60 protein-coding genes (1 of these 60 running past the window's edge) are annotated in these 57,671 nt (G+C 33.8%); 31 read left to right on the forward strand and 29 right to left on the reverse strand.

What is annotated here, in order from left to right; translation table 11 throughout:
- The first annotated feature begins 155 nt into the window (after positions 1-155).
- On the forward strand, positions 156-806 hold the full coding sequence (locus NNL09_RS00005; RefSeq protein WP_196912057.1) for a hypothetical protein: 651 nt from the start codon (positions 156-158) through the stop codon (positions 804-806).
- Positions 807-898: 92 nt separating this feature from the next.
- Here NNL09_RS00005 and NNL09_RS00010 read toward each other — a convergent pair whose 3' ends face one another.
- A complete protein-coding gene (locus NNL09_RS00010) occupies positions 899-1,228 on the reverse strand; it encodes a helix-turn-helix domain-containing protein (RefSeq protein WP_196912058.1) in 330 nt (109 codons plus the stop codon).
- 141 nt (positions 1,229-1,369) lie between these two features.
- Between NNL09_RS00010 and NNL09_RS00015 the strand changes: the two genes are divergently transcribed.
- From NNL09_RS00015 to NNL09_RS00045, 7 genes are all read left to right on the forward strand, one after another.
- Positions 1,370-1,996, forward strand: coding sequence for a hypothetical protein (locus tag NNL09_RS00015; RefSeq protein WP_254514187.1), 627 nt, complete (start codon positions 1,370-1,372; stop codon positions 1,994-1,996).
- A 1,378-nt stretch (positions 1,997-3,374) separates the two neighbouring features.
- Positions 3,375-3,986, forward strand: coding sequence for a tyrosine-type recombinase/integrase (locus tag NNL09_RS00020; protein ID WP_254514188.1), 612 nt, complete (start codon positions 3,375-3,377; stop codon positions 3,984-3,986).
- On the forward strand, positions 3,986-4,180 hold the full coding sequence (locus NNL09_RS00025) for a site-specific integrase (protein WP_254514190.1): 195 nt from the start codon (positions 3,986-3,988) through the stop codon (positions 4,178-4,180). Before NNL09_RS00020 ends, NNL09_RS00025 begins: the two co-directional genes overlap by 1 nt.
- A gap of 103 nt (positions 4,181-4,283) precedes the next feature.
- Positions 4,284-4,880, forward strand: a complete 597-nt coding sequence (locus NNL09_RS00030; protein WP_254514191.1) for a tyrosine-type recombinase/integrase — start codon at positions 4,284-4,286, stop codon at positions 4,878-4,880.
- Positions 4,881-4,899: 19 nt separating this feature from the next.
- Positions 4,900-5,052 (forward strand): hypothetical protein, encoded by a 153-nt coding sequence (locus NNL09_RS00035; protein ID WP_196912062.1) that lies wholly within the window; start codon positions 4,900-4,902, stop codon positions 5,050-5,052.
- Positions 5,053-6,154: 1,102 nt separating this feature from the next.
- Entirely contained in the window at positions 6,155-7,135 is a 981-nt protein-coding gene (locus tag NNL09_RS00040) for an RHS repeat domain-containing protein (RefSeq protein ID WP_256525639.1), read from the forward strand.
- The gene (locus NNL09_RS00045) at positions 7,135-7,785 is read left to right on the forward strand and encodes a hypothetical protein (protein ID WP_196912057.1); all 651 of its coding nucleotides are present in this window, start codon (positions 7,135-7,137) and stop codon (positions 7,783-7,785) included. Before NNL09_RS00040 ends, NNL09_RS00045 begins: the two co-directional genes overlap by 1 nt.
- Positions 7,786-7,877: 92 nt before the next feature.
- Here the strand turns inward: NNL09_RS00045 and NNL09_RS00050 are convergent, their stop codons facing one another.
- A complete protein-coding gene (locus NNL09_RS00050; RefSeq protein WP_196912058.1) occupies positions 7,878-8,207 on the reverse strand; it encodes a helix-turn-helix domain-containing protein in 330 nt (109 codons plus the stop codon).
- A gap of 141 nt (positions 8,208-8,348) precedes the next feature.
- On the opposite strand from NNL09_RS00050, the gene NNL09_RS00055 reads away from it, so the two are divergent.
- The 10 genes from NNL09_RS00055 (at position 8,349) to NNL09_RS00100 (ending at position 17,906) form a co-directional block, all read left to right on the forward strand.
- The gene (locus NNL09_RS00055) at positions 8,349-9,947 is read left to right on the forward strand and encodes a hypothetical protein (RefSeq protein WP_196912059.1); all 1,599 of its coding nucleotides are present in this window, start codon (positions 8,349-8,351) and stop codon (positions 9,945-9,947) included.
- A 48-nt stretch (positions 9,948-9,995) separates the two neighbouring features.
- Positions 9,996-10,916, forward strand: a complete 921-nt coding sequence (locus NNL09_RS00060; protein WP_196912060.1) for a tyrosine-type recombinase/integrase — start codon at positions 9,996-9,998, stop codon at positions 10,914-10,916.
- On the forward strand, positions 10,916-11,809 hold the full coding sequence (locus NNL09_RS00065) for a site-specific integrase (RefSeq protein WP_196912061.1): 894 nt from the start codon (positions 10,916-10,918) through the stop codon (positions 11,807-11,809). Before NNL09_RS00060 ends, NNL09_RS00065 begins: the two co-directional genes overlap by 1 nt.
- Positions 11,810-11,828: 19 nt before the next feature.
- Complete coding sequence (locus NNL09_RS00070) at positions 11,829-11,981, forward strand: hypothetical protein (protein WP_196912062.1); 153 nt, start codon at positions 11,829-11,831, stop codon at positions 11,979-11,981.
- A 1,102-nt stretch (positions 11,982-13,083) separates the two neighbouring features.
- The gene (locus NNL09_RS00075; protein ID WP_256525641.1) at positions 13,084-14,013 is read left to right on the forward strand and encodes an RHS repeat-associated core domain-containing protein; all 930 of its coding nucleotides are present in this window, start codon (positions 13,084-13,086) and stop codon (positions 14,011-14,013) included.
- A gap of 6 nt (positions 14,014-14,019) precedes the next feature.
- The gene (locus tag NNL09_RS00080; protein ID WP_196910563.1) at positions 14,020-14,508 is read left to right on the forward strand and encodes a hypothetical protein; all 489 of its coding nucleotides are present in this window, start codon (positions 14,020-14,022) and stop codon (positions 14,506-14,508) included.
- Positions 14,509-14,794: 286 nt separating this feature from the next.
- The gene (locus NNL09_RS00085; protein WP_196910564.1) at positions 14,795-15,970 is read left to right on the forward strand and encodes a peptidoglycan DD-metalloendopeptidase family protein; all 1,176 of its coding nucleotides are present in this window, start codon (positions 14,795-14,797) and stop codon (positions 15,968-15,970) included.
- Positions 15,971-15,985: 15 nt separating this feature from the next.
- Positions 15,986-16,504 carry a DUF4348 domain-containing protein gene (locus NNL09_RS00090; RefSeq protein ID WP_196910565.1) on the forward strand — a complete coding sequence of 173 codons (519 nt, stop codon included), beginning with the start codon at positions 15,986-15,988 and terminating at the stop codon, positions 16,502-16,504.
- A gap of 409 nt (positions 16,505-16,913) precedes the next feature.
- On the forward strand, positions 16,914-17,291 hold the full coding sequence (locus NNL09_RS00095) for a hypothetical protein (RefSeq protein WP_196910566.1): 378 nt from the start codon (positions 16,914-16,916) through the stop codon (positions 17,289-17,291).
- 234 nt (positions 17,292-17,525) lie between these two features.
- Positions 17,526-17,906: a VOC family protein gene (locus NNL09_RS00100; protein WP_196910567.1), complete on the forward strand. Its 381-nt coding sequence runs from the start codon at positions 17,526-17,528 to the stop codon at positions 17,904-17,906.
- Positions 17,907-18,375: 469 nt separating this feature from the next.
- Here NNL09_RS00100 and NNL09_RS00105 read toward each other — a convergent pair whose 3' ends face one another.
- From NNL09_RS00105 to NNL09_RS00115, 3 genes are read right to left on the reverse strand one after another with little or no spacing between them, the layout of a single operon-like run.
- Positions 18,376-20,034 carry an MBOAT family protein gene (locus NNL09_RS00105; RefSeq protein WP_196910568.1) on the reverse strand — a complete coding sequence of 553 codons (1,659 nt, stop codon included), beginning with the start codon at positions 20,032-20,034 and terminating at the stop codon, positions 18,376-18,378.
- A complete protein-coding gene (locus tag NNL09_RS00110) occupies positions 20,027-21,307 on the reverse strand; it encodes a GDSL-type esterase/lipase family protein (RefSeq protein ID WP_196910569.1) in 1,281 nt (426 codons plus the stop codon). Before NNL09_RS00110 ends, NNL09_RS00105 begins: the two co-directional genes overlap by 8 nt.
- Positions 21,294-22,736 carry a GDSL-type esterase/lipase family protein gene (locus tag NNL09_RS00115; protein WP_196910570.1) on the reverse strand — a complete coding sequence of 481 codons (1,443 nt, stop codon included), beginning with the start codon at positions 22,734-22,736 and terminating at the stop codon, positions 21,294-21,296. The genes NNL09_RS00110 and NNL09_RS00115 overlap by 14 nt, the downstream gene beginning before the upstream one ends.
- A gap of 166 nt (positions 22,737-22,902) precedes the next feature.
- Here NNL09_RS00115 and NNL09_RS00120 point away from each other — a divergent pair, with 166 nt between their 5' ends.
- Positions 22,903-23,214, forward strand: a complete 312-nt coding sequence (locus tag NNL09_RS00120) for a hypothetical protein (protein WP_196910571.1) — start codon at positions 22,903-22,905, stop codon at positions 23,212-23,214.
- Between the two features lie 366 nt (positions 23,215-23,580).
- On the opposite strand, the gene NNL09_RS00125 is transcribed toward NNL09_RS00120, so the two are convergent.
- A complete protein-coding gene (locus NNL09_RS00125; protein WP_196910572.1) occupies positions 23,581-24,225 on the reverse strand; it encodes a matrixin family metalloprotease in 645 nt (214 codons plus the stop codon).
- A 299-nt stretch (positions 24,226-24,524) separates the two neighbouring features.
- The gene (locus tag NNL09_RS00130; protein WP_196910573.1) at positions 24,525-27,977 is read right to left on the reverse strand and encodes a pyruvate carboxylase; all 3,453 of its coding nucleotides are present in this window, start codon (positions 27,975-27,977) and stop codon (positions 24,525-24,527) included.
- A 281-nt stretch (positions 27,978-28,258) separates the two neighbouring features.
- Between NNL09_RS00130 and NNL09_RS00135 the strand changes: the two genes are divergently transcribed.
- Positions 28,259-29,098 carry a hypothetical protein gene (locus tag NNL09_RS00135; RefSeq protein ID WP_025666749.1) on the forward strand — a complete coding sequence of 280 codons (840 nt, stop codon included), beginning with the start codon at positions 28,259-28,261 and terminating at the stop codon, positions 29,096-29,098.
- A gap of 192 nt (positions 29,099-29,290) precedes the next feature.
- Positions 29,291-30,115, forward strand: a complete 825-nt coding sequence (locus NNL09_RS00140) for a hypothetical protein (protein WP_196910574.1) — start codon at positions 29,291-29,293, stop codon at positions 30,113-30,115.
- 64 nt (positions 30,116-30,179) lie between these two features.
- Here the strand turns inward: NNL09_RS00140 and NNL09_RS00145 are convergent, their stop codons facing one another.
- The 6 genes from NNL09_RS00145 to NNL09_RS00170 all read right to left on the reverse strand — a co-directional run bounded on the left by NNL09_RS00145 (position 30,180) and on the right by NNL09_RS00170 (position 34,799).
- A complete protein-coding gene (locus NNL09_RS00145) occupies positions 30,180-31,310 on the reverse strand; it encodes a TRAP transporter substrate-binding protein (protein WP_231389183.1) in 1,131 nt (376 codons plus the stop codon).
- Positions 31,311-31,395: 85 nt separating this feature from the next.
- Positions 31,396-32,742, reverse strand: a complete 1,347-nt coding sequence (locus tag NNL09_RS00150) for a TRAP transporter large permease subunit (protein WP_196910576.1) — start codon at positions 32,740-32,742, stop codon at positions 31,396-31,398.
- A 2-nt stretch (positions 32,743-32,744) separates the two neighbouring features.
- Positions 32,745-33,020 (reverse strand): TRAP transporter small permease subunit, encoded by a 276-nt coding sequence (locus tag NNL09_RS00155; protein WP_254514196.1) that lies wholly within the window; start codon positions 33,018-33,020, stop codon positions 32,745-32,747.
- Positions 32,995-33,246: a TRAP transporter small permease subunit gene (locus NNL09_RS00160; protein ID WP_254514197.1), complete on the reverse strand. Its 252-nt coding sequence runs from the start codon at positions 33,244-33,246 to the stop codon at positions 32,995-32,997. The genes NNL09_RS00155 and NNL09_RS00160 overlap by 26 nt, the downstream gene beginning before the upstream one ends.
- A 296-nt stretch (positions 33,247-33,542) precedes the next feature.
- Positions 33,543-34,304, reverse strand: a complete 762-nt coding sequence (yaaA, locus tag NNL09_RS00165) for a peroxide stress protein YaaA (RefSeq protein WP_025666744.1) — start codon at positions 34,302-34,304, stop codon at positions 33,543-33,545.
- Between the two features lie 93 nt (positions 34,305-34,397).
- Positions 34,398-34,799, reverse strand: coding sequence for a VOC family protein (locus NNL09_RS00170; RefSeq protein WP_196910577.1), 402 nt, complete (start codon positions 34,797-34,799; stop codon positions 34,398-34,400).
- A gap of 403 nt (positions 34,800-35,202) precedes the next feature.
- On the opposite strand from NNL09_RS00170, the gene NNL09_RS00175 reads away from it, so the two are divergent.
- Entirely contained in the window at positions 35,203-36,579 is a 1,377-nt protein-coding gene (locus NNL09_RS00175) for a glycoside hydrolase family 71/99-like protein (protein WP_196910578.1), read from the forward strand.
- A 73-nt stretch (positions 36,580-36,652) separates the two neighbouring features.
- Here the strand turns inward: NNL09_RS00175 and NNL09_RS00180 are convergent, their stop codons facing one another.
- The 5 genes from NNL09_RS00180 to NNL09_RS00200 all read right to left on the reverse strand — a co-directional run bounded on the left by NNL09_RS00180 (position 36,653) and on the right by NNL09_RS00200 (position 41,237).
- A complete protein-coding gene (locus tag NNL09_RS00180; protein WP_024770737.1) occupies positions 36,653-36,844 on the reverse strand; it encodes a cold-shock protein in 192 nt (63 codons plus the stop codon).
- Positions 36,845-37,003: 159 nt separating this feature from the next.
- A complete protein-coding gene (locus tag NNL09_RS00185) occupies positions 37,004-38,347 on the reverse strand; it encodes an amidohydrolase family protein (RefSeq protein ID WP_231389184.1) in 1,344 nt (447 codons plus the stop codon).
- 88 nt (positions 38,348-38,435) lie between these two features.
- Positions 38,436-39,527: an AraC family transcriptional regulator gene (locus NNL09_RS00190; RefSeq protein WP_025666740.1), complete on the reverse strand. Its 1,092-nt coding sequence runs from the start codon at positions 39,525-39,527 to the stop codon at positions 38,436-38,438.
- Positions 39,528-39,588: 61 nt separating this feature from the next.
- Positions 39,589-40,638, reverse strand: coding sequence for an RluA family pseudouridine synthase (locus NNL09_RS00195; protein WP_196910579.1), 1,050 nt, complete (start codon positions 40,636-40,638; stop codon positions 39,589-39,591).
- Positions 40,639-40,640: 2 nt separating this feature from the next.
- On the reverse strand, positions 40,641-41,237 hold the full coding sequence (locus NNL09_RS00200) for a PASTA domain-containing protein (protein ID WP_025666738.1): 597 nt from the start codon (positions 41,235-41,237) through the stop codon (positions 40,641-40,643).
- A gap of 198 nt (positions 41,238-41,435) precedes the next feature.
- Here NNL09_RS00200 and NNL09_RS00205 point away from each other — a divergent pair, with 198 nt between their 5' ends.
- From NNL09_RS00205 to NNL09_RS00220, 4 genes are all read left to right on the forward strand, one after another.
- On the forward strand, positions 41,436-42,434 hold the full coding sequence (locus NNL09_RS00205; protein ID WP_196910580.1) for a D-alanine--D-alanine ligase: 999 nt from the start codon (positions 41,436-41,438) through the stop codon (positions 42,432-42,434).
- Between the two features lie 48 nt (positions 42,435-42,482).
- Positions 42,483-42,938 (forward strand): pantetheine-phosphate adenylyltransferase, encoded by a 456-nt coding sequence (gene coaD, locus NNL09_RS00210; RefSeq protein WP_025666736.1) that lies wholly within the window; start codon positions 42,483-42,485, stop codon positions 42,936-42,938.
- Between the two features lie 9 nt (positions 42,939-42,947).
- Positions 42,948-43,337: a VOC family protein gene (locus NNL09_RS00215; RefSeq protein ID WP_196910581.1), complete on the forward strand. Its 390-nt coding sequence runs from the start codon at positions 42,948-42,950 to the stop codon at positions 43,335-43,337.
- A gap of 86 nt (positions 43,338-43,423) precedes the next feature.
- Entirely contained in the window at positions 43,424-43,882 is a 459-nt protein-coding gene (locus NNL09_RS00220; protein ID WP_025666734.1) for a GyrI-like domain-containing protein, read from the forward strand.
- Between the two features lie 79 nt (positions 43,883-43,961).
- Here the strand turns inward: NNL09_RS00220 and NNL09_RS00225 are convergent, their stop codons facing one another.
- Together NNL09_RS00225 and NNL09_RS00230 are read right to left on the reverse strand one after the other, a co-directional pair.
- The gene (locus NNL09_RS00225) at positions 43,962-44,336 is read right to left on the reverse strand and encodes a hypothetical protein (protein WP_025666733.1); all 375 of its coding nucleotides are present in this window, start codon (positions 44,334-44,336) and stop codon (positions 43,962-43,964) included.
- A 41-nt stretch (positions 44,337-44,377) separates the two neighbouring features.
- On the reverse strand, positions 44,378-44,695 hold the full coding sequence (locus NNL09_RS00230) for a roadblock/LC7 domain-containing protein (RefSeq protein WP_025666732.1): 318 nt from the start codon (positions 44,693-44,695) through the stop codon (positions 44,378-44,380).
- Between the two features lie 199 nt (positions 44,696-44,894).
- Between NNL09_RS00230 and NNL09_RS00235 the strand changes: the two genes are divergently transcribed.
- The gene (locus tag NNL09_RS00235) at positions 44,895-45,188 is read left to right on the forward strand and encodes a hypothetical protein (RefSeq protein ID WP_196910582.1); all 294 of its coding nucleotides are present in this window, start codon (positions 44,895-44,897) and stop codon (positions 45,186-45,188) included.
- A gap of 220 nt (positions 45,189-45,408) precedes the next feature.
- On the opposite strand, the gene NNL09_RS00240 is transcribed toward NNL09_RS00235, so the two are convergent.
- From NNL09_RS00240 to NNL09_RS00255, 4 genes are read right to left on the reverse strand one after another with little or no spacing between them, the layout of a single operon-like run.
- Positions 45,409-45,627: a hypothetical protein gene (locus NNL09_RS00240; protein ID WP_025666730.1), complete on the reverse strand. Its 219-nt coding sequence runs from the start codon at positions 45,625-45,627 to the stop codon at positions 45,409-45,411.
- Positions 45,624-47,018: a radical SAM protein gene (locus NNL09_RS00245; RefSeq protein WP_025666729.1), complete on the reverse strand. Its 1,395-nt coding sequence runs from the start codon at positions 47,016-47,018 to the stop codon at positions 45,624-45,626. Before NNL09_RS00245 ends, NNL09_RS00240 begins: the two co-directional genes overlap by 4 nt.
- Positions 47,019-47,074: 56 nt before the next feature.
- Positions 47,075-47,530, reverse strand: coding sequence for a lysozyme inhibitor LprI family protein (locus tag NNL09_RS00250; protein ID WP_051476101.1), 456 nt, complete (start codon positions 47,528-47,530; stop codon positions 47,075-47,077).
- On the reverse strand, positions 47,527-48,264 hold the full coding sequence (locus NNL09_RS00255; RefSeq protein WP_196910583.1) for a prolipoprotein diacylglyceryl transferase family protein: 738 nt from the start codon (positions 48,262-48,264) through the stop codon (positions 47,527-47,529). Before NNL09_RS00255 ends, NNL09_RS00250 begins: the two co-directional genes overlap by 4 nt.
- Before the next feature lie 312 nt (positions 48,265-48,576).
- Between NNL09_RS00255 and NNL09_RS00260 the strand changes: the two genes are divergently transcribed.
- Positions 48,577-49,710 carry a hypothetical protein gene (locus NNL09_RS00260; RefSeq protein ID WP_025666726.1) on the forward strand — a complete coding sequence of 378 codons (1,134 nt, stop codon included), beginning with the start codon at positions 48,577-48,579 and terminating at the stop codon, positions 49,708-49,710.
- 135 nt (positions 49,711-49,845) lie between these two features.
- Here NNL09_RS00260 and NNL09_RS00265 read toward each other — a convergent pair whose 3' ends face one another.
- Positions 49,846-51,687 carry a SulP family inorganic anion transporter gene (locus NNL09_RS00265; protein WP_196910584.1) on the reverse strand — a complete coding sequence of 614 codons (1,842 nt, stop codon included), beginning with the start codon at positions 51,685-51,687 and terminating at the stop codon, positions 49,846-49,848.
- A 160-nt stretch (positions 51,688-51,847) separates the two neighbouring features.
- Between NNL09_RS00265 and NNL09_RS00270 the strand changes: the two genes are divergently transcribed.
- The gene (locus NNL09_RS00270; RefSeq protein WP_196910585.1) at positions 51,848-53,593 is read left to right on the forward strand and encodes a M14 family metallopeptidase; all 1,746 of its coding nucleotides are present in this window, start codon (positions 51,848-51,850) and stop codon (positions 53,591-53,593) included.
- A gap of 28 nt (positions 53,594-53,621) precedes the next feature.
- On the opposite strand, the gene NNL09_RS00275 is transcribed toward NNL09_RS00270, so the two are convergent.
- The 3 genes from NNL09_RS00275 to NNL09_RS00285 all read right to left on the reverse strand — a co-directional run bounded on the left by NNL09_RS00275 (position 53,622) and on the right by NNL09_RS00285 (position 56,097).
- Complete coding sequence (locus tag NNL09_RS00275) at positions 53,622-54,854, reverse strand: glycosyl hydrolase family 18 protein (RefSeq protein ID WP_196910586.1); 1,233 nt, start codon at positions 54,852-54,854, stop codon at positions 53,622-53,624.
- A 105-nt stretch (positions 54,855-54,959) separates the two neighbouring features.
- Positions 54,960-55,421, reverse strand: a complete 462-nt coding sequence (lysM, locus tag NNL09_RS00280; RefSeq protein WP_025666722.1) for a peptidoglycan-binding protein LysM — start codon at positions 55,419-55,421, stop codon at positions 54,960-54,962.
- Positions 55,422-55,488: 67 nt separating this feature from the next.
- Positions 55,489-56,097, reverse strand: coding sequence for an NUDIX hydrolase (locus NNL09_RS00285; RefSeq protein WP_025666721.1), 609 nt, complete (start codon positions 56,095-56,097; stop codon positions 55,489-55,491).
- 8 nt (positions 56,098-56,105) lie between these two features.
- Here NNL09_RS00285 and pyrE point away from each other — a divergent pair, with 8 nt between their 5' ends.
- Positions 56,106-56,747, forward strand: a complete 642-nt coding sequence (gene pyrE, locus NNL09_RS00290) for an orotate phosphoribosyltransferase (protein WP_196910587.1) — start codon at positions 56,106-56,108, stop codon at positions 56,745-56,747.
- A gap of 15 nt (positions 56,748-56,762) precedes the next feature.
- Positions 56,763-57,155, forward strand: a complete 393-nt coding sequence (locus NNL09_RS00295) for an SRPBCC family protein (RefSeq protein WP_196910588.1) — start codon at positions 56,763-56,765, stop codon at positions 57,153-57,155.
- On the opposite strand, the gene NNL09_RS00300 is transcribed toward NNL09_RS00295, so the two are convergent.
- Positions 57,156-57,671 carry the 3' portion of a biotin--[acetyl-CoA-carboxylase] ligase gene (locus tag NNL09_RS00300; protein ID WP_025666718.1) on the reverse strand. 216 nt of this gene lie beyond the right edge of the window, so only the last 516 of its 732 coding nucleotides appear in the window; the start codon falls outside the window, past its right edge — the gene reads right to left on this strand; the stop codon is at positions 57,156-57,158.

Raw genomic sequence — 57,671 nt, forward strand, 5'->3', positions numbered from 1 at the left:
GGTGAACATGGAAGAGCATTTATAAAAGCAGGTCAAGAGTTAATTAGACAAGCTAATAATAAGAACGCAGGTCATTTACCCGATATGGTAAAAGCTTTAAAAACTGCTGGGCAAAGATTAATTGAAAAAGGTAAAAGTATAAATCATAAAATGTGATGACAATTAATAAAGAGTTAAATGATATGATTATCAATTTATCACTAATAGATAATGATCAATTAAAAGAGCTTGAAATTCTAAAAATATTAAAAATTTTGGATTCTTATGAATTAGACGATTTTTATAAATATTACTTGAAGGGATACCTATGGTATAATATGCCTTTTGAAAATACAAATAGAGATAAGGAAGTTGAACATAACTTAAAAGAATCAATAAGTAAAAAACCTGAATATCTATTTTCTAAAGCTTATTTAGCTTACTATTATTATGATAATAAATATTATAAAAAAGTAATAGATCTCTTGAATTTTTTAGATTTTTCTTTTTTTGAAGAAAGGAATCAATTATGGCAAAGTTTAAAACTTCAGGAGTTATTAGCTATGTCTAAATTACAATTATCGGAATCTGTTAGTAAAGATATGTCAGACGATATAGTAGGATTGATTTATTCATATTTACATGTGCCAGAGGAAGAAGTTGCAGTGCCTAGAGAATTAGTAAATGTAATTATTGAGAATAAATCTAAAAAGGGCATTTTGAGTATAAAAACAACAACATTATTATTGATTAACTCTAAGGCTTACAAAGATTATTTTGATAATGATGTTAGATTAGAATTAACTTCCTCACTACGCGAAGAGTGATTAAACAAAAACCCTCGCTGCGCAAAGTCTCCTGACTTAGCGGGATGAGTTATAAATGATAGAAACCAGTTACAGAAATGTAGCTGGTTTTTTTATTGCAGTACGTTTTGTAATTTGGTTTGTTTTATGAATGCATCAAGCATAGCAAAGACATGTTCCTTGTCTTTTGGTTTCATCTTGGTAACTTCTTGTATGCGCTCAATCATTTTTTTATCGAGTTCCAAATCGGTATGCCCAACAAGCCAGTCAAGAGAGACATTTAAAAGTTCAGCCATTTTAGCAGCAGCTTCGATAGAGGGCTTCATCTCATCACGTTCATAACGGCCAATAGCTGGCCCTTTTGTACCCAACTCTTTAGCCAGTTCTTCTTGGCTTATTCCTTTGTTCTTGCGTGCTTGTAATAATCGTGAACCGAAACTCATACTATCTAAATAAATCGTTTTTTACTACTTATTCACAAAGTTACAGAACGTAAACGTTCAATACAAATCAAAATAATTTTGTTAATTAAATCGTATCCGTTACCTTTGAAACGTATTTGTTCTATAAAACTTTTTTAGGCTATGTTAGACACGACCAACCCACATAACTATCATTATATCACCAAACACTTACAAATCCACATCTTAGGCGGTATTAAGCTCAATAATCTAGATCGTATGCGAGTTACTATGAGTATTTGTAAACCAAAAAGTCACAATATCTTGCGTCATAGTATCGATCTGTATAATGATAATATGGTAGAGAAATTTGTACGAAAGATTGCAGAACGTATCGAGATAGGTACAAGTATCGCCCGTAAAACCCTGCAAGAATTAACATCCGCCTTAGAACAATATAGAATCGATGAACTTGCAGCAGCCAACCAAACCGATGAAATACTGGTAAAAGAACTCACAGCAGATGAAGAAAAAGCTGCTATCAAGTTCTTAAAGTCTAAAGATTTATTAAGTAAAACCAATGATCTAATTGGTCAATCTGGTGTAATAGGAGAAGAAACCAACCGCTTATTAATGTACCTGATCTTTACCAGTAGAAAAACTAACAATCCTCTACATTGCATAAGTTTAGGAAGTTCGGGAGTTGGTACAACACACCTACAATCTAAAGTTGGGCAGAAACTATATACCCGACGTAAAGATAAAGTAGAAAATTACGGTACTCTCTGCCAATGCTTTTTACTACTTTAACCGTACAGAACTATGCGTAACAAACTAATCTTAATGAGAGGATTTTAGATGGTGCAGAATCTGTACTCTACCCTTTACGGAACTACAATCCTAAAAAAACGGATTACCAAAACGGTGGTCATATAGAGCAAAAAAGGAACTACCAAAACCATACACCTAACCGTAGAAGGCCCCTATCTGTTGCAGGTTGTACTACGCAAGAAAGTGTTTATGAAGATAACAGTAACCGAAGCTTCTACTCTATATCGATAGAATCGGAGAGACAGGATAAAAAAGATTATGCTCAGTACCAACGTTTACTATCGGCAGGTAAAGTAAATAATGATGATGAATTTATAAGCAAGCCAGATTTTTACGTGATGTACACAACGATGCTTAAACCTATAAAAGTTATTAAACCCTTTGCAGAATACTTAGAGTATACCACAATCCGTTTTTAAACCACGTAGAACAAACGCTCACTATTCTACAGTTATAGAAGCTGTTACCTTTTACTGCCAGTGGCACGACTACCAAAAGTATGTATGAGCAAACAGGAGAAGAATATATAGAAAAACCACCAATCCGAAGATACTATTTCAAGCTGCTAACCAATTAAATCATAAGAGGTTCTCTTGCGTAAAAGCGATGAACTCCACGGTGGCTCTGCCCTGTAAGTACTGTAGAGGAACTCAAGAACTAATTTACCCTAACTAATAAGCAAACTACTTTACAGCCTTAGAATCCGTAGGCGTTTAAAAGTAAAGAAAACGACCCAATGGCGGTATCATAACAACTGATCGAGAGTTACTACATCAAAAAGCAGAAAAAGAAAAAAGGTGAAAACTGTGATACGTTTACCAAATCACTAACCCTAATGAATATAAAGAACTGGGAACAAACAGATTACCAAAGCATTACAAGAATGCGTATTAAAAATAAATAGTCCTCTCGACTCCGACCGTTCCCGGTGTTCCAGAGTGTTTCCACTCCTAAAATGGAACAGTGTAACTAAAACAAAGAGAGCAAGTTAAACTGCTTTTTACAGCTCGTTCCGCAAAATCCTAAAAAACACATACCGTATGAAAAAAAAGTAAGCTACAAAATGCTAGCTATAGCACCCTATTGACCAATTTTAGCGACTGGTTAGATATCTTGGGCTATAGTGATGCGATGCAAAAAAAACTATCCTGCACAGCTCTGTGAGTTTCTTCTACTGGTTAGAAGGGCAAGAGATTACCCCATATCAATTATATCAAGGATCATCACATTAGAAACTACTATAATCATTTAAAACAACGCCCCAATAAAACCAGAGGTGGTGCATTAAGGCAATACCTATCTCAATAACCATTTACAATCCTTACAACAAGTTTAGAGAATACTTAAAAAAAACATAATGCAAAACCCTTTAATCTACCCATTAAAAGAGAAAAGGAAAACTATAGTAGAAAAGCTAAATGTACTGTCACCAGAAGAAATCAAAGACTTATTTATGGCAACAGGATACAGTAATCCATTACCAAGGTTTAGAGCAAGACAAAAAGCATTATTAGTCTGTTTGTACAGTTGTGGTATGCGTAGAAATGAAGTGCTGAACTTAGAAATATCGGATATCCTTTTTGATAAAGAACGGATCTATGTTAGAAAAGGTAAAAACTATAAAGAACGCTTTATCCCAATTAATCTACACAACCTGCAAATACTGGAAGATTATATCTATGACACAAGAATGAACTTTAAAAAATCCAGTGAAAGTAACTATGTTTTTATTACCGAACATAGCAGCAAAATGAGCGGTGGTACATTAGAAACCGATCTAAAACAAATCATTAAAGCTACAGAAGATAGAAGCTTAATCGAAAGAAATATTACACCACACGCCTTACGTCACAGTATTGCCACCCACTTTTTACAAGCAGGTATGAAAATCGAGGATATACAACAGTTTTTAGGGCATAGTAGCTTAGAAAGTACACAAATCTATACACATATTTTAAAACACAACTAATGAATTATACCGAATATTTACACCACGAAAATTATAGTACTACTACTATAGTGCACTATACAAATAGAATTACAGAGTTTACAAAGTGGCTTAAAAAACATAAGGTTACAGCAAGTGAGATTGATTACAAAACCTGTATGAAATACATCAAATACCTACAGCAAAAAAAAGATCAAACCCCAAACCATCAATAATCACCTGGTAGCCATTAGAAATTACTTTGACTACCTGATAGAGCGAGCAGAGCGAAGCGAAAACCCATTAGAAGATGTATCTGTAAAAGGTACAGTAAAAAAGATGTTGCACAATCTTTTAGAGCCAGACGAACTCGAAGATTTATACTACAGTTATGAAACCGAGAAGTTTAACAGGAACGCTAACGGCTTTGCTAGATATGCAGCAAAACGTAATAAAATTATTGTTGGGTTAATCGTATATCAAGGCTTAAACGCTACCCATCTAAAAAGCCTGAACTTAGAAGGTCTACAACTAAAAAAAGGTAAAATCTATGTTCCTGCAACCCGTAGGAGCAATGCCAGAGAAATAGAGTTAAAACCTTGGCAAATCATTGATTTTATCGAATACCTAGACCAAACCCGACCACAAATAGCCAAAAACAATGATCTGCACAATCAAGAATTATTAATCCCACAAAAGTGTTTTAATGATCTGCTACGAGTAGGGATTTTAAAAAGGTTAAAAAAGATCAATCATAAAGTCATTAATGTAAATCAGTTACGAGCCTCTGTGATCTGTAATTGGTTAGGTCAATACAATATCCGTAAAGTTCAATATCTGGCAGGACATAAACACATCGGTTCTACAGAATCTTATAAACAAAACAATCTTGAAAGTTTACACGAAGCTATTAACCAGTTCCATCCAATACATTAAACTACAAAAACCCATCCTTATGAAAATAGAACTTATCATCACCGACAAAGAAGAATTAAATTATTTACAAAGTTCCTTAGCCGCAGCAATACATCAACTGACCCTATCAGACAAAAGCCATGAAGATAGTATTTACTGGTTATCACAAATCTTACTTTTATCTTACAAGTAGTATAATAGCCAAGTGACTCCCTACGGTCGGCATATTATTATGGGCGCAGACAAAAAAGTCTTTGCCCATAAGCTGTTATAAGGTGTTCCTTCGTCACGCCGCAAGCTATTTTTTGTTATTCCACAAGTGCAGAAAAAAACACTTGTTCCATACCGTTACAACTTCCTCGCCTTCGGTCGTCAGTCTCCACTACAAACAAATAGCCTTGCTCTGTTCCTCTATCACCCGCAGCTCTCTTTTTGCTTAAAAACAATAAGGTACGCTAACGCTGAATAGTAAATTAAGCAAAACCGCTGCTTCATGGGCTACGCCGCTTGGTCGCAACCTAGCCGATTATTTATGTGGAAGTTTATATTTTGATAAATAAGAACACATAAAAATCGTCTGGCGCATCCCTTCGTTACACTCCCGGTCTACGTCGGTTGCTCCTCTCCGCTATGGCTACGCCTTTGTTTTTGCGTGCAACGCAGCTTCGTTCAATCGCCACTAGGCTATGATCAATCTTGAAGCTGAAGCACTACGCTTGCAGCCTTTGCGCACTCCAACTTCAAGATTAATCGATCTTACTCATACGGAAAAAGCGAGATGAAACACCTCGCTTTATTGTTGCGCAACGTGAGTAGGATTAAAAATCAAATCACGTATGACTGTAAATATAAGTAAACGCTTCTAAAGCGGAATAACAGCGAGGGCAAATGCTGCCGGGTTCTTCCGCTTTAGAAGTGGTAGGCATAGTGCCGATTGAACGACCGCGTAACCTTCCGTGCGCGGCTATTTTATATAAACCCTGTTATAGCCCCTGACGACAGGAAGTGAGGGTATAATAAGGATTATGTAAAGATAGCTTTGATTATGCGGCTGGCTTTAGAAGTTATATTGCACAAATACAGAATCCTGTAATGTGGGTATACTCTAAATTATTATTTTAGCATAGCAGAGAGATAGATGACCGATAGAACGTTCTTATTTTTTGCTTTTGAGCAGGTATCCATACAAAAAAAGGGTATACCGTTAATTTTTTTGCGTAAACCAAGACCATTTAGGAAATATCAGACTCTCCTATAAAGATGCCGATAAAGACGGTACAATCACTACTTCTGAGATTGTACAAGAGAAAAATTATTACCCCTTTGGATTGCAACATGAAGGGTATAATTTTGACGTGAATGGTGCTAAAAATGACCACCATACGTATAATGGAAAGGAACACTCCAAAGACTTAGGATTAAATCTATATGAAATGGAATGGAGACATTATAATCCAACCATTGGTAGGTTTCCTTCCATTGATCCATTAGCAGATCATCCTTTTCAACTAGATTTAACTCCTTACAACTTTGCTTGGAACAACCCTATCATGTATAATGACCCTTCGGGATTATGTCCAGAGTGTCCAAATGCTAGTGATTTTAATGTTGGTGACACCCATGATATTAATGGAGTTACTTATGTAGTAGATAATGATGGGCAATGGGCAAGAGAAGGTGGATCATTAGGAGAAGTTATAATAAATTCTGGAGATAACACAGAATCTACAAGAAATAGAATTGATCTAAATGCACCCTATGGAGGAAAAATTTCTCGTTCTATAGGAGAATTAAGCGGTTGGGATAAGTTTTCTGCGGAAGCGCAAGAAAATATGCCTTGGCTTTTTGGTAGAAGGAAATCCGATGATGGCAGGTTTTTTGTTGATCCTAGTGGTAATAGTATAGGTATAACTCCTATGGGTGCACCCATTAATTTACCTTTTGGACCAGGGAGTGGCAAAAAAGCAAGTAGTTTAGTAGTTAAGTTTACTAATGAACAAAAAATGGCATGGTGGACTACTTCTAGTAAACCTGGAATTTCAGCAGCAAAAGCAGCTGAGAAAATGGGAGGTGCATTAGTGAAAAAATTTAAAAATTCAGTAGATACAGGTGCTAGAAGTGGTGAACATGGAAGAGCATTTATAAAAGCAGGTCAAGAGTTAATTAGACAAGCTAATAATAAGAACGCAGGTCATTTACCCGATATGGTAAAAGCTTTAAAAACTGCTGGGCAAAGATTAATTGAAAAAGGTAAAAGTATAAATCATAAAATGTGATGACAATTAATAAAGAGTTAAATGATATGATTATCAATTTATCACTAATAGATAATGATCAATTAAAAGAGCTTGAAATTCTAAAAATATTAAAAATTTTGGATTCTTATGAATTAGACGATTTTTATAAATATTACTTGAAGGGATACCTATGGTATAATATGCCTTTTGAAAATACAAATAGAGATAAGGAAGTTGAACATAACTTAAAAGAATCAATAAGTAAAAAACCTGAATATCTATTTTCTAAAGCTTATTTAGCTTACTATTATTATGATAATAAATATTATAAAAAAGTAATAGATCTCTTGAATTTTTTAGATTTTTCTTTTTTTGAAGAAAGGAATCAATTATGGCAAAGTTTAAAACTTCAGGAGTTATTAGCTATGTCTAAATTACAATTATCGGAATCTGTTAGTAAAGATATGTCAGACGATATAGTAGGATTGATTTATTCATATTTACATGTGCCAGAGGAAGAAGTTGCAGTGCCTAGAGAATTAGTAAATGTAATTATTGAGAATAAATCTAAAAAGGGCATTTTGAGTATAAAAACAACAACATTATTATTGATTAACTCTAAGGCTTACAAAGATTATTTTGATAATGATGTTAGATTAGAATTAACTTCCTCACTACGCGAAGAGTGATTAAACAAAAACCCTCGCTGCGCAAAGTCTCCTGACTTAGCGGGATGAGTTATAAATGATAGAAACCAGTTACAGAAATGTAGCTGGTTTTTTTATTGCAGTACGTTTTGTAATTTGGTTTGTTTTATGAATGCATCAAGCATAGCAAAGACATGTTCCTTGTCTTTTGGTTTCATCTTGGTAACTTCTTGTATGCGCTCAATCATTTTTTTATCGAGTTCCAAATCGGTATGCCCAACAAGCCAGTCAAGAGAGACATTTAAAAGTTCAGCCATTTTAGCAGCAGCTTCGATAGAGGGCTTCATCTCATCACGTTCATAACGGCCAATAGCTGGCCCTTTTGTACCCAACTCTTTAGCCAGTTCTTCTTGGCTTATTCCTTTGTTCTTGCGTGCTTGTAATAATCGTGAACCGAAACTCATACTATCTAAATAAATCGTTTTTTACTACTTATTCACAAAGTTACAGAACGTAAACGTTCAATACAAATCAAAATAATTTTGTTAATTAAATCGTATCCGTTACCTTTGAAACGTATTTGTTCTATAAAACTTTTTTAGGCTATGTTAGACACGACCAACCCACATAACTATCATTATATCACCAAACACTTACAAATCCACATCTTAGGCGGTATTAAGCTCAATAATCTAGATCGTATGCGAGTTACTATGAGTATTTGTAAACCAAAAAGTCACAATATCTTGCGTCATAGTATCGATCTGTATAATGATAATATGGTAGAGAAATTTGTACGAAAGATTGCAGAACGTATCGAGATAGGTACAAGTATCGCCCGTAAAACCCTGCAAGAATTAACATCCGCCTTAGAACAATATAGAATCGATGAACTTGCAGCAGCCAACCAAACCGATGAAATACTGGTAAAAGAACTCACAGCAGATGAAGAAAAAGCTGCTATCAAGTTCTTAAAGTCTAAAGATTTATTAAGTAAAACCAATGATCTAATTGGTCAATCTGGTGTAATAGGAGAAGAAACCAACCGCTTATTAATGTACCTGATCTTTACCAGTAGAAAAACTAACAATCCTCTACATTGCATAAGTTTAGGAAGTTCGGGAGTTGGTAAAACACACCTACAATCTAAAGTTGCAGAACTTATACCCGACGAAGATAAAGTAGAAATTACGGTACTCTCTGCCAATGCTTTTTACTACTTTAACCGTACAGAACTACGTAACAAACTAATCTTAATAGAGGATTTAGATGGTGCAGAATCTGTACTCTACCCTTTACGGGAACTACAATCTAAAAAACGGATTACCAAAACGGTGGTCCATAAAGACAAAAAAGGAACTACCAAAACCATACACCTAACCGTAGAAGGCCCTATATCTGTTGCAGGTTGTACTACGCAAGAAAGTGTTTATGAAGATAACAGTAACCGAAGCTTCTTACTCTATATCGATGAATCGGAGGAACAGGATAAAAAGATTATGCAGTACCAACGTTTACTATCGGCAGGTAAAGTAAATAATGATGATGAATTTATAGCAGCCAGATTTTTACGTGATGTACAACGAATGCTTAAACCTATAAAAGTTATTAACCCTTTTGCAGAATACTTAGAGTTACCACAATCCGTTTTTAAACCACGTAGAACAAACGCTCACTATCTACAGTTTATAGAAGCTGTTACCTTTTACTGCCAGTGGCAACGACCCAAAAAGTATGATGAGCAAACAGGAGAAGAATATATAGAAACCACCATCGAAGATATTAAAGCTGCTAACCAATTAATCATAGAGGTTCTCTTGCGTAAAAGCGATGAAATCACAGGGGCTTGCCGTAATTACTTAGAGGAACTCAAGAAATATTTACACACTAATAATCAAACTACTTTTACAGCCTTAGAAATCCGTAGGCGTTTAAAAGTAAAGAAAACGACCCAATGGCGGTATCATAAACAACTGATCGAGAGTTACTACATCAAAAAGCAGAAAAAGAAAAAAGGTGAAACTGTGATACGTTACCAAATCACTAACCCTAATGAATATAAAGAACTGGAACAACAGATTACCAAAGCATTACAAGAATGCGTATTAAAAATAAATAGTCTCTCGGACTCCGACCGTTCCGGTGTTCCAGAGTGTTCCACTCCTAAAATGGAACAGGTAACTAAAACAAAGAGAGCAAGTTAAACTGCTTTTTACAGCTCGTTCCGCAAAATCCTAAAAAACACATACCGTATGAAAAAAAGTAAGCTACAAAATGCTAGCTATAGCACCCTATTGACCAATTTTAGCGACTGGTTAGATATCTTGGGCTATAGTGATGCGATGCAAAAAAACTATCCTGCACAGCTCTGTGAGTTCTTCTACTGGTTAGAAGGGCAAGAGATTACCCATATCAATTATATCAAGGATCATCACATTAGAAACTACTATAATCATTTAAAACAACGCCCCAATAAAACCAGAGGTGGTGCATTAAGCAATACCTATCTCAATAACCATTTACAATCCTTACACAAGTTTAGAGAATACTTAAAAAAACATAATGCAAAACCCTTTAATCTACCCATTAAAAGAGAAAAGGAAACTATAGTAGAAAAGCTAAATGTACTGTCACCAGAAGAAATCAAAGACTTATTTATGGCAACAGGATACAGTAATCCATTACCAAGGTTTAGAGCAAGACAAAAAGCATTATTAGTCTGTTTGTACAGTTGTGGTATGCGTAGAAATGAAGTGCTGAACTTAGAAATATCGGATATCCTTTTTGATAAAGAACGGATCTATGTTAGAAAAGGTAAAAACTATAAAGAACGCTTTATCCCAATTAATCTACACAACCTGCAAATACTGGAAGATTATATCTATGACACAAGAATGAACTTTAAAAAATCCAGTGAAAGTAACTATGTTTTTATTACCGAACATAGCAGCAAAATGAGCGGTGGTACATTAGAAACCGATCTAAAACAAATCATTAAAGCTACAGAAGATAGAAGCTTAATCGAAAGAAATATTACACCACACGCCTTACGTCACAGTATTGCCACCCACTTTTTACAAGCAGGTATGAAAATCGAGGATATACAACAGTTTTTAGGGCATAGTAGCTTAGAAAGTACACAAATCTATACACATATTTTAAAACACAACTAATGAATTATACCGAATATTTACACCACGAAAATTATAGTACTACTACTATAGTGCACTATACAAATAGAATTACAGAGTTTACAAAGTGGCTTAAAAAACATAAGGTTACAGCAAGTGAGATTGATTACAAAACCTGTATGAAATACATCAAATACCTACAGCAAAAAAAGATCAAACCCCAAACCATCAATAATCACCTGGTAGCCATTAGAAATTACTTTGACTACCTGATAGAGCGAGCAGAGCGAAGCGAAAACCCATTAGAAGATGTATCTGTAAAAGGTACAGTAAAAAAGATGTTGCACAATCTTTTAGAGCCAGACGAACTCGAAGATTTATACTACAGTTATGAAACCGAGAAGTTTAACAGGAACGCTAACGGCTTTGCTAGATATGCAGCAAAACGTAATAAAATTATTGTTGGGTTAATCGTATATCAAGGCTTAAACGCTACCCATCTAAAAAGCCTGAACTTAGAAGGTCTACAACTAAAAAAAGGTAAAATCTATGTTCCTGCAACCCGTAGGAGCAATGCCAGAGAAATAGAGTTAAAACCTTGGCAAATCATTGATTTTATCGAATACCTAGACCAAACCCGACCACAAATAGCCAAAAACAATGATCTGCACAATCAAGAATTATTAATCCCACAAAAGTGTTTTAATGATCTGCTACGAGTAGGGATTTTAAAAAGGTTAAAAAAGATCAATCATAAAGTCATTAATGTAAATCAGTTACGAGCCTCTGTGATCTGTAATTGGTTAGGTCAATACAATATCCGTAAAGTTCAATATCTGGCAGGACATAAACACATCGGTTCTACAGAATCTTATAAACAAAACAATCTTGAAAGTTTACACGAAGCTATTAACCAGTTCCATCCAATACATTAAACTACAAAAACCCATCCTTATGAAAATAGAACTTATCATCACCGACAAAGAAGAATTAAATTATTTACAAAGTTCCTTAGCCGCAGCAATACATCAACTGACCCTATCAGACAAAAGCCATGAAGATAGTATTTACTGGTTATCACAAATCTTACTTTTATCTTACAAGTAGTATAATAGCCAAGTGACTCCCTACGGTCGGCATATTATTATGGGCGCAGACAAAAAAGTCTTTGCCCATAAGCTGTTATAAGGTGTTCCTTCGTCACGCCGCAAGCTATTTTTTGTTATTCCACAAGTGCAGAAAAAAACACTTGTTCCATACCGTTACAACTTCCTCGCCTTCGGTCGTCAGTCTCCACTACAAACAAATAGCCTTGCTCTGTTCCTCTATCACCCGCAGCTCTCTTTTTGCTTAAAAACAATAAGGTACGCTAACGCTGAATAGTAAATTAAGCAAAACCGCTGCTTCATGGGCTACGCCGCTTGGTCGCAACCTAGCCGATTATTTATGTGGAAGTTTATATTTTGATAAATAAGAACACATAAAAATCGTCTGGCGCATCCCTTCGTTACACTCCCGGTCTACGTCGGTTGCTCCTCTCCGCTATGGCTACGCCTTTGTTTTTGCGTGCAACGCAGCTTCGTTCAATCGCCACTAGGCTATGATCAATCTTGAAGCTGAAGCACTACGCTTGCAGCCTTTGCGCACTCCAACTTCAAGATTAATCGATCTTACTCATACGGAAAAAGCGAGATGAAACACCTCGCTTTATTGTTGCGCAACGTGAGTAGGATTAAAAATCAAATCACGTATGACTGTAAATATAAGTAAACGCTTCTAAAGCGGAATAACAGCGAGGGCAAATGCTGCCGGGTTCTTCCGCTTTAGAAGTGGTAGGCATAGTGCCGATTGAACGACCGCGTAACCTTCCGTGCGCGGCTATTTTATATAAACCCTGTTATAGCCCCTGACGACAGGAAGTGAGGGTATAATAAGGATTATGTAAAGATAGCTTTGATTATGCGGCTGGCTTTAGAAGTTATATTGCACAAATACAGAATCCTGTAATGTGGGTATACTCTAAATTATTATTTTAGCATAGCAGAGAGATAGATGACCGATAGAACGTTCTTATTTTTTGCTTTTGAGCAGGTATCCATACAAAAAAAGGGTATACCGTTAATTTTTTTGCGTAAACCAAGACCATTTAGGAAATATCAGACTCTCCTATAAAGATGCCGATAAAGACGGTACAATCACTACTTCTGAGATTGTACAAGAGAAAAATTATTACCCCTTTGGATTGCAACATGAAGGGTATAATTTTGACGTGAATGGTGCTAAAAATGACCACCATACGTATAATGGAAAGGAACACTCCAAAGACTTAGGATTAAATCTATATGAAATGGAATGGAGACAATATGATCCTACAATAGGTAGATTTATTTCTATTGATCCACTTGCAGAAGAAAGAGATTGGTTAACACCTTATAACTTTGTTCAGAATAATCCAATCATAAGGGTTGATCCTAGTGGTTTACTAGATGATTATGGAATTGATCAAAATGGTAAAATAGAATTGATCAAAAAAACAGATGATAAGACAGATACATTATATTCTGTAACACGAGATGATAGTGGTAATATTGTTAAAGATGGAAATGGTGAAATTGTAAAGAATGATACTAATGGAGATGGAGATGTAGGGAATGGCGATTCTGTTACAGTAGAGAAAGGTATTTTGAATAATATTGAAAATACTACTCATACGGAATCAGATGGAACAAAGCAAAATTTACAAATTATGGATGTAAGTAATGCAAGTACTAAGGATATTAAATCCATCTTTGAATTTTCAGCTAACAATAGTAATAGTGAATTTTCCTTTGCAAGTTTTGCGAATGGAAACAAGTTTATAAGTACATCTTTTCTTTCAAATGCTGAATTAAGTGCTACTACCCTCATACAAAGGAATGGAAAGTTAAACCATCATGTTCATTCTCACCCTTTCCAAGGTTTTCTTGCGCCTTCGCCAGGAGATGTATCTGCGGCAAGACTTTTGCATAGAAAAGGTCATAATACACGTTTAGAAATATATGGACCTGCAATCAATGAATACCAAGATTATAATCAAAATTCACCTAGTTTTTCATTGGAAGAAGTAATTATAACTGCTCCAAAGAAGAAGAAAAATTAAAAAATAATGATTCAATTAAGACAAAATATAGTGCTCCCAATCTTTGTATTGCTATTTAGTTTAACTACTGCTGCACAAAATGATAACGCTAAATATGATTCAAAACTAGTTGTTTTTAATAGTTCTGATTTAGTAGGGTTATTAGAGAGCATCGTAACAACGAAAAACACTTGCGGAACTTCAAATATTGTTAACTGGTATATAGATTTAAAAGAACCTAGTTCTGCAACTGTTTCTCAAGGAAGAATCGCTAACTTAATAGAATTAACAGATTCTGAGAGTAGAGAAATTTATACAACATTAATAAACAATAAAGTTGTGTTTATACTAGCAAACGATAAAGAGAAGTTTTTTTCTGATACAGGTTTTGTAATTGATTTGAGTGATTATGTAAATAAATCAGTTATAGTTTTTGAGGATTTCTCTCATTGGATGATAAATATTGAAAATGATTCTTATAGTATATCTGCTAAGAGAATATGGAAATGTAATTAATTCCAGTTATGCAAAGTCTCCTGACTTAGCCCCCGCTCCCGCTAGCGTCTCGCTAGTGGCGTCAAAGATTGGCAGGTAAGAGTAATAAATAAAAAGAAGTCACAATTGATAAAAAGATTGTGACTTCTTTCGCTTAATAATATGTTATATTTACGACGCCACTGGGGTAAAACTAAAAAAGATTACCACAGAGGGAAGTTCATCAACAGGATGGAGCGTAAAGAAAATACCCAACGGGTATTTTTAGCGAACAGGCCAGCTGGCGTGGAGGAAAGCCGGGAATTATGTGTATAAGAATGGCGACCTGGAGTTCTTTAACCATGTAGAAGGGATCGTAGAACATGAAGCGGATGGGTATAAATATGTATACCAGTATAAAGACCATTTAGGAAATATACGATTATCCTATAAAGATGCGGATAAGAATGGTACAATCACTACTTCTGAGATTATTGAAGAGAAAAACTACTACCCCTTCGGCATGACTCATTCTGGATATAACAATACACTACGAGGGAGAAATCATAACTATGGTTTTGGTAATAAAGAAGAAAATAATGAGCTTGGTCTAAAATGGTTAGATTTTGGTGCTAGAAGCTATGATGCATCTATTGGAAGATGGATGAATATTGATCCACTTGCAGAAATCATGGAAATGGATTCTCCATATAGTTATGCTTTTAATAATCCCGTTTTTTTCATAGATTCTAATGGGATGATGCCTTGGCCAGTTCATGAATTTTTTCATCAATGGACACGTAGAGTCGACTCTTGGTATGGTCCAAGAACTTGTACAGGTTGTAGCTCTTTTCATAGAGGTTTAGATATTAATTTTTCAGGAGGTGGAGCTACTGATTTTGGAGCTCCTGTATTGGCAACTCACACAGGTAAGGTAGTTTCAATAAAAACAACTTTAAGTGGGGCAGGTAGAAATGTTTTGATTCAATCACCTGATGGAACTTTTCAAACACAGTATTTTCATATGAGCCGTATTGATGTGCTATTAGGAAGTTATGTTGAAGAAGGTCAACAAGTGGGTGCAATAGGAGGTTCTGGTAGAGGAGAAGAAAGAGGATATGCAGTTCATTTACATTATGCAATTAAAAGACAAAATAATTCAGGTGGGTATGATTGGTATAATCCTACGGGAGGTAATGCTAATAACACAGCTAATATTGTAGATCCTCAAAGTTGGATTGGTTATGGTCCTTGGGAAGCTTCTTACTATGACAATATAGCTGGAGCTAATTTTTCTATTTTGTCAGTAGAAGCACCAATAGGGACACCTACTCCAACACCTGCACAAGAGCCAAGACCAACAGTAACTCCGATAGGCCCTTTACCATCAGGAGGAATAGTGCCAACACCAGCACCTCCTATAACACCTGGAGGAGGAACTATACCTGTTCCAGCACCGACACCTAATCCTGTAATAATTCCTCCTAAACCTATTTTAGATTAATTAACAAATTTAAATATGAAGAACAAAATAGTATTATTGATTATAGCATTAGCTGTTTTTACAGGATGTGTTAATAATAAAAAAGAAGAGAATAAAACTTCAGATTTACAAGAAGAAACAATCGTTGAAAAAAAGGTAATTCAAAATATTCCAAATAGGATATCTGAAAAAAATGACTCTCCTAAAGATTGCGGACTAAATTTTGAATCTTTTTTTACTAGATTTTCTACTGATAGTGCTTTTCAGAAAAACAGAATACAGTTTCCTCTAAAAATGTCAACAATGGATGCTTACGACAGTGAAAATCCTTCAATTGAAAACCTTAGTTTGAAAGATTATTCTTTTATAGATTTTAGTAATGACAAAGATGCTATTAATAGAGATACAGATAAATACAAAGTAGAAATAGTCGAAAATAAAGAAACTACTATTTATAAAAAATTAGGTATTGATAATGGTATCTATGTTGAATTTAAGTTTGAGAAACAAGAGAACTGTTGGTTATTAATATCAATAGAAGATCAATCTAATTAAAAACTTATAGCTTGGGTTTATAATCTTAGCTTAAATCAAAAAGTAAAGTAAAACCCCCGCTCCCGCTAGCGTCTCGCTAGTGGTTTTAAAAATTGGTTGGTAAGAGTAATAAATAAAAAGAAGTCACAATTGATAAAAAGATTGTGGCTTTTTTAGTTGAAATCCTTTATTCTAATATCAAAAAATGAAACTCTAATATTGTATTTTGGTCAGATGAACAGGAGTTATAAATTTTTATAATACATCTGGTTATATGTGTTTAGTTTCCCTATAGTATATTATAAATTATAGTAGGATAAAAATTATTAGGATAACTATAATACAGTGTAGAGATTGATGTTTTTTGAGTTATCTAAACTGTAGTGCCACTAGCGAGACGCTAACGGGAGCAGTTCAAAATAATCAATAAATGAATTCGAATCAATTATATTATAGAACAGTATTTTTCATTATAATATTTGGAATAGTAGCTTATGTTGTTGCACATAATACAATGGAAGAAGCTGCGGTTAGAGAAAGTCCTTTTGAAACAACAGCTACGATTACTAGCCTTGAAAAATGTTCTAAAAATGGAAGATGTATTTATTATGAGTACAAATATGAAGGTAAGAAATATAAAGCTCGATCCAGAACTGATTTTATGTTTGCAGGCTGGTGTAGAAACAAAAATAATTGTGTTGGTTTAAAATTTAAAATAATTATAAACAAAGATAATCCAAAACAGCAAATCGTAGAATGGGATAAAGTTTTAGATGATAAGAATTTTATTAATTATCCAAAAGATTAATTTCGCCCCGATTTCCATGGTAAAGTCAAGTAAAAAACGTTAAAAATATCAGGCAGCAACTTTTTGATAAGGTTGCTGCCGCTAGCGTCTCGCTAGTGGTGTCAAAGCTTGAAGGATAAGAATATACAAATGATAAAAACCTGATAGCGTATTCTATGTATTACTTTTGTACTAACGATAACTTCTTATTCTGATAAATCAAAAGATATCGTTAACCAATTATAAAATAATAAGATGACAAAGAAATGTAATCCAGTTGTTTATTTTGAGATTCCCGTTACAGATATTGATAGAGCCATTCAATTTTATAAATCTGTATTTAACTTCACATTTGAAAGAGAAATCATTGATAAAAATGAAATGGCTTTGTTTCCTTTTGAAGAAGAAAACACCGGAATTTCGGGAGCATTAGCAAAGGGAGAAATCTACAAACCAACAAATGACGGAGTTGTAATTTACTTCAATACAGAAAACATAGACAAGACCTTAAAAATAGCGATTGAAAGTGGTGGGCAAATGTTGTATCCAAAAACATCAAATGGAGACTTAGGTTTTGTTGCAGAATTTGAAGATAGCGAAGGAAATAGAATTGCCTTACATCAACCAATAAATTGATGTGAGAAAAAAATAACCACTAACATTATTGCCAGATACCCACTTACACAAGTGGGGGTGGGTACTTATATAAGTAGGTATGGTGATGGTATACATGCCATAGGGGGTACTTATGGTAGTGGGTATAGTTCGCTATGATCTCGGTTAGGGGTACTTCCTTCAGAGGGGTGGGGTACTAAAAACAGAGGCAGCACTTGTGTTTAACAGAAGTGCTGCCTCTGTTGAACATAGGATTGGCCTGTGTTTGAACAGAGGGAGAGGTACTTCTGCAGTGGGGAGAGGGTACTTCGCAAGTCCCCCCTTGTATCCTTCTCTAGTTTAAATCTTATTCTATAATAAGATGGCTTAACCTAATATTTTACGTTTATTAAGATGTTGCAGAAATGCTTTCTGTGCCGGGTATGAGTAATAGTTCAAAGAATATAGGAATGAAAAATCAAATCCTCCCCCTACTCTAACGCTTTACTACCTAAAACTGGAAATAAATAAAGGGTTGAAAATCGGCCGCATAGGTTTGGTAACAGACAATTGCTACCGCTATCACGACTACAGCTTTAACAAGCATATTGCTTTTAATAAATGCGTTTTCTATCCAACCTTTGGTACGATACGGTAACCAGTGAGTAATATACCCCAAAAGCATAACGATAAATACAGTGCGATACTCCCACAGTACAGCCAGGGCATTCTGCCAATCCATATTAGTGACCACTTGCTGATAAAAGCGATCAATATGATCCATACTGTTTCCTCTAAAATAGATACGGGTAAACGTAATAAACACAAAAGTTAGTGCAATTCTCCATAGCAAGACATACCAGGCCTTAGATTCTTCGTATGGACTTATCTTACGCCAATATTTGTACGCTACAATTCCGATACCATTAAGTCCGCCCCAGATTACAAATTTCCATGAGGCACCGTGCCATAATCCACCGACCAACATGGTAATCATAATATTTACATTTCTATTAAAATGCCAGGCTAATCTGGGTGAGAACAGTGTAACAATAAGCATAGCCCCTATTCCCGAAGCTGCCAACAGTGCTATCGAATAATCAGATATCGCAAAAACTCCTAAAAATGTAAAAACCAGTATAAATGTATAGGAAAAAATAGAGCCATTACGATTACCCCCAATAGGTATATATAAATAATCTTTAAGCCAGCTGGATAGCGAAATATGCCAACGTCTCCAGAAATCACCACAGTGAATCGCTTTATACGGTGAATTAAAATTAACCGGTAGTTTATACCCCATAAGCAATGCCAACCCAATAGCAATATCGGTATACCCAGAAAAATCACCATAGATTTGTAGCGAATACCCAAACATCGCCATGATATTGGTAAAACCAGAAAACATCTCGGGGACATCAAATACCCGATCCATAAAATTGGCTGCAATATAATCGGCAAATAACATTTTTTTGATCAAGCCCTTTAGGATCATAAAAGTTGCCTGGCCAAATTCTCTTTTGGTAATCGCTATCTCCTTTCTGATCTGAGGCACAAAATCAGCAGCCCTTACTATTGGTCCAGCAACCAACTGCGGAAAAAAGCTAACAAAAAATCCAAAATCAATAATAGATGTTAATGGTTTGATTTGTTTTCTATAAATATCTACACTATAACTAATCGTTTGAAACGTGTAAAAAGAAATCCCTACAGGAAGAATAATTTTATCTACTGTAAAGTAATCCACTCCGCTCCAGGTATTGGTCCATTGCGCGAGGTAATTAATAACTTCGTAATCGGTCTGAAAAAGGAAATTATATGATTCTGTAAAGAAATAGGCATATTTAAAATAACAGAGTGTCCCCAGGTTAATAATCACACTTATAGCAACCAATGTTTTTTGAACCAGTACCGATCTACTTTTATAAATAGCCCTACCCAAAAAGAAATCATTTACTGTACTAAATAGTAAAATCCCAATAAAAAGGCCGCTGGTTTTATAATAAAAAAGTAAACTTATGGCAAAGAGATAAGCGCTTCGTAAACTTTTTTTGCTATACACTATAGCATAAATAAAATATATTACTGCAAAGAAAATCCAGAAGTTCGCCTGTGTAAAGATTAACGGAAAATCTTCTGAAAAAGAAAATATGTCAATAAGTCTATTCATTAATTACTTGATTCAAAATAGAGTTTGGCTCTAATTGCAATTCGTTTTCCCATGAATGCGCCAGTGCCTGTAACAAAAGATCTGCTTTTATACGATATCCCATAACCGTAAAATGAATACGATCTCTAGGCATTAGTTTATTTGCATACCAATCTTTTGAAGAATTAAAACCTCCCATAATTTCATAAAAATCCCAAACTGCCATTTTTTGCTCTTTTGCCACTTCATAGATAATCTTTTGAGCAATTCTGGTTCTCGGGTTCGGAAATTTCTTTTTATAATACGAATCATTAGGTACAGTAAGCAATACAGCACAATCAGGATTGGCCTTTTGTATTAATTTGATTAAATCTGTATAGTATGCTTTATACTCATCCGGATTAAAATCGGGGTGATATGCATCATTAGTACCAATGGATACTATAAATAAATCTGGCTTGTATAGCAATAACTGATCATCAAAAAAGCGACATCTTTTATAATACGAAAAACTACCTCCATTTACCCCAATAGAAGTATATTGAATCCCATTATTATCGTTCATCAATTCGATACCCATCATCAAAAACTCGGCCTTTTCTTCATCTTTAATTTTGCGAATACAAAACTCAATTTCTTCAACACTTTTATGTAATGTATATTCTATAAAATGTGCTTCTTTATTTTCTTTAATTACTGATACCAGCGAATCTTGTTTGAAAGATATCTCATAGTCATCACTCCAATTATCATAAAAAATTCTGATTTTATTAAAATCGTACATCTTTTCATGATAATTATTTCCATTCGCTATTATTTTCACATTCGATATACTGTCTTTAAAAACTGCTGTTACTCCCGATAACCCCCAGGCAACACTGTCTTTTCGAACCGAACATCGATATCCTTTCCATTCGCCATCATATTTTACTCTATAATTACCAGGGTTATTCGTTTTGGCTATACTAAACGGATAAATAAATCCCCGTTGTCCTTTTGCAGTGGGGCTCATCATCTGAAGATATGATCGTAGGCGATTCGAATAAATATCTGCTTGTATATGAGATCCCCCAATATGAAAAACGTGCAAATTTTCTTTTCCACCTTTTGCAATTGTGTCTAATTTGCGAAAAAGTGTTTTAAATGCCGGTGAATTTTCTGCCATTTTTATGGTATTAGCTTTCCAATTCACAAAAGGGTATTTATGCTGTATGGTATCTATAACATAGGTTTGTGCCATCAAAGGCAATGTTAAAAGCCATACATAAAAGAATAATTTGTTACGTGTCATCATGGTTATTAGGTTCTTTGAGGTCAAGGTATAGGGCTGTAAAAAATAGTTCTGAAATTATTTTGGTTCCTTTCCAGGTAAAATGCATATAATCTTTGGCGGTTAATTTTTCGTCTACCCACAATTTCATCGCTCCTTTTCCGCCCATAGCATCATACATACTCCAGTAGGCTACATTATTTTCCAGGCAAGTTTTCATTAATTCAGCATTAAGATACGGTAATAATGGGTAGGTTTCCATTTTACCATTTACCGGAAGACACATATCTGTAGGCCCTATAAATAAAACGCTAGTATTTTTTGCTCGTCTTCTAATCCAATTTATCTGTCTGGCAATTCGCTTAGTATACTTGGTTACATCGGTAGAATCTTTAAGATATGGCATCGTATTACCTCCATATTGCATAATAACAATTTTGGGTCTTAATTGCCTCATCATCTGGCTATAGATAGTCGCATTAGAGTTTGCAAAAACGGTTCCCGAAGCTCCCCGCATCGCTACATTATCGATTTGCACTCTAGACCCTCCATCCAATGTTAATCCATAAAAATCGGCGCTAACTTTACCTTCCAATTCAATTTTAAGATCTGTAGGTGCAGTCGCTGTTCTTATTTTATATTGATGGTATTTGCCATCTGCAATCAAATCATCTTGCTGAATTAAAACTCCATCATTATATACCGATACCTTGATCGGAAAGTTACAATTACCATAATGCAAACCAATATTGGTAAAATACCTGAATTTTGCATATGCTTTCTTAGACTTCCCTATTTTTAAAGAAGCTTTGATGATTGGTAAAGAATCAACCATAGTACTATCCGGAAGCTCTTTTTGATATCCTGTAAAACGAGAAACAGATAAATATGCTCCATATTTTCGATGTGAAAACTTTTTTTGGGTTGGATCAAAAAGCGCATAACGTTGCCAATTTTCGCTTGGTTCTATAATAGCACTTATTTGGTTGTACACAGGTAACACAGGAAGAAACCCAGGGCCACTACCCCCGTACATCCCCTGAAGTCTGTTACGAAGATATCCTGTAATACGATCTCCTTCGATCTGAGAATCACCATAATGTATAATCCTACATGATCTAGAAGATAGCTTTTCTCTCAACTCATTTGCAAAATCGGGATTACTCTCGGGGTATTTGATCCTAACAATACGAGTTGTATCAATTTTTGAGAAGTCAGGAAGCTTTTTGATTTCCTCTGTTAAGGCTATATCTTTTTTACTTTCATCGGTTTCGATATCCAGAGGAGTTACGATCTGAGTAACCTCTAGAATATCTTGCCTTGTAAGTGATGAATCTTTTTCTAACCCCAAAAATGTAGTATGCGTGGGGTATTTAACCGAAATCCCTTCATACGAGAATCCATCATCCTGTGTTTGAGCTTTTTGAACACCCCCTTTTTGACTTAAAAACATGAGCCCAAATAATGCTCCTAATACGAATAGGATAAATAATGATATTTGAATAGGCCTGACTCTCAATGTTTCCCGGGGATATTTCTACTTTTTAGTAAAAATAGAAAGATTTTAGAAACTACCAAGGTGATAGATATATAAAGATGAATCTAATTGTATACATTTAGTGAACAAATTAACGGTTACTCTTCCTAATCAATATATTATTACAAAAGGTGAATTAGAAGAAGGAACCTCAACACTTTATACTCCTATTAAACGTCTTATACCACTTCTCGAAAACACATCTAAAGAGTTTTTTACTTCTGATATGGACTTAAAAGATAAATTAGTCTACACCTACGGCATGAAATTAAACGAAATCAAAAAAGCTACCGACCCCATACACGAAATTAGATTACTTCTTCAAGAAAAAGGAATTACAATAACAAAGGAAAAAGAGCGTATTGAGACTTTTGAGATTACCGATTCACAATAATCGTTTTTTCTTCAAAAAGTAAATTCGACGTAAGGAAATTTACGTTCAAAAGAAAGTTTTAAGAGAGTGATCAAAAAGCAACTCATAGTATCGTAGTACATTATACTTTATATTCTCACAGGTTTTGAAAACTTCAAAATCATTGTGATACAAGAGTCAAAAAAGTTGTTACTTGTTTATTCTAAGTCATATTGACTATGATAGTTTTACAAGTTCAAGCTAGGGTTACGAGTAAAAAACCTACCAGTAATGACATTACATAAAATAATCATCAAAAACATCGTATAAATACTACAAAAAAAGCCGACTTATAAAGTCAGCTTTTTTCATTACCAATTATGTTTATGATAAGTTCTATAAAACTAATTAATTCGGAAATTGAGTTCTTATTGTTCTTCTGTCGGCTCCAGTTATTCCTCCCCAAGCAGCAACAACCGGGTCAGTAAAACGGGCTGGCATAAAACTCACCGCATCATGATGTTGAAAACCAAATGTGTGACCAATTTCATGAAGCATAATATAATACCTTGAAGCTCTGGTTAATGCTGCATTCCCGGGGTTAACATAGGTTTCATTTAAATGAATGTCATTACCAACTCGTCCGTCAGCCTCTGGAAACTGCGCAATCGCTGCTGAAGTATCCCAACCTGGATCTGGTGCTTCTCTGATCACTAAATCGGCAGTTGCTCTATTAAAAACACGTGTCATTGTAATAGCATTAGTAGTGCGAGACCAAGCTCTTGCAGCTCTCCTTGTTGCAGAAGCCCAATCAGCAGAAACACTTGGAGCTATATAATACCTCACATTCCCAGCTCTCGCCAGAGAAGCAAATCTTGTAAAGCGATCTGCTTTAGCGCTATGTCTGCAGACACTAGAGTTTTCCTGTTGTTCTATTTCAATTAATTCTTCTTCAACGGCTTCTATATCATCTTTTTGACATCCCGTAATGGTTATCGCCATTAATATAACAACCGATAACATTTTTATGCTAAATCTAAATATTGATTTCATTGGATTACGATTAAAAATTATACAATTAAATAATCGGATGTGCACTCCGGACTAATTGTGTTAAAAGTAAAAACATAAATGCTAAAAAAATGTGATGCATGGGACATTGGGACAACGATCACAATTGTGGTTTGCAAAAAACCATAAAATAAGAAATTGATAATCAATTTCTTAACAAAATCAATTACTCCTATACCATAAAAATTTGGATGAAAAACTATTTCTTTTTTTTATATAACTAAATAACAATGAACACTAAACCTATTTACCTGATCATAAAACTTCTAATTCTCTCCCAATTATTTCAATACAATCACCAAATCATCTGCATTTACCATCGTACCAGATTTAAGAACAATTTTCTTAATCACGGCATCTTCATTGGCTGTGATGGTGGTTTCCATTTTCATGGCTTCGATGATAAATAGTGGATCATTCTTCTTTACGTCCTGACCAATTTTGACCAATACAGAGGATAATGATCCTTGTAAAGGGGCACCTATCTGTTTAGCATCGGCCTTATCAATTTTGGCATGTATTACCTTATCTACCTTAATCGAATGATCTTGTATCTCTACATTTCTGGTTTGACCATTTACTTTAAAAAATACAGTTACTTTACCATCATCATTAGGTTTCCCTACCGATATTAATTCTACTAACAGTATTTTTCCCCTATCAAGTTTTATAATAATTTCTTCTCCGGGTGTCATTCCATAAAAAAAGTTTTTGGTTGGGATGGTCATCACATTACCATATTTTAAGTGATGATTGTAGGCTCCTGTAAAAACTTTTGGGTATAATTTATAAGAAAGGAAATCTGTAATATCCAGTTCTCTTCCCATACCTTTTTTGAATATTTTGACAAACTCTGTAAATTCGGTTTCAAAATCAACAGGTTCCAGATGTGCATTGGGTCTGTTTGTAAACGGTTTTTGATCTTTTAGAATTGATTTCTGAAGTTCTTTTGGGAATTCGCCAACGGGCTGCCCTAATTCTCCTTTAAACAAACTAACCACCGATTGTGGATATGAAATAGTATCTCCCCGTTCCTTTACATCTTCTATCGTTAGGTTATTACTCACCAGGTATTGCGCCATATCCCCCACTACTTTAGAGCTTGGTGTTACCTTCACAATATCTCCGAAAAGCTCATTTACCTCTCCGTACATTTTAGTAATTTCATGAAAGCGATCTGCTAATCCTAATCCCTGTGCTTGTGGTTTTAAGTTAGAGTATTGTCCTCCTGGGATTTCATGTTGATATACCTCTCCTGTTCCTGCTTTTAATCCAGATTCGAAAACATAATAATATTCGCGTACAGCCTCCCAGTAGTTAGAATACTCATTTAATTTAGAGATATCCATGACGTTCTCGCGCTCATGAAATCTCATCATTTCTGTTATTGCATTAAAATTAGGTTGTGCTGTTAGCCCTGATAATCCTCCTAAAGCAACATCTACAACATCTACACCTGCTTCAATTGCTTTGAGATATGTTGCAGATTGTACCGAAGAAGTATCATGAGTATGCAGATGTATAGGGATATTAATTTCGGATTTTAATGCCGAAACCAATTCATAAGCGGCATATGGTTTTAGCAATCCTGCCATATCTTTGATTCCCAGAATATGTGCTCCTGCATTTTCGATATCTTTGGCCAGTCGAATATAATAATCGAGAGTATACTTCGTTCGATTTGGGTCTAAAATATCTCCTGTATAACATAAGGAACCTTCGGCAAGGCCCTGTGTTCTGGTACGTACATGTTCGATACAGGGTGCTATGGATTTCATCCAGTTTAAGGAATCAAAAATTCGAAATACATCTACTCCATTCTCCCAGGATTGTTCTACAAACTTCCCTATCAAATTATCGGGATATGCTGTATATCCTACTCCATTAGAGCCACGAATCAACATTTGAAGCAATAGATTGGGCATTGCTTCTCGTAGCGAACGAAGTCTTTCCCACGGATTTTCTTTAAGGAAACGAAGGCAGACATCAAAAGTAGCTCCTCCCCAAACTTCCATACTAAAGATTTCGGGATGATTTTTAGCAAATCCTTCTGCCACTTTAATCATATCATAGGTACGCATTCTGGTTGCCAATAAACTTTGATGCGCATCACGCATTGTAGTATCTGTAAAATGAATTTTCTTTTCATTCTTGAGCCATGCTGCAAACTTCTCTGGTCCTAATTCGGTAAGTAAATCTTTGGTTCCTTTTATATATCCCGAGGTTTCATCAAATTTTGGAACCGTAGGTACTACAAAAGTTTTGGTATGGTCAATCTTTTTAACATCGGGATTACCATTTACGATAATATCTCCTAAGAAATTAGCTAATTTGGTTGCTCGATTACGAGGTTCTTTAATCGTGAATAATGATTTAGTATTCTGAATAAAATTAACGGTTACCTCTCCTTTTCTGAAGGTTTCGTGTCTTAGGATATTTGCTAAAAACGGCATATTGGTTTTTACACCACGTATTCTAAACTCAGACAGCGCTCTCAACATTTTTCTACATGCGCCATCAAGAGTTCTACTATTTGCCGAAATTTTAACCAACATCGAGTCAAAGAATGGTGAAATAGTTACTCCCTGATACACACTACCAGCATCTAACCGAATCCCAAATCCAGAAGCACTACGATAAGTTGTAATAGTCCCATAATCGGGTTTAAAATCATTCTCGGGATCTTCTGTTGTAATCCTACATTGTAGTGCAAATCCTGTTGTTTTTATGCTCTCCTGACTTTCAATTTTAATCTGCTTATCAGATAATTTATATCCTCCTGCAATAAATACCTGAGCTTTGATCAGGTCTATTCCTGTTACAATTTCTGTCACCGTGTGTTCTACCTGTACACGAGGATTTACTTCAATAAAATAAATACTTTGATCTTCATCAACCAAAAATTCTACAGTACCGATATTATTATAATCTACTGCTTTACATATTGCAAGAGCATACCTATACAAATCCTGTTTTATAGATTCGGATACTCCAAAAGAAGGAGCATATTCGATTACTTTTTGATAGCGTCGTTGTACCGAACAATCACGTTCAAAAAGATGTACCATATTACCATGATGATCTGCCACGATTTGTATTTCGATATGTTTTGGGTTCTCTACAAACTTCTCTAGAAATACGGTATCATCTCCAAAAGCATTTAAGGCTTCTCTTCGTGATTCTGGGTATGCTTTTTCGAGCTCTTCATCATTTCGAATCACTCGCATCCCTCGGCCACCACCTCCAGAAGCAGCTTTAAGCATTACCGGATACCCAATTCGTTTAGCTTCTTTTAATGCTATTTTTACATCTGTAAGATCCTCTTTGTTACTTTCTATGATAGGAATATCATTCTCGATCGCCACTTTTTTAGCGGTAATCTTATCCCCCAGAGAACGTAAAACCGATACTTTGGGCCCGATGAATATAATATCATTTTCTAAACATTGTTGTGCAAATTCTGCATTCTCAGAAAGAAATCCATACCCAGGATGAATTGCATCTACATTATTGCTTTTGGCAACCTTTATAATAGCCTCTACATTTAAATAGGGCTTTAATGGTTCATTATTTTCACCAATCTGATATGCCTCATCTGCCTTATACCTGTGTAAAGAATATCGATCTTCGTAGGTATACACTCCTACTGTTTCTAATCCAATTTCTGTACAAGCTCTAAAAATACGGATTGCAATTTCCCCTCGATTAGCTACTAAAACTTTTTTGATTTGCATGATATAAATTATGAGTTAAAACCATTTTTAGCGAACATTCGCTACGAAGATATTCATAAGAAAAATGCTGTGCAACAGTAATGTTAAAATTGATATAAATAAAACCAATCTGTGATATGCTTAACAATCTTCTGTCTCCAATTCAGCATCTTATATAACATCTTATAACATAACCTTAACACAAATTAACTACACTCTTTATAAGATTCTGTAAGTTATAATCGTTTACTGATCATACGTCCCAAAACAATTTTTCAATTTATTAATTAAAGCCTTTAACAATGAAAAAAAGAGTTTTTGCCTATGCAGGCCTGTTATTCATAACCTGTAGCTTCTTACTTAGCTGTAGTAATGACGACGACGAGACACAAATACCAACTACTGCGGTTACGACTTCTAAACAATACAAAGACATCACGGCTGCTAATGATGAAATCAACTCTGTGGTAGAAAATGTTTTCAACACCGAAACTAATATTGGTAATAAATCTTTTTCTAATATAAAAACACCTGAGTGTGCAACAATTACTTCTGAAGTAACAGATGAAAAGAAAACTGTTACTATCGATTTTGGTGATAATTGTGAATTACCTAATGGTGAAGTAATTTCTGGTAGTATTCAGATGAGTTTTAGTCTTCAACTCGATGCAGAGAGTAAAATAGAAATTAGTTATACCCTGGATAAGATCGTCTATAAAGATATTACTGTGAGCGGGACTGCAACTACTATATTTTCTTTTAACAGTGATACAGGAAACACCAAATTTACTACAAATTCTGATTTTACATTTGCATGGAAAGATGGGCTTTCTGCAACTAGTAAAACAAATTTTGAGACAGAATCTTTCCCAGGAAATAGTAATCCGGATACACCACCTAATCTAATTTTTTATAGCTTAACTACAGGTAGTAGCATCACTCAGTTTAGTAATGGTGATCGATTTGCTGTAGAGATTACAACTCCTTTACGCGACGAAAGTTCATGCCAATATACTGTGAGTGGTGTGATGGTAACTACAGAAAATAGTGCGGTTATTACGTTGAATTATGGTGATGGAGAATGTGACAATATTGCTATCCAGACTGATGCAGATGGCAATGAAACTACTATAGAATTATAGTAAGACCCCACAAAAAGAATTAAAACGTTTTAGAAAATTTCTAAAACGTTTTTTTTGTTATATCACGAAAAGGATCTAAAAAAAACTTTAACATAGGATTAGTACCTCTCATTACTTGTATTGGTTAAGTTTGCCGCCCAATACCCCTCAGTAAATTTATATATAAACCTTTTATTTTTTAATTATTTTCTTATGAAAAACAGAATTATTGCTTTCGCAAGTATTTTGGTAGCTACTGCTTTTTTGTTTAGTTGTAGCAGTGACGATGACAACGCAAATGAAACAAATCTGGTTACCACCTCGGCCAAATATAAAGATGTGAGGTCTGCGAATCGAGAAATTAACGCTGCGGTACAAGGTACCATGAATGATCCGTCTAATGCTAGTCGTAGTCTAAAGAATAGTTCTAATGATTGTGTCACCCTTACCTCTGAGTTAACAGAAACCGGAGGAACTGCTACTATCACTTTTGGTGAAAATTGTACGTCTCCTGATGGAAAAGCTATTTCGGGTACAATTTTATTAAGCTATAAAATGAAAGAAGCTTCTGGGGAATTAGCATTTGATATAACATACACCTTAGAGAACTTTTCTTTTAATGGTATAACGGTAAGTGGAAGCTCTATTGCCACATACAATATACTAGACAAAAAATTTGTTACCGATTCTGATTATAAGTTTATCTGGGATGATGGGCTTTCTGTAGTAAGTAAGAATACGACTTCGGTTGAAATCGTAATTAATGAAGAATCTGCCGAATCATATACTCTTATTAATATGGACACTAAAGCTGAGTTTAGTAGTGGAGAATTATATACTTCTAAAACTACCACTCCTATGAGAGTAGAAAATGACTGTAAATATGTTGTAAGTGGTATTCTTGTAACGAGTGAAAATGCATCAACCATTACCTTAAATTACGGTGATGGAACCTGCGACAATGTAGCAACACAAACTGATTCTGAAGGAAATGTTACAACTATAGACTTGGATGTAGAAGAAAACTTCACGCTTTAATAATTACCATCATAATTGATAAGGAAAACCGTTTCAGAGAAATTTCTCTGAAACGGTTTTTTGATTACTTCTGTATTTTATTATAATACGCTTTTTCTGTTACTTCGGACCATTTGGAGATCTTTTTTTGAAAACTAGAATAGCTCTCATATACTTCTTTAGAAAGCGGATCATCTCCTATCATTTCCTGGATGGCTTCATCGGTAAATCCTCGCAAAGCATCCAAAGTTTCTTTAGAAAATTCACGAATCTCAACACCTTCTTCATGTATTAACTTATCGAGATAAATACCGTTTTGTCTATCAAACTCTGCCAAAACCCATACTTGTGCCCGTTTAGAAGCCGCTTCTAAAACGGCTTGTAGATGTGGTGGCAAACCATCGTATAGGTTCTTATTAATAAAAAACTCAAGTTGCGAACCAGTCTCATGCCATCCTGGTGTATAATAATATTTTGCAATTTTATGAAATCCCATTTTATAATCGTGATACGGGCCAATCCATTCGGTAGCATCGATAACTCCCCTTTCTAAGCTTGTATACACCTCGCTACCTGCAACCAAAACTGCTGCTCCACCAGCTTTTTCTAGTACTTTTCCTCCAATTCCTGGTAAGCGCATTTTTAATCCTTTAAAATCTTCTACAGAATTGATTTCCCGGTTAAACCATCCTCCCATCTGTACTCCCGTATTTCCTCCCATAAATGGTACAAGGTTAAATTTGGCGTATGTCTTTTTCCATAATTCATACCCTCCTCCTGTTTCTAGCCAGGAGGTAATCTGTTGGCTATTCATCCCAAATGGTACGGCTGCAAAAAACTGTGCTGCGGGGGTCTTTCCTGCCCAATAATACGCTGCTCCACACCCCATTTCAATAGTTCCTTGGGATACTACATCAAAAGCTTCTAGCGGAGGTACTAATTCTCCTCCACCATATACTTTTATTTTTATCTGCCCATTAGACAATTCGTCTACCCATTCTGAGTATTTCTCTGCAACTTCACCTACTACAGGAAAATTTGGTGGCCAGGTAGTCGTCATTTTCCAATAAAACACTTTGTCTGGCTTAGTCACATCATACGAAGTGGTACGCATACTTGCAGGCGGATCTCCCAAACAAGAAAGAAATAACACTACAGTGGCTACTAAGGTCAAATACCTTAACATTTTATGTTTTTGGATGATAACAAATTTCATAAGACTTAGTACTATATTATTAAACATCTTTAGAAATAGAAAAAGGATATTCTTTTATCGTTTCTAAAGGATCTATGTTAGTATTCTATTTTGATATAAAAATAATTTCAGGAAAAAATACAACTACACCAACAATAATTAATTGAATGATGATAAATGGTATAATTCCTTTATAAATCTGACTGGTTTTTACATGATCCGGTGCCACTCCTTTAAGATAAAATAAAGCAAAGCCAAATGGTGGTGTTAAAAACGACGTTTGCAGATTTAGTGCTATTAAAATCCCGACCCACAACATATCCATACCAAAAGCATTAAAAATAGGAGTTACTACTGGCACTATAATAAAAACGATTTCAATAAAATCAATAAAAAAGCCTGCAATAAAAATCACTACCATCACTAATAGCAAAAACATAAGAGGTGTTAAATTAGATGACATAATCAATTCTTGTAGATATGCATCCCCTCCTAACGTTCTGAACACTAAGGTAAATGTCGTTGCTCCTAAAAGAATAAAAAACACCATCGATGTTAGTTTTGTAGTTTCCTGAGCTACTTCTTTTAGAATTTTAAACGAAAACTTTTTTTGAATTACAGTTAATAGGGTTGCACCAATAGCTCCGATAGCAGAAGCTTCTGTTGGAGAAGCTATTCCTGTAAAAATAGAACCCAATACTAATACTATTAAGAGTATTGGCAAGAAGAGTACTTTTAGAATTTTTGAAGTAAAATTAGCCCCTCTAAATGCTGCAATCTCTTCTGCAGGAATACTGGGTGCATCTTCTTTATGAATAAAAGACTTTATTAAAATATAGGCAATATATAATCCTACCAATATCAAGCCTGGTAGTAGTGCTGCAGAAAATAATGCTCCTACATCTACAGAGGCCGATCCTCGTGATGAACTATTGATTGTGTCTGCTAATAACACCAATACAATCGATGGTGGAATGATTTGTCCTAATGTTCCCGACGATGCTATCACTCCGGTTGCAAGTTCTGTTTTGTATCCTCGCTTAAGCATTGTAGGCAGGCTTATTAATCCCATTGTTACAACTGTTGCTCCCACAATCCCGGTAGATGCGGCAAGTAAAGCGCCAACAATCACTACAGAAATTGCCAAACCACCACGTACACGTCCAAACATCATTGCCATAGTTTCTAACAAACTCTCTGCCAGGCCCGATTTTTCTAGCATAATTCCCATAAAAATAAACAGAGGAACTGCCATTAATACATAGTTATTAACTACGCCCATTATTCTTGCAGGAAGCAAATAAAATGTAGACATCTGGAACACTTCTGGAGCAAAAATAGATACCCCAAAAGCAAAGGCTACCGAAATCCCTCCTAATGTAAAAGCAACCGGATATCCTCTTAGAATCAGAATGAAGATAATTACAAATAGTAGTATTGCCAGGTATTCCATTTCTAATTCTTATTAAAAATAATTTGAATTGATTTCAACATATGGGATATTCCTTGAAGTAACAAAAAAACAAACCCCAGGGTAATACAAAATTTAAGTATGTATAGGGCAGGTAAGCCTCCTGGTTGAGGAGAACCTTCTCCTATCATAAAAGAAGACAACCCATAATACCAAGAAGAAACAATAACTACGTAGCACCAGGGAATAAGCAAAAGAGCTCCTCCTAAAAGATCTACCCAGGCTTTTCCTTTTCTAGAAAGTTTGGTATAAAAAAACATCTACCCGTACATGTTTCTCGTATTTAAAGGTATATCCAGACGCTAAAAGAAATATCATCCCGAAGAGATAAATCTCTATTTCGATCATCCAGACATATGTAAACTTGAAGATATAGCGAATAATTACATCAAGACCAATGACTATCGCCAGTAACGCTGCTACCCAACTAACCAGTACTCCTATTTTCTCACCAACTCTGTCGAGAAAATTGATAATTTTTTGCATCTAATGATTTGTGTTACTAATATCTGGGTTGAAGATACTAAAATTAGATGCATTTGAAAACGGAAGTTAGTAATTGAACTCATCCTGAGTAATACTTTTGCCTACAAAATCCACATTTTGCACTCTAATTTTGTTATTTTTTTTCAACGTAGCTAAGGCTATGCTGAAAAAAATAACTTCATTATGGCACAAAAGCCAAACTTTTCGGCTTAAAACCACTACTCAGGATGAGTTCATTGTTAAATAACGTATCGAAGATTTTCGATACTAACATATGTATTAAAATTACCTTAAAGTTATCGTACAAAAACCAATTCATTAGGCTTAGTTGTATATTCTTCACTAAACCCATACCCTTCGTAATTAAACCCTTTTAAATCTTCAATAGTTTCTGCACCAGTATCTATAATATAACGAACCATCATTCCTCTGGCTTTTTTGGCAAAGAAGCTTATCATTTTAAGTTTGTCTCCTTTCCAATCTTTAAATTGTGGAGTAATCACAGGTACTTTTAATGCTTTTTTATCGATTACACTAAAATATTCATTACTTGCCAGGTTAATAAATAATTCATCATCCTGTAATTCATCATTAAAATACTGGGTAATTGTTTTTTTCCAAAACTCGTATAAATTATTTTTTCGCCCTACTTTTAATTTAGTCCCCATCTCAAGACGGTAGGGTTGCATTAGGTCTAAAGGTTTTAGAACTCCGTACAATCCAGAAAGTATTCTTAATTGATCTTGTAATGTATCTAATTTTTTTTCGGGAATAGTATACGCATCTAATCCGATATATACATCTCCGTTAAACGAATATACCGCAGGTCTTGCATTTTCTTTTGTAAACGGAAGGTGAAACTCCTGATTACGTTGCCAATTAAGTTGTGCCAACTTATCACTTATACTCATTAGCTCAGACAATTTTTTGGGTGTTTTTTTCTTTAATACACCATTTAACTTTTCTATTTCTGTAAGAAAAGTCGGAGTCGTATGCTGCTTAGTTGGTAATGTAGTTTCAAAATCTAATGATTTAGCGGGAGATATTACAATTTTCATGTAGGTGACTTTTTTGTTCTTCAAAAATACAATTGTCTATGGACAATTAAAATCTATACCTGTATTTATTCTCTATTTAGGTATTTGCAAAAGTTATTTTGATTTCAGAATATATTCTTCTATCTGTTTAATAAACGTTTCTTCATCTTTAAATGCAATCAGATTGCTATCGGGATCGTAAAATTTTGCTACTTTTCCCCAATAGTGTTCCTGATAATCAACGACTACTCCTTTTCTCTTTAAATGGTTTGCTACTCTTTGCACATTATCTACATTCATCCGTATGCAGCTAAATGTCTTTGCATTCATTTCAGTCATTTTCAGGTAATCTTCTCTGTCTTCTTTTTCAACCATTAAATAGGTGCCATACAAATCAAAACACGTTAATTCATTATTTTGAAATAAAATAGGCAACTCTAAAATAGTTTCATAAAATACAATAGATTCCTCATATTTTTTAACATATAAAATAATTCCGGTTCTTTTAATTTTCATTCTAAGAGGTTTTATGGTTAAAATACGATGGTATCATGAAACCATAAATCAATCATAGTATTTCTTATCTATTGAATTATTGATGATCTCTATCTATAGGTTGTCATCACTGAGGTGAAGCATCAATAGCAGTTATTAATTTTTATTTGAAACAAATATAAATAACTGATTTTCAGTTAACAAAAAACAAAAAAACACCATATTCCTTTTTAGAAAAAAAGAATTTAACTAATTTTAATGCAAATAACGTATTACAAAGAGGGGAAACCCTCACTTTCGTCACAAAAGCATGAACTCTGATGTATTAAACATTAGAACACATTGTCTAATTATCCACAAATTTTCTTCTAAACATAAAAACTCTTTAGACATTTTGTTTAACGTTTAATTTAATATTTGTGATATGTTAAGATCTTCGAGTACCTTTATTTTTTTCATTTTTCTTTTTATTATTTTCTTTTATTCTTGTGAAAAAGAAGATATTACTTTAATTGAGCGACAACAGATTGAAGAACAATCTGAAGCAGAAATTGTTCAGGACACTACATATACTGATGCCGAATTACTAAAAGTTCTGGAGGAAGAAATAGAATTTTTAGAACTTGAGAAGGAAGGATATATTGTTGATATTTCTGGTATGGATGTCGTTAAAGAAAATCCAAAAAAAGTATATGTACATTATTTGCCATGGTTTCAAAATAAAGATTTTGATGGATATTGGGGTCAACACTGGACAATGAGTAATCAAGATCCCGAAATAAAAGATGAAAATGGTAATTCGCAAATCGCCTCGTATTATTATCCTCTTATTGGCCCATATTCTTCTAGTGATCCCGATTTACATGAATATCACTTTTTAATGATGAAACTCTCGGGAGTTGATGGAGTAATTTTTGATTGGTACGGTAGTAGAGATGTACACGATTATGGATTGATAAAAAAATCAACAGAGACCTTTATTAATACCCTGGAAGATTTAGGTCTTGAATTTTCGATTATGTATGAGGATCGTGTTGCTGCTCAAGCTGCAGAACAATCTCTTACTACAGATATCATAGAAGCTGCGCAAGAAGATTTTACATACATTAACGACACCTATTTCTCTAGCCCCAAATACATGCAATATAATGGTAAAAATATGTTATTCGTATTTGGTCCCCATCATATAACCACAGAAACCCAATGGAATCAGGTATTTGATGTACTCCCTACAGAAAATCGCCCAAACTTTTTAACACTATGGGCAGCAAGTGATCGTGTTGGAGTGAATGCTTCTGGAGAGTTTTTATGGGTAGATAAAGACCATTTACTTGCTCATCAAAATTATTATGACACTTATCAAGCATCTAATGCAATAACTGTGGGATCTTCTTATCCCGGTTTTAGGAGTTTTTATACAGAAGGAGGATGGTCTGATGGCCGTAATGATTGGACTATTGATCTTAATTCTGGTCATACTTTTGCAGAAACTCTTAATTATACACATCACGAACTTTCAGATTTTATTCAAATCATTACCTGGAATGATTTTGGCGAAGGCACTATGATTGAACCCACACAAGAGTTTGGTTTTACCTACTTACAACTCTTACAACAATACACCGGAGTTTCTTTTTCTCCTAATGATCTGCAGGTAGCCTTGGATCTGTATCATATCAGAAAAAAATATAAACAAAATGCGTTCGTACAGAAGATTTTGAATCGATCTTATAAGTACATAAAAAAACTACGACTACAACGTGCCGATAAGATTTTAAAAGCTGTTAAGCGATTTTATTAACGATTGGTATGTTTTAAAATGGAAAAAGCCTGTCTAATCGACAGGCTTGTGTTTTAAAAAAGTCAAATGTATATTATAATACTTTCACGTTTACCGCGTTCAATCCTTTTTTACCTTCTTGTAGATCAAATTCTACTTCATCACCTTCACGCACTTCGTCGATTAAACCTGAAATGTGTACAAAATGATCTTTGTTTGATCCTTCTTCTGTTATGAATCCAAATCCTTTGGAGTCATTAAAAAATTTTACTGTTCCTTTGTTCATTATAATTTATTAAAACGCGAAGGTACTATTATTTGATCAGTAATCCTTATTAATTTCAAAATAAAGTTTTTAGTAACCTTTATTTAATGTTCTCTAAATATGATGATAATGAACCAAATAACTACATTATACATCATTTTTTAATTAAAATACAAGAGACTATTTTTCTTTTTTCTTTTTAGAATTATACTCATTTTCTACTTCTTTCAATATGGTATTTAATTTGTTTCTTGCCAACCATTTCCCTTTAATCATCACACCTTCAATAGTTCTTGTATTTCGAATATCTTCTAAAGGGTTTTTATTAAGTAGCACCAAATCTGCTTTTTTACCTTCAGTAATTGTACCACTTACAGCTATTCGATTCAAATATCGGGCGGGGTTCACTGTGGCTGTCTTTAGGGTTTCGTAAGGTGAAAGTCCGGCACTACAGATTAATTCTAATTCTCGATGTAATGAAAACCCTGGTAAAAAAAGACCGTAAGTATCACTTCCGGCTAGTAAAAACACTTTTTCATCATTTAATATTTTTGTAAATTTCTTCTGCCACTGTAATTCTTTATCAAGACGAATAAGCGATTCTGGTGCAGTAAACCAGGTATTGGTACGATAATGAATACTATCTGAAGTACAATATGCTGCATATGCCTCGGGAAGATATTTTAACTCATCGCTTTTTTTAAGTATTTCGAATTTTTTATCATCTGCATATCGACTAATCATTTCAAAAACTCCCAAAGTTGGAGACACATATACTCCGCTTGTTTTGATCTGCATGGCTGCTTGTCTTAGATAATCTGTATCTGCTCTTTGTGAGGTGTCGAATATATTCATAAACTCTTCTATATGAGCTATAGATTTCATTCTAAGAGAATATTCTAATGGAAGTTTTCTTTGACCGTGACCAATAACAGGAATATTATATTTATGAGTCTCTTCTAGCAATTTTAGGTATATCTCTTTAGGAAAATTATCTGCAACTTTTAAAAAATCATATCCTTTGTCATGATGTTTTTTTACCATACTAATTACATCTTCAACAGTTTGCAAATGATTGGCTTTTAGATAAGGCCCGGTAGTAACATAATAGGGTGCTAATATTTCATCATTATTCGCTTTTTTACGAATAGCAATTTGGTCCTGCCCTTCATACTCTGTCATATTTCGCGCTGTTGTTACTCCATTAGCTATTAAAAGTTTGAACTCATTTTTCGCATTGTTTTCAAGGTGAAAGTGCATTTCTGCTAAACCAGGAATCAAATATTTACCTTTAGCATTAATGGTTATATTGATGTTTTCTGAAGGTTTTTGAGAAGCTGGTTCGATTGCAGCTATTTTCCCATCTGCAATAATTACTCTTTGATTAAACAAAACAATCTCTTTATGCATTGGGATTACATTTACATTTTCAAAAGAGATCGTTTCGGTTTGAGCTTTGCCTACAACAGCAAAGAAAAGGCAACACATTAGAAAAAATATCCTATGATTATTTGATTTACACATACTTATTTGTTTTAATTTATATGCTGCAAACCTATCTAGATGGTATATTTTTATCGTTCCATATTGTCAGAATATGAGAAATTCGAACCTATTGATTTTGTTTTTTAAACTCGTTGGGGGATAGTCCTGTCTCCTTTTTAAAAGCCGTATAAAAAGTAGTTTTAGAATTAAATCCTGCTTCAAGACCAATGGCGAGAATACTATATTTATCGAACTCAGGATCCAGAATCATTTGTTGTATATCTTTTACCCGGTAACTATTTATAAATTCTGAAAAATTTTTATTACTTGATTTTTTGATTTGTTCTGAAAGATACCCACTACTTATCCCAAGCTTTTGAGCAATACTATCCCGGCTAATGTCTGGGTTATGATGAATATTTTCGCGCTCTATCAATACCAACAATTGTTGCATATAGGAATTAACTTCATTTTTATGTGCTTTTTTGTTGATTTTAGACCGTTGTAGTTGATTTCTAATTTCATACTGGTCATTAGATAGTTTAAACTGATAAAGTCCTTTATAGATAAGCCAATACATAAAAACAGAAACCCCTACCCACAAATATGTCAATGGCATCTTATAATCATACATAAATCTATACACTTCTAAAATAACTCCATAAATTTCTAAAAGAGAAATAAAAATCCAGATCCTCTTTATCCATTTTATACTAAACGCTGTGTTTGAATAGAACAAATATCTAAATGATATTGCCATAAAAATGATTGGAAAAACAACGGATACTATACTTACTGTTTTATAAAAGAAAAAGATGATTTCTTTTTTATTAGGTATCATGATTTCATAAAGACCAAAAATCGTATCTAGAGATATAATACCATTAAGTAGGCTTAAGATGAAAAAAGGAATGTAGAGAAAAAAAACTGTATTGCTTTTTGCCAAAGGGTGCTTTATTTTTCTTATAAAAAACACCAATAAAGTAACTGGATACAAGAATTGCCATAAAAACAGATCCAATATTGAAATCAGCACTGGGTTTTTTCCTAAATCCCAAAACCAATTATTTAATCCTATAATAGATAATATAATTAGAGTATATGCTAAATATGCGTTGTCTTCATTTTTAAAAAACCTCGAAAACAGGATTATTACTCCCAGGACAAAACCATGAATAACTCCTATAAGAATAAAGATTTCTAAAAAAGAAATTTCCATTATCTGGATATTTTAAAAGCTAAATTTTTATTTGAATATATCAAATACAGGGATTACACCTTTACTCCCCTGATAATTGATTTTTAGCATATTTTTTCCAGCGCTCTATACATTGTTGCATATCTTCAGGAATCGGGGTTTCAAAATGCATATGCTCATTAGTTACCGGGTGTTCAAAACCAAGAGTTCTGGCATGTAAAGCTTGTCGGGGTAAAATCTTAAAACAGTTTTCTACAAATTGCTTGTATTTGGTAAACGTAGTTCCTTTTAATATTTTCTCTCCGCCATAACGTTCATCATTAAATAAAGTATGACCTATATATTTCATATGTACCCGAATCTGATGCGTTCTTCCTGTTTCTAATCTGCAAGAAACTAATGTAACATATCCTAATCGTTCTATAACTTTATAATGTGTGATTGCTGGTTTTCCTTTATCGGCTTCATCATCTTCAAAAACAGTATTTTGTAATCTATTTTTAGGATGTCGTCCTATATTACCTTCTATTGTACTTTCATCCTCTGTTACATTGCCCCAAACAATCGCTACATATTCGCGTTGACTGGTTTTATCAAAAAACTGTTTCGCCAGATGTGTCATAGCTTCTTCTGTTTTGGCTATTACTAACAGTCCGCTGGTATCCTTATCAATTCGATGTACTAATCCTGGTCGATTACTGCTATTATTCGGAAGGTTATCAAAATGATAAATCAGTGCATTAATTAAGGTTCCCGAATAGTTACCATGACCGGGATGTACCACCATCCCTGCTGGTTTGTTAACAACCAATAACACATCGTCTTCGTATACAATATCTAAAGAAATGTTCTCTGGAGTTAGTAAATTTTCATAAGGAGGATGAGAGAATAATACCCGTACAATATCATTTGGTTTTACCTTATGATTTGATTTTACGGGAATATCATTTACAAAAACACTTCCATTTTTTGCAGCCTGTTGTATTTTGTTACGGGTTGCGTTCTCTACAAAATTCATTAAAAACTTATCCACCCTTAACGGTACCTGCCCTGCTCCAGCCACAAACCGATGATGCTCATAGAGGTCATCCTCGTTAGCATCAAAATCTCTTGTATCTTCGTTTTCTTTCAAAATTAATTAGATAGATTTATAGTTCCTCCTTCTCCATTCCCTAGAACCAAATCTATAACAGAGGTTTTCATTAATTTCGTTCCTGGTTTTAACCGTTTACCATTATGTCTTAATTCTAATACCATATCTCTCGCAATATTAGGTTGATAGGTAACAGAACCAATTTTAAAGCCAAGAGCAACCAGTTTTGGTTCTGCCTGTCTTCTGGTTCTTTGTACTACATTAGGAACTTCGATCTTACGGTAACCCGACGGATTTAAAGTAACATATATTTTACGATTTTCTTTTACCTCGCTACCTGCAACAGGGTTCTGTTCTAATACAGAATATCTTGGATAATCAGGATTAAAGTTTGCAGAATCCTGAACTTCGTATCTCAATTCTTTTTCTTCTAGTATCTTCCCTACCTCATCTAATGTTTTTTTACTTAAGCTGGGTACTACAATACGTTGATGATGATTTGTTGTACTTTCTAGCCACTCTAGCGCAACATAAGATAAGATAGCAAGCATTGCTACCGCTATAACCAATTGTATCAAAAATATTTTACTGTAAATAAATTTGAATAGACCTCTGAAGAAATTTATAAATGCACTCATCTGTTATATACCTGTTATTGTTATAGTCAAACACAATCTTCCTGATTATGGAAACAAAATTTACCAATAATCACTCTAATTATTAGCATTAACTTTATTGTAATGGCTTATTTGATAATTTGGACAAATATATAAAAACGGAAAGTTTTAAGCTTTTCTTATAAGATAAATGATATTTTTGTTTTCAAAAGTCACTTTATGAAGAAAAATATTGCCGTTTTAATGGGCGGGTATTCTAGCGAGTTTGAAATCTCGATTCAAAGTGGAAATGTAGTATATAAGTATCTGGATAAAGATTTATATGTTCCGTTTCGTGTTCATATAACCAAAGATGGTTGGTATTATATAGATGATAATGATCAGAAGTATCGTATTGACAAAAACGATTTTTCACTAACCCTAGAAGGCTCTAAAATTACTTTTGATGCTGCTTTTAACACTGTTCATGGCACTCCTGGTGAAGATGGTTTGCTACAGGCATATTTTGAATTAATTGAGATTCCGCAGACGGCTTGTGATTTTTACCCTGCAGCGCTTACTTTTAACAAACGAGATTGTATTAGTGCTTTAAAACCTTATGGAATACCCACTGCTACTAACTATTTTTTAAATAAAGGTGATACCATAGATACTAAAGCAATTATAGATACTGTAGGATTACCCTGCTTTGTAAAAGCGAATAAAGCTGGTAGTAGTTATGGTGTTTCTAAAGTTAAAACTATAGAAGATCTTCTACCCGCAATAGAAGTAGCTTACAAAGAAGATGATGAGATTATTATAGAATCTTTTTTAAGCGGAACCGAAGTTTCTGTAGGAGTTATTCAACATAATGGAAAAGATACAGTATTACCAATAACTGAAATTGTATCTGAAAATGAGTTTTTTGACTACGAAGCCAAATACATGGGTAAGTCTGAAGAAATCACTCCTGCCCGTTTATCTGATGAGGATACTCAAAAAGTTAAAGATCTGGCCTTAAAAGTATATCAGGTTTTAAAAATGAAAGGGTTTTCAAGAAGCGAATATATTTTTCATCACGGAGAACCTTATTTTGTAGAAATGAACACTAATCCCGGATTAAGTGAAGCCAGTATCTTACCGCAACAAGCAGAAAAAGCTGGAATTAGCTTAAAAGAATTATTTTCTAATGCCATAGAATCCAGTATACGTTTACAAAAACAGAAGTGCCATCTATAAATTTATAATTTGGAGTATCTTTGTAAATGCAATAATTAATAATCACCAATGAGAAGAGCTGTTTTTCCCGGATCATTTGACCCCATTACATTAGGACATTATGACATTATCGAAAGAGGCCTTACCCTATTTGATGAAGTTATCCTTGCCATAGGCGTAAATTCTGAGAAAAAATACATGTTTTCTCTTGAAGAGCGAAAACAATTTATTGAAGAAGCTTTTAAGGATGAGCCAAAAATTAAAGTAATGACTTACAAAGGGCTAACCATTGATTTTTGTAAACAACAAAATGCCGAATTCATATTAAGAGGCCTTCGTAATCCAGGTGATTTTGAGTTTGAGAAAGCCATCGCGCACACCAACAGAAAAATGTCGGATATCGAAACAGTATTTTTATTAACCTCTTCTGGTAAAAGTTATATCTCTTCTTCTATTGTTCGTGATGTAATTCGTAATGGTGGAGATGTTTCAGAACTAGTCCCAGATACAGTTCGTGTAAAATAACACGCTACTATGGAAAGAAAAATAGGAGCTATTGCTTTGATTGTAAAGGATTATGACGAAGCGATTCGGTTTTACACAGAAAAGCTCAATTTTAAACTTATAGAAGATACCAGACTTGATGACAAAAAACGATGGGTTCTTATTGCTCCTAACAATCAAACCGAGACTACTATTCTTTTAGCTCGGGCAGCTACTCCCGAACAGGAAAAAGCAATTGGAAATCAAACAGGTGGTCGGGTTTTTCTATTTCTTCATACCGATGATTTTTGGAGAGATTACCATGCCATGAAATCTAAAGGAGTTTTATTTCTGGAACAACCACGAGAAGAACCCTACGGAACCGTTGTTGTTTTTGAAGACTTATATGGTACCAAATGGGACTTGCTTGAGTTAAAATAATGCAAATTATAAATCCTTCCTGACATACCTTTGTCACTATCTGCATTTAGTTTTGCTGTACTATTAATTTCTAACATCAAATAATTATGATAAAAACAAAAATCGAACCTTTCTGGATCGTTGGGATTTCGGTACGTACAACTAAAAAAAATGAACAATTTGCAGAAGACATTCCTAATTTATGGAATACCTTTATGTCTGAAGGTACAATGCATAAGATCCCGAATAAACTTGAAGATTCTATCTATGCCGTATACACAGATTATGAAAGTGACCATACCGAAGGATATACTACAATTATAGGGTGTAAAGTTGCAAATTTAGACACTATCCCACCAGGAATGACCAGTGTACAAATCGAAAAAAGTATCTACTCTCGATTTACGGTCAAAGGAGATATTACCAAAGGTGTCATCTATGATAAATGGGTCGATATATGGGAAATAGACCTGGATAGAACATACACTACCGATTTTGAAATATATGGTGAAGATGCTGTAAACCCTACAGATGCCGAAGTAGATATTTTTGTAGCAATTGAATAAATTATCATAAAAAAAGACTTCACAATGTTAACATTGTGAAGTCTTTTAAAGTAATATTTTTACATAAAAAGTCCTTTGATTATAGTTGCGAAACAACATCTTTCTTATATTTTTTCAAGAGTGCACGTGTCATCCCGAGATTTGCTTTTGTAGAGTCAACCGCCAAATAAATAAAATATTCACCGTTTTCAGATACATCGATCATATGAATTTGACCATCAAGAGTAATTATAATATCCTGAACTTTAGATTTCAAACCTAACGCCTCGATAGCATTTTTCTTAGCTTTTACAACCTCCAAATTATAAGCAGAAGCGATTTCTGGATCAAAATCTTTTTTATCAGAATTAGAAGCATAACATACCCCTGTACCTACTTCTGTAACGGTAACAGCAATATAGCCCGGCACATTAGATTTAATATCTTCGATGAATTGTTCTAAAAAATTTGACATAGTTTAATTTAATTTAATTATTAATAATATTTTCTATAAAATTATTTTTCTAAAGAGCTCATATACTTAAGTAGTAATCCAAGTTTTGACATTTTTTTTGATACCACTAATATGATTGAATCAGATTTAATCCTATTTGCGATAAGAAAACCTTTTGAAGATTTAGCCATCAATTGATCAAGGTCTCCTTTAAGTAAATCTTTGACCATATCATCACACATCGAAAAGGCTGTTTCTGTCATCAAGGCAATATTAGTATCATGTTTTGTACCTAGTGCATCTATTACATTACCACTTTTATCGGCAATAACAATGCTATCAACTTCGGTATCTTCTTTAATCTTTTTCAGATCAATCATGGGCTAAAATTAGGATGTTTTTTGTTCTTTGTTTGGTAAATATAGAAACATTAATCTTTTAAAAAAATTCTTTCATCGTTTTTTTTCACTTTTAAACGATTATTTGTATCTTGTACTAAATATTTTTTGTAAAAAAATTCCTACAAATTATTAAATTGATTTAAAAGAAAACCTAACAATATAAAATGAGGTCTAAACTATGACGCTAATTAATCTACCAAATCCTGAATTAAAGGCAATTTTAAAAACTCGAAAAGAAAAGTTTAATTCCTACAGAGTTGGAAAAAAACAAGTTTCTAAAAAAACCGAAGATGTTTCTACCGAGGATATTTCTGAAGTAATAGAACGATTAACTAAAAAGGAGGCAGAAATTTCCTCTAAAAAGAAAAAAAAATCGGGTGCTAACAATTCTACAGACGCAGCTCAATCTACAAAAACATATACCGAAAAAATAAAAGGAGGCTATTTTGGAAAAAGAAGAAGTCGTTTTTAGTATGATTTCTATTTTATCATTGTAATGATAAGATAGAAACATTAATAAAAATTAGTAAACTAATGTAAAAACAAATCTCTTAATTCTTTACCATATATGATATAGTGTTTCTATAAACGAAGTGATTTAATATACTTTAAGAAATCGTTTTTATAACCAAACATAAGGCTTGATTTACTATAGATTGTTTTACAATACAATTACTTGTAATGGTTTGATCTTAAAACCCAACCATAAGAGCTCCGCAGATTCCTAATCCAACAACAAGGTATATCCCGGCAAGGATAAAGAAAATTTTCCCTGCTTTTCGATTTTTAGTTTTGAATAAGATTAGGCCTATAATCGAGAGAAATATCGGAGGACCTAAGAGGATTAAAAGAATTAAATACACTAATCCATCGAGGTTACCTACTTCCAAAAAAATGGTATTTACAATCATATCGTTTCTTTTCTTAATTGTTCTAAATACTCCTGCTTATCATCCCTATAGAATAAGTTCATCGTTTCAAAAGGAATGATTTTATAATCCTTATTTACAATATGTACACAAGACTTTTTAATCGCTCGTACATCAAAATTATAGGCATCAATAAATTGCATAATTATAATTCTAAACAGATTATCATATCCTAAATCCGGAGCATCGATCTCTGGTAAACAGCACATTATAGATTTTAGGTTTTCTGAAGCTGTTTCTACAGAATTTCCGGTACTAAATAACTCCAGGACTTTACCATGTAGCGCTTCGTCCTGCTCATATACAATCGTATTTTTACCATTATCCAACAGATCTGCCGGATTAATATATCGGGTAAGAGGTAGGATTCCATCTTCATTTTTTAAAGCGTATCCCATAACCAAAGCATCTGGATTACAAGGCACCGGGATAAGATCATCGGATTCAAAAACCGGAAATTGTTCTAAAATTTTTCTTCGCACCTCGGTCAATGTGATTCTATCGGTTTGTGTATCAAAATCTTCTAATCGTCCTGCTATTTGAGTAGGTTGAAATGTAACACCTCTCACACATTTTTGCTGTGTTGCAAATGTTAGTATATCGCCAATTAAAGTATCATTTAATCCTTTTTCTAAAGTCACGACCAGGGTAGTCGATAAATTTACACTATTTAAGTTCTCAATCGCTTGTTTTCTAATTTTGGTAAGATCCTCTCCTCTCAATTTTTGCAATACTTCGGCATCCAATGCATCAAACTGTAGGTAGATTTCAAAATCTGGCATATAGCTTGCTAACTGTTGGGTAAATTTAATATCCTTTGCAATACGTATTCCATTTGTATTTACCATTAGATGTCGGATCGGTAATTGTTTGGCATAGTCCAGAATTTCAAAAAACTGAGGGTGTATTGTAGGCTCTCCCCCACTTATTTGTACCACATCTGGTTCTTTTTCATTTTTAACTATTGTATCCAGCATCTTCTTTATTTCATCTAATGATCGATGCCTTCCGTAATGCGGAGATGAAGAAGCATAACAGGTAGGACAAGTTAAATTACACCGGTCTGTTACTTCGATAATCGACAAACACGAATGCTGCTCATGATCAGGGCATAATCCACAATCATAAGGACACCCGTAATCTGTAGTGGTATTAAATTTATAAGGAAACTCAGAAGGTTTATTATAATTTCTAATGTTCTTATAATAGGCTATATCATCTGCAATCAAAACTTTAGATCTACCATGCTCTGGGCATCGCTTGAGCATAAATACCTTATCTTCTTCAAAAACAATTTTGGCTTCAATCCTTTTTAAACAAGTAGGACATAAACTTAATGTAAAATCGTAATACGTATAATTTCTAGTGGGCATTTATCTGTTTTTTTTGAAATTCATATACCGAAACAAATGGATATTGAAGAATTATTTTAATTATCTGTATCATGATCAATCATTTTATCCGATAACTCCTCTATTTCTTTAATACGCTGCATTGTTGTTTCTACCATACACCCAAGGTATATAATCCCAAGCATGTGACCTCTGTATCCTTCTGAAACAATTTCACTTTTCATTCTTCTATGATGTACCCAAGCATTTTGATAAGTTTTGATGGTGGTTTTTATCGTGTCATTAGTAATAGTATGCAACATTTTTTTGAGTTTCACATTCATAATAGAATCAGTCTGTTGAAACTTTAGATTCAAACAAATTCTGTCCTCAAGAGTGGTTCCCATAGTACTATTACAATCTGCTCTTTTAGCATATTTCATATATGATAGTTCTTTTAATCGCAAAGCATCAGATATATCCTGAGCAGATAGATTTATAACATTTAGGCAGGTTAAAAACCATATAATTATGATTATCCTGATTTTGCTCATTTGAAAACTATTTGTCGTAAAGTTTTTCGATAATAAATCATGCATAAGATACATAAATACTGAATACTACTAAGGCCGAGTAGAAAAAAAGTATTAGGTTTCAGGAATTCAATACAAAATCTAAATAGAAAATAAGAAATCATGAAATACTTAAACAGCAATCCACTTTCCGTTTTGGATTTTGTTTGAAAGCGTTTCAGAACTCCCCATAAAACCAATAGAAAAACAACCTCAAATAATGCTATCGGGTATCTATAAAGACCATCTCCCAAATCCATTCCTAGAAATGAAGTGGTTTGCTTACCATAGGTAAACTCTTTAACTCCAGCTAAAAAACAGCCTATTCTTCCTATGATAATTCCTAATATAATGGGAAACGTAAATAAATCACCCGAAGAATGTTTCTCGCCAATTATCTTTTTAGCCAACTCTACTCCTAGCAAACCACCAAAAAGACCTCCCATTATAGTTTTTATACTTAATAGTCGAACCACATATTCTAGATCGAAAGAAAAAGTCGGATGTTCTAAAAAACCAAAAAAACGAGATCCAAAAAATGCCCCAAATACCGCTCCAATGATTATAGATAATCTGTTTGATGATGAAATAGGATCCAGAGTGCGTTTTTTAAGATATACATAATATCGAAATCCAATAAAGAAAGCTGTGTATTCTAAAATCAAATGGATATTCACTTTATAGCCAAAGACAATAGGTTCAAAAGGGATATCCATGCAGTATTTAATTCGATTTTATAACCGAAATATAAGTTTATTTATAGAATTTGAATAATTAAAATCTATTCTAAACAATAAATTTTTCGCATGTAACAAAAATATTTAGGAGAAATCTCCCCTAAAACGCATACTTCTAACGATTAATTTCGCACTTCATCAAAATCTATAAGGCCACTTGTAAGAATAAACCTATTTATTTAATTTCCAGTAATATACAACAAAAATTCTATTTATTTATTTAATTTTTTTAGTACCAGAAATGCACTTTTTTGTTAGTTTTGCCGCACTAATTAATTAAAAACACTTTATATGAAAACAAATTACGCATTGGGGTATTGGTTCATTGCTTTATTTTTAATTTTCTCTTCTTGTAGCAAAGATGAAAATGAAGTTATTGTTGAATCTGAAAAAACTGCTATTGAGCCAGATTTTATTAAAAATGATGGTTCTGAAGGAATAGAAGATGAATTACAATTAGAAGAAGAAGAACCTATCCTTACAACAGACATTAATTCAAAAAGCTACAGACATTGTAACTACACGTTACTTACACCATCAGATGTTGACATTGAAGCTTGTGGTGAAACTACAACTATGCCACTATTAGTTGGATCTAGAAAACTAGAGGTTGGTAGTGTTACCGTATCTAATGATGGTGAAAATTTATACTTAAATTTTGAGGCCAACGATCGTAACCTTATGAAAAAGGTATACATCTATATTGGGGCAAAAGAAAATATACCTTTTTACTCTAATGGATTTCCTAACCTTCGTAAATTTAATTACAAAGCTTTCCCTTATTACTACGGAGGGATGAAAAAAGCTACTTATGTTATTCCATTATCATCAATAGATCTTGATTGTTTTGAAATTGTAGCGTATTCTAAAGTATATAACAAAGACAGTCATTGTTATTATACATCTTTTGCTTATGACAAAACTTTAGATCAACAATATAGTTACTATGGATGGTGGAGTTGTGTTTACTATGGTGATTGGGTAAGATCTTTTGGATATTGCAAACAAGAATGTAAGCCTGAGTGTGTTCAAGCATATGGGTACCATGAAGAGTGTGGAAAATGTGAAAACGACATTTTTAACACTTTCTTTGCCTATACTTTCCTTGATAGTAGAGGTGAGGCAGGAGTTGACATAGAACTAATTATTAACCCTAATGGATGTGATATTACTAATAGTGAAGAAGTAGGTCATATAAACATCTCTTCAATAAGTGAAACTAAATTAAAAATAGAATACCAACTAAGTACTGGCTATGAAATGTGTGGATTAAGTTTTAACTATGGTACTACTAAGTTTAACACTCCAAACAATTATTCTCAACAATTCGATACTGCTACTACTTCATATAGTTTTGAAATTGATAAGCTTACAGGAGCAAACATCTGGTTAGATAGCAAAGCAGAAATTACTCCAAGTAATTAAAAAACATAGACTGTTGTGTCTATAAAGACACTAACTTGTATATGAGTAAAAAAACAGGGGTATGATTTAAAAATCATACCCCTGTTTTCATTTATTAATTTATCTTTTTTCTCTTGTTAGTAAGAAACCAACATTTTACTCCATTGTTTCTGCCATTACGTGATACCTTGGATCATCGATATCGTGTTCTATAACACTAGCCAATCGAGGAGAAGCCTTTATCATAAGAGCCTGACACTCTTCACTAAGGTGTTTAATTTTTACTTTCTTTCCTGCATCTTCATATTTTCCTACAAGATTAAAAATAGCTTCTAATGCCGAATGATCACTAACACGTGATTCTATAAAATCGATCTCTACATTTTCAGGATCATTTGCAACATCAAATTTATTATTGAATGCCTGGATACTTCCGAAGAAAAGGGGTCCCCATATTTCATAAACTTTGGTACCATCTTCGAGGATATGTTTTCTTGCACGAATACGTCTTGCATTTTCCCATGCAAATACCAAGGCAGACATAATAACACCTGCGATTACTGCTATTGCCAAATCAAAGAATACAGTTAATGAAGACACCGCTATCAATACAATAGCATCTGCCAAAGGAATTTTATTAAGGATTCTAAAACTAGACCACGCAAAGGTCCCTATGACAACCATAAACATTACCCCAACCAGTGCAGCAATAGGAACTTGCTCAATTAATCCCGAAGCGAATAGGATAAACAACAATAATGTTACAGCAGCCACAATACCAGAAAGCCGGGTTCGCCCACCACCTTTAATATTAATAATTGATTGACCGATCATTGCACAACCTCCCATTCCGCCAAAAAGTCCTGTAATGATATTGGCGCCTCCCTGGGCCATACATTCTCTGTTCGAATTACCCCTGGTTTCGGTTAATTCATCAATCAGATTTAAAGTCATTAATGACTCTATCAATCCAATTGCAGCAAGAATGATCGAATAGGGCGCTATAAAACGAAATGTCTCCCAGGTAAACGGGATTTTCTTAAAAATATCGATCTGAAACTGTGGCAAACCTCCTTTAAGGCCTTCTCCTCCTCCATCTCTAATAAAACTACCTACGGTAGCCACGTCCAACTTTCCTATAATCACTATAGCAGAAACTACAATAATAGCCAATAATGCTTCTGGAAGTTTATTTGTTAATTTGGGTAATCCCCACATGATTAATATCGTAAGCAATACCAGTCCTAGCATTAACAATAATTGATTTGTAGGTAGCCAGGATTTTGCTTTTCCTTTTTTTGCAATACTATAAATCACATTATCTTTATAATTAAAGATTACCTCTTTGGTATTCAGATCAAAAACCTGTCCCTCATACACTATATATTTTCCTTCCTTAGAATCGATATCAGACAATCTATTGTTTTCAAAACTAAACAAAGCTTTATTTGTCGTTATATCATATACAATGTTATCTTCTCTAATTTCAAATTTTTCCTCAAGAGATTCTGTAACGTATTTGTTATTATTAAATACATCTTTCTCAACTTCTTTAAACATCCCTAATTGCGAAAGGAAAATCACAATTGCCAAACCATTTACAAACCCCATCATTACAGGATGCGGAATCAAACGTACGAATTTACCCAGCTTAAACGCTCCGGCAAACATTTGTATAATCCCCATAAGGATAACAGTTGCAAAAAGGTAATATAATCCTAACTCTTCTCCGGGGGCACCCATTTCATTTCCTTCTGCAACCAAGGTAACCATAACAACTGCTAATGCTCCTGTAGCACCAGAGATCATACCTGGTCGACCTCCAAAAACAGAAGTGATCAATCCGATCATAAATGCGGCATACAACCCTACTAACGGATCTACCCCAGCCACAAAGGCAAAGGCAACCGCTTCGGGAACCAGGGCCAATGCTACCGTTAACCCGGATAAAATATCATTTTTAGCATTCGCTACTCTTTTTCTTACAAACTCAGTCATAGTTGTGATATTTTGAGGCTGCAAAAATACAGTTATTTTATAGCTCTACAAGTAAAACAAGCTTCATAATCATATATCTCATAAAATTATATTAAATCCTTACATAGAATTTTAAAACTTGAAATCTTTAGTATATTTAGCCTTCTTATATACAATACGGATGCGAAAAATTACTCTCATTGTTAGCTTTCTAAGCATTATTTCTTGTAATACCTCTGAAAAGCAAAATTCTCAAGATTTTGACTTCACTACTATTTTCGAAAAAAGTAATGGAACCGAAACCCCAACATATCCAGAAGTTATTACATATTATAAAAATTTGGCAGAAACCTATTCTTCAATTCATATACAGGAAATCGGAATGACCGATAGTGGTAATCCCTTGCATATTGTGACACTAAATCCTGATGCTGTTTTTGATTTTGAAAAAATTAGAGAAACAAAACGTGTACTTTTAATTAATAATGGGATTCATCCTGGTGAGAGTGACGGTATTGATGCTACAATGTTGTTGTTTAGAGATATTGCTCAGGGCAAAATTAATGCTCCTTCAACTACAGTTTTGGCAACTATCCCTATATATAATATTGGAGGAGCCTTAAATCGAAATTCGGGAACGAGAACCAATCAAAATGGTCCCAAAACATATGGTTTTAGAGGCAATGCGCGCAACTATGATTTGAATCGAGATTTTATAAAAAATGATACCAAAAATGCACAGACTTTTGCTAAAGTATTTCATTTAACAAAACCTGATGTTTTTATTGATAATCATGTAAGTAACGGTGCAGATTACCAATATACGCTCACTCATTTGTTTACTCAACACAATAAATTAGGTGGTGAATTAGGAAATTATTTACATAAAGAAATGCACCCACAACTAGAAGCATCACTCGAAGTTAAAAAATGGGATATTACGCCCTATGTGAATGTATGGGGAACTACTCCCGAAAAAGGCTGGACTCAGTTTATGGACTCTCCTCGGTATTCTACGGGATATACAACCCTTTGGAATACTTTGGGAATGATGGTAGAGACACATATGTTAAAGCCCTACAAACCAAGAGTTGAAGGTACTTATGAACTTATGAAATCTATGATTGAAATCACAGAAAAAGATGGTGCTAAAATTCGTTCATTACGAGAAAAAACCTTTGCCAAACAAGCTAAACAAAAAACATATCCAACACACTGGAAAGTAGATACTACCAAGATTACTAGTTTTGATTTTAAAGGATACGAAGGAGAATATGTGGATAGCGAGATCACAGGAGCAAAACGATTAAAATATCACCAGAACAAACCATATACAAAAGAAATAACCTATAAAAACTACTTTACTCCAACCACCGAGATAAGTATCCCAAAAGCGTATATTATTCCTCAGGGTAGGTGGAGAGTAATTGAGTTATTAACGCTCAATCAAGTAGAGTTTAAGCCGCTAGAAAAAGATTCTACAATTACTGCCGAAGTATATCATATTAAAGATTATAAGACCAGAACATCGCCTTATGAAGGGCACTATCTACATTACCGGGTTTCGATTAACAAAAATATTGAGAAAGTCACTTTAAAAAAAGGAGATCTCATTGTTAAAACAGATCAAAAAGCTTTTAGATATCTTATGGAAACTTTAGAGCCAGAAGCTCCGGATTCTTTCTTTAATTGGAATTTTTTTGATACTATTCTACAACAGAAAGAAGGGTTTTCTCCTTATGTATGGGAGGATAAAGCTGCAGAATTATTAAGAAACAATAACGAGCTAAGAGTGCTGTTTCAGGACAAGAAAAATGATACAGCTTTTGCTAATAACTGGTATGCGCAACTAGATTGGATACATAAACAATCTAATAATTATGAAGAAGCACACATGAGATATCCTATATATCGAATTTTGAAATAAACTAAGACAAAGCAAATAGGGACTCTATCTATTGTTTTTGTCCAAACTTGTCAGCCATAAGTTCCCATAATTCGGTATAACCATGATCATAGCCCAAAGCCCATATTCCTACTCCAGCTAGTTTTTTATGTTTAATCCAATCATATTTATAGGATAACGAAAGGCTATCATCGAACCAAAGTTGTTTTGTCACTCCTTTTTCTTCATATATGCCATACTGTGTAGAACTAATGGTATCAAAACTAATCTTATATTTTTTTGTATCAAGCAATTCTCGAGTTGTGCTATACATATCGTGAGAAAGAAATTTTTCGGCTTTGCTTGGTATAGGAGTATTTTGGGTTTTCCACTTATCTCCATAATAAGGTAACCCTACTATTAACTTGTCTGGCTTAACACCCTCATTCATATAATAATCTACAGAAGATTCAACACTGTGTACCCCCCAAATTTTACTGCTTTTTAATGGAGAAACTGGTCCTGCATGTTCGCTAAACCCTCCATAATAATCATACCCCATAAGTGTATAAAAATCGATGGAAGAATCAATTGTTTTTATATCGAATATTTTATGATAATCAACTGCATATAATGCCACCGAAACCATATAATCAGGATTTATCTTATGTAATCGATCTGATAATGTAACAATAAATTGATTAAATTCTTTTTTATCTTTTGATGAGATTCCTTCAAAATCTATGTTTATACCATTTGCTTTTCTAAGATCCAACAATACACTTAAACTATCTGCAAGAGTTTTTTGGGCTTTTGGATTCTTTAAAAATTGAGCATTTCTTTTTTCACCAAAATTAGAAACCGTAAGAAACACCTTACAATTATTCACTTTTGCGCTATCGACCAAAGCAGTCGTTTTCCATTGATGGATATTATCATAGCTTCCTGTCTCGGCATTAACCATATACGAAAAATAAGAAACTCCCCATAATAATGAGAAATTATAACTCTTATAGGCAGATCCTCTAGAAAATATGTGCCACCCAAAAGTTTTATAATCTTTATGAATATTATACCCAGACGCAGGCTTAAAATGATGAGTGACATTATTAAGACTATCCCATTGTTGTTCTGTTGTAAAATTATAGTCAGAAAATTGTGTATAATGTGAATGATTGGGACCTATATATGTGTTCGTAGAATCCGGATCACTAGATATGATTTTTTCTTTACCTTCTTTAGTATTACAGGCAACAGCAAAAAAAAGAATTAGAAAAAGAACTGAGAATATATGAATTTTCATTTTTATTATCGAGTATTAAATTTTAGAACTAATTACTCCTTATCATATAAAAAAGGGAGATAACATACCTCCCTTTTTCATTCTATATTATATCTAGTTGTTATATTAACTCATTACAGGAATTCGTAATGTTTGCCCTGGATAAATTTTATCGGGATGTTCGAGCATTGGTCTGTTTGCTTCAAAAATAACATTGTATTTCATAGGGTCTCCATAAACTTCCTTAGATATTTTTGAAAGTGTATCTCCACTCTTAACCACATGAAATTTAGCCTCAGGCTCTGGATTAGTCACAGTAATATTATCCTCTACACAACCGACACAATCAATATTACCCATTGCCAGAATAATCTTTTCTCTATCTGCATTAGTTTCTGTTTGCCCTGATACTGTTATCATTTCAGAAACAGATACATCAAGACCAGAAACAGGTATACCTAGCCGATCAATTTCGGCTTTTAATAAATCGGTCTTACTTTTTGGCGTTACCGCTTCTTCTTTAACTGCCTCATCTTTAATACCAAACAGCTTTTTTCCTGCTCCTTTAATAAATGAAAATAAACCCATAATGTTTTGTTTTAGTTAGTAATTGATTATATAGTAAAAATATTTTTAATAAAATTAAAAAACAACATTATGACAAATAATCATGTGAAAACAATAGCTTAATATTCGAATAAGAATCCTGCAAAGCTTTTTTAGCTTTTTTAGTATTTTTCCATCTTACCTTGGTAATCCCTTCATTTTTTTGTGGTACTAACTCTCCACTATACTTGGTTTTCATCTCAAACCAATACGTAACCTTTAGTCTAAACTCTCCATTTCTTTTAAAGATATGATAGCTTCGATACAAGAATTTGGTAATCTCTAATCCCGAAACCCCTGTTTCTTCCTCTACCTCTCTCATTGCAGCGGTTTCCATATCTTCCTTTTTTTCAACTTTACCCTTTGGCAGATCCCATTTTCCATTACGGCGAATAAACAAAATTTCTTTATTTTCATTATACACCTTTCCCCCTCCAGCAACCACTACTGGTAATTTCGAATATAAATGTTCTATTAGTTTGTCTTCTTTTTTATGATAGAGATGATATTTTGCTTCTTCATGTATTGCCTCCTTACTTAGAATATCTCTTATAATTGTTGGAAAGCTAGCTTCTTTTATCGGGATCATTTCATAATCCTCGATCGACTTTTTTGTAGACAGAATAATAGGGGTATTATTCACAAAAACTTTATACATTTGCAACTATGATTTTTGATAAAGATACAGCAAAAAAAACTGCTGAACTACTACTGCAAATTAATGCAATTAAATTAAAACCACAAGAACCATTTACTTGGGCATCTGGATGGAAATCTCCTATCTATTGTGATAATCGAATTACACTTTCTTATCCAGAAATTCGGAATTTCCTGAGTAAGCATCTTGCTGAGTTTATAGAAAAAGAATATGGTAAACCCGATGTAATTGCGGGAGTTGCTACAGGCGCTATTGGTATTGGTATTCTGGTTGCAGAACAATTAGACCTTCCTTTTATTTATGTACGCCCTGAGGCGAAGAAACACGGTAGAAAAAACCAAATTGAAGGTATCGTTCCTACCCATAAAAATGTTGTGGTTGTCGAAGATTTAATTAGCACAGGAAAAAGTAGTCTTAACGCTGTAAAAGCACTAAAAGAGGCCGATGCTAACGTAAAAGGAATGGTAGCTATATTTAATTATGGTTTTGATATTGCAGTGCAGAATTTTAAAGAAGCGGCATTGTCTTTGCATACATTAAGTAACTATGAGAATCTTTTGGAACAGGCAGTTGATACTGAATACATTACAAAACAACAACAACAAACACTACAAAGCTGGAAAACAAATCCTGCCGAGTGGAACATATAACAATTTAATAACATTATGAACTTAGAAAGCCCTACTGTTACTGTAAATAAGACGGCAGAAGATGTATTTAATTTTTTGACTAAAGTTGAAAACTTTGAACAGCTTATGCCAGAAAGTAAGCAAAAATTTGAAAAAATAAGTGATTCCAGATTTCTTTTCCAATTAAAAGGAATGCCAGAATTAGTATTAGATCAAAAAGAAAGTACGAGCCCAAGTCAGGTTGTTCTTGGAGCTGCTAGTGATAAGCTTCCTTTTACATTAACTGCAGATATTGTTGATTCTGGAGATGGAAAAAGCACAGCAAAACTTACTTTTGATGGGCAGTTTAATGCTATGATGTCGATGATGATTAAAAACCCCATCCAGAATTTTATCAATACTCTAATAGAAAATATAGGTAAACTGTAATTAGTATAATAGTTTAATCTCTTTGAGATCAAAATCCGAAATGATTTCATCCTCAATTAAGACTTGAAGCTTACCTTCGTTGGTAATAGTTTTGATAATTCCAACAAAAGATTCGCCTTCTACATCTAAAAATGTAGAGGGTTTGTTTTTTCTAAAAAGTACTGCTTCGTATTCTTTTTTGAGGTTTACAAAATTAGAAACACATAACTCAGAAAATCGTTTTTCTAACTGGACTAATAAAGATTGTAAAACTTCTTCGATATTTAAATTCTGGCCTAAAACTTGTTTTAAAGATCCTGCTTGAGGTAAGTTATCGAATTCTATTTGATTAATATTAATTCCAATCCCAATAATAGCTCCGATCATACTGCCATTCTTTACCACGTTTTCTATCAAAATACCACACAATTTCTGCCTATCTGACAGAATGTCGTTAGGCCATTTTATAGATAATTTAGGTACCATAAGACGATTTAAAGTATCACAAACAGCCAATGATGTAGCTATAGAAACATA

The sequence above is a fragment of the Aquimarina sp. EL_43 genome (assembly GCF_943422735.1).
Taxonomy (GTDB): Bacteria; Bacteroidota; Bacteroidia; order Flavobacteriales; family Flavobacteriaceae; genus Aquimarina; species Aquimarina megaterium.

Excerpts from the sequence above, each read along its gene's own strand:
- NNL09_RS00180 (WP_024770737.1), bottom strand. The coding sequence starts at position 36,844 with ATGAACAAAGGAACAGTAAAATTTTTTAATGACTCCAAAGGATTTGGA.
- NNL09_RS00155 (WP_254514196.1), bottom strand. The coding sequence starts at position 33,020 with ATGTTTTTTTATACCAAACTTTCTAGAAAAGGAAAAGCCTGGGTAGAT.
- NNL09_RS00255 (WP_196910583.1), bottom strand. The coding sequence starts at position 48,264 with ATGGATATCCCTTTTGAACCTATTGTCTTTGGCTATAAAGTGAATATC.
- NNL09_RS00160 (WP_254514197.1), bottom strand. The coding sequence starts at position 33,246 with ATGCAAAAAATTATCAATTTTCTCGACAGAGTTGGTGAGAAAATAGGA.
- pyrE (WP_196910587.1), top strand. The coding sequence starts at position 56,106 with ATGATTTTTGATAAAGATACAGCAAAAAAAACTGCTGAACTACTACTG.
- NNL09_RS00270 (WP_196910585.1), top strand. The coding sequence starts at position 51,848 with ATGCGAAAAATTACTCTCATTGTTAGCTTTCTAAGCATTATTTCTTGT.
- NNL09_RS00190 (WP_025666740.1), bottom strand. The coding sequence starts at position 39,527 with ATGGAAATTTCTTTTTTAGAAATCTTTATTCTTATAGGAGTTATTCAT.
- NNL09_RS00200 (WP_025666738.1), bottom strand. The coding sequence starts at position 41,237 with ATGAGTGCATTTATAAATTTCTTCAGAGGTCTATTCAAATTTATTTAC.
- NNL09_RS00020 (WP_254514188.1), top strand. The coding sequence starts at position 3,375 with ATGCAAAACCCTTTAATCTACCCATTAAAAGAGAAAAGGAAAACTATA.
- NNL09_RS00230 (WP_025666732.1), bottom strand. The coding sequence starts at position 44,695 with ATGATTGATCTGAAAAAGATTAAAGAAGATACCGAAGTTGATAGCATT.
- NNL09_RS00260 (WP_025666726.1), top strand. The coding sequence starts at position 48,577 with ATGAAAACAAATTACGCATTGGGGTATTGGTTCATTGCTTTATTTTTA.
- NNL09_RS00185 (WP_231389184.1), bottom strand. The coding sequence starts at position 38,347 with ATGTGTAAATCAAATAATCATAGGATATTTTTTCTAATGTGTTGCCTT.
- NNL09_RS00240 (WP_025666730.1), bottom strand. The coding sequence starts at position 45,627 with ATGATTGTAAATACCATTTTTTTGGAAGTAGGTAACCTCGATGGATTA.
- NNL09_RS00215 (WP_196910581.1), top strand. The coding sequence starts at position 42,948 with ATGGAAAGAAAAATAGGAGCTATTGCTTTGATTGTAAAGGATTATGAC.
- coaD (WP_025666736.1), top strand. The coding sequence starts at position 42,483 with ATGAGAAGAGCTGTTTTTCCCGGATCATTTGACCCCATTACATTAGGA.
- NNL09_RS00145 (WP_231389183.1), bottom strand. The coding sequence starts at position 31,310 with ATGAAATTTGTTATCATCCAAAAACATAAAATGTTAAGGTATTTGACC.
- NNL09_RS00130 (WP_196910573.1), bottom strand. The coding sequence starts at position 27,977 with ATGCAAATCAAAAAAGTTTTAGTAGCTAATCGAGGGGAAATTGCAATC.
- NNL09_RS00175 (WP_196910578.1), top strand. The coding sequence starts at position 35,203 with ATGTTAAGATCTTCGAGTACCTTTATTTTTTTCATTTTTCTTTTTATT.
- NNL09_RS00095 (WP_196910566.1), top strand. The coding sequence starts at position 16,914 with ATGAATTCGAATCAATTATATTATAGAACAGTATTTTTCATTATAATA.
- NNL09_RS00045 (WP_196912057.1), top strand. The coding sequence starts at position 7,135 with ATGACAATTAATAAAGAGTTAAATGATATGATTATCAATTTATCACTA.
- NNL09_RS00135 (WP_025666749.1), top strand. The coding sequence starts at position 28,259 with ATGAAAAAAAGAGTTTTTGCCTATGCAGGCCTGTTATTCATAACCTGT.
- lysM (WP_025666722.1), bottom strand. The coding sequence starts at position 55,421 with ATGGGTTTATTTTCATTTATTAAAGGAGCAGGAAAAAAGCTGTTTGGT.
- NNL09_RS00250 (WP_051476101.1), bottom strand. The coding sequence starts at position 47,530 with ATGAGCAAAATCAGGATAATCATAATTATATGGTTTTTAACCTGCCTA.
- NNL09_RS00140 (WP_196910574.1), top strand. The coding sequence starts at position 29,291 with ATGAAAAACAGAATTATTGCTTTCGCAAGTATTTTGGTAGCTACTGCT.
- NNL09_RS00050 (WP_196912058.1), bottom strand. The coding sequence starts at position 8,207 with ATGAGTTTCGGTTCACGATTATTACAAGCACGCAAGAACAAAGGAATA.
- NNL09_RS00090 (WP_196910565.1), top strand. The coding sequence starts at position 15,986 with ATGAAGAACAAAATAGTATTATTGATTATAGCATTAGCTGTTTTTACA.
- NNL09_RS00205 (WP_196910580.1), top strand. The coding sequence starts at position 41,436 with ATGAAGAAAAATATTGCCGTTTTAATGGGCGGGTATTCTAGCGAGTTT.
- NNL09_RS00005 (WP_196912057.1), top strand. The coding sequence starts at position 156 with ATGACAATTAATAAAGAGTTAAATGATATGATTATCAATTTATCACTA.
- NNL09_RS00065 (WP_196912061.1), top strand. The coding sequence starts at position 10,916 with ATGAATTATACCGAATATTTACACCACGAAAATTATAGTACTACTACT.
- NNL09_RS00245 (WP_025666729.1), bottom strand. The coding sequence starts at position 47,018 with ATGCCCACTAGAAATTATACGTATTACGATTTTACATTAAGTTTATGT.
- NNL09_RS00030 (WP_254514191.1), top strand. The coding sequence starts at position 4,284 with ATGTTGCACAATCTTTTAGAGCCAGACGAACTCGAAGATTTATACTAC.
- NNL09_RS00110 (WP_196910569.1), bottom strand. The coding sequence starts at position 21,307 with ATGATGACACGTAACAAATTATTCTTTTATGTATGGCTTTTAACATTG.
- NNL09_RS00015 (WP_254514187.1), top strand. The coding sequence starts at position 1,370 with ATGTTAGACACGACCAACCCACATAACTATCATTATATCACCAAACAC.
- NNL09_RS00105 (WP_196910568.1), bottom strand. The coding sequence starts at position 20,034 with ATGAATAGACTTATTGACATATTTTCTTTTTCAGAAGATTTTCCGTTA.
- NNL09_RS00100 (WP_196910567.1), top strand. The coding sequence starts at position 17,526 with ATGACAAAGAAATGTAATCCAGTTGTTTATTTTGAGATTCCCGTTACA.
- NNL09_RS00035 (WP_196912062.1), top strand. The coding sequence starts at position 4,900 with ATGAAAATAGAACTTATCATCACCGACAAAGAAGAATTAAATTATTTA.
- NNL09_RS00295 (WP_196910588.1), top strand. The coding sequence starts at position 56,763 with ATGAACTTAGAAAGCCCTACTGTTACTGTAAATAAGACGGCAGAAGAT.
- NNL09_RS00285 (WP_025666721.1), bottom strand. The coding sequence starts at position 56,097 with ATGTATAAAGTTTTTGTGAATAATACCCCTATTATTCTGTCTACAAAA.
- NNL09_RS00125 (WP_196910572.1), bottom strand. The coding sequence starts at position 24,225 with ATGAAATCAATATTTAGATTTAGCATAAAAATGTTATCGGTTGTTATA.
- NNL09_RS00115 (WP_196910570.1), bottom strand. The coding sequence starts at position 22,736 with ATGTTTTTAAGTCAAAAAGGGGGTGTTCAAAAAGCTCAAACACAGGAT.
- NNL09_RS00055 (WP_196912059.1), top strand. The coding sequence starts at position 8,349 with ATGTTAGACACGACCAACCCACATAACTATCATTATATCACCAAACAC.
- NNL09_RS00265 (WP_196910584.1), bottom strand. The coding sequence starts at position 51,687 with ATGACTGAGTTTGTAAGAAAAAGAGTAGCGAATGCTAAAAATGATATT.
- NNL09_RS00080 (WP_196910563.1), top strand. The coding sequence starts at position 14,020 with ATGATTCAATTAAGACAAAATATAGTGCTCCCAATCTTTGTATTGCTA.
- yaaA (WP_025666744.1), bottom strand. The coding sequence starts at position 34,304 with ATGAAAATTGTAATATCTCCCGCTAAATCATTAGATTTTGAAACTACA.
- NNL09_RS00025 (WP_254514190.1), top strand. The coding sequence starts at position 3,986 with ATGAATTATACCGAATATTTACACCACGAAAATTATAGTACTACTACT.
- NNL09_RS00225 (WP_025666733.1), bottom strand. The coding sequence starts at position 44,336 with ATGTCAAATTTTTTAGAACAATTCATCGAAGATATTAAATCTAATGTG.
- NNL09_RS00235 (WP_196910582.1), top strand. The coding sequence starts at position 44,895 with ATGACGCTAATTAATCTACCAAATCCTGAATTAAAGGCAATTTTAAAA.
- NNL09_RS00220 (WP_025666734.1), top strand. The coding sequence starts at position 43,424 with ATGATAAAAACAAAAATCGAACCTTTCTGGATCGTTGGGATTTCGGTA.
- NNL09_RS00170 (WP_196910577.1), bottom strand. The coding sequence starts at position 34,799 with ATGAAAATTAAAAGAACCGGAATTATTTTATATGTTAAAAAATATGAG.
- NNL09_RS00275 (WP_196910586.1), bottom strand. The coding sequence starts at position 54,854 with ATGAAAATTCATATATTCTCAGTTCTTTTTCTAATTCTTTTTTTTGCT.
- NNL09_RS00150 (WP_196910576.1), bottom strand. The coding sequence starts at position 32,742 with ATGGAATACCTGGCAATACTACTATTTGTAATTATCTTCATTCTGATT.
- NNL09_RS00060 (WP_196912060.1), top strand. The coding sequence starts at position 9,996 with ATGAAAAAAAGTAAGCTACAAAATGCTAGCTATAGCACCCTATTGACC.
- NNL09_RS00070 (WP_196912062.1), top strand. The coding sequence starts at position 11,829 with ATGAAAATAGAACTTATCATCACCGACAAAGAAGAATTAAATTATTTA.
- NNL09_RS00010 (WP_196912058.1), bottom strand. The coding sequence starts at position 1,228 with ATGAGTTTCGGTTCACGATTATTACAAGCACGCAAGAACAAAGGAATA.